The sequence below is a fragment of the Larkinella fluvii genome (genome assembly GCF_051857545.1).
Taxonomy (GTDB): Bacteria; Bacteroidota; Bacteroidia; order Cytophagales; family Spirosomataceae; genus Larkinella.
Genome location: NZ_JBPZHB010000013.1, coordinates 1 through 57,671, shown reverse-complemented (window position 1 = coordinate 57,671; position 57,671 = coordinate 1). Strand labels below are relative to the sequence as shown.

Genomic DNA, 57,671 nt, shown 5'->3' with positions numbered 1-57,671 from the left:
GTTACCAGGTTCGCATCTTCCGGTCGCAGGAACAGATTGCCCGCACCGATTTCAAGACGGCCAAAGCCAGCTTTTTTCCCAATGTAACGGGTAACCTAACCAATAACAGCAACTTACAAAATTTACGCCAGGAATTTCTCGACGGCTTACGTCCCCCTCAGAATCTCTACGGGATCACCAACCGGAATACGCAGGTTGGGGTTGGGGTAAACTGGACGATCTTTAACGGTTTTGGCAATTTCATTACCTACGACCGCCTGGGCGAAGTCGTGAAGATCAGTGAAGTCAACACCCGCGCCAACATTGAAGCCACGGTGGCCGATGTGGCCACGGGCTATTACGATGTAATCCGGCAATTGCAGCAACTGGTTTCACTCCGGCAGGCGCTGGATATTTCCCGTGACCGCCTGGAACTGGCCCGCGCCAATTACGAAGTTGGCACGCGCTCGCGGGTCGATTTTCTGAGTGCTCAGGTCGATTACAACGCCGATAGCTCCGCATTGGTAACGCAGCAGCAGAATGTGCGGAATGCCAAGGTATTGTTGAATACGCTCATCGTTCGGGACCCCGCCACGGAATTTGCCGTTCGGGATACGATCATTGTGCGGACGGATATTTCGCTCGACCAGCTTCGGGAGTCGTTGACCAACAACAACCCGCTGTTGATTGCCGCGTCCCTGAACCGGCGGGTTGCCGACCTGAACGTACGGCTGGCACGGTCGCAGCGGTTGCCGGTCGTCAATCTGGTGGGAGGATATAATTTTACGGCCATCGATAACCAAGGCGGTTTCGGGGTTCGGAGCGCCCGCAATGATGCCCTTCAGTATGGTATTCAGGCCAGTATTCCGATTTTTACCGGATTTAACCAGCGTCGGTTGCTGGCCAACGCCCAGACGAATGCGCTCATCACCGAGTACCAGGAGTCCGACCAGCGTTTGCAACTGCAGCAGGCTCTCGAACAGACGTACTCCCAATACCGCAACAGCCTGATTCTGGTCAATCTGGAACTGGAAAGCTTCAAAATCGCCAATGAAAACGTCGAGATTGCCTTTGAACGCTACCGGGTAGGCAACTCGACAGCGGTCGAATTCCGGGATGTGCAGCGCAACGCCGTTGCCGCCGAAACCCGCCTGATCAACGCCGAATACAACACCAAACTTGCCGAAATCGAACTCCTGCGGCTCAGCAGCCAGATTCTGCAACAAACCAAATGAGTTAAGAGTTATGAGTTAAGAATGAAGAGTTTTTTAGCTTGCGTCAGCCAACTCTTCATTCTTAACTCATAACTCTTAACTAACCATGCCCTGGACAAAGCAGGAATATCCGGTGTCGTTGAAGAATTTTATGGCGCCAGTGCGGAACAAGGCGATTTCAATTGCCAATGCGTTGTTGAAAGAAGGAATGAAGGAGGAACGGGCGATTCCGATTGCCACCTCCAAAGCCGAAGAGTGGGCGGCAAACCGGCACCTGAAAATTCGCAAAGACACAGCCCCTGAACGATCGAAAGCACAGTAGATGAACAACGAAGAGCCGATTCAGGCTTTTGACTGGCAACGGATGTTGCTGCACGATTTCCCTTTAAGTTACCTCGGTGAGGTGGCCTTGCGGACGTTCGTCATGTTTTTAATTTTGCTGACGGCCCTCAAAATATCGGGCAAGCGGGAGGTGAAACAACTCTCGGTTTTCGAACTGGTGCTGGTTATCGGCCTGGGATCGGCCGCAGGTGATCCCATGTTCTACCACGATGTGCCACTGCTGGCGGCTGCGGTGGTGTTCGTGGTGATGATGGGCAGTTACAAATTCTTCACCCGGCTGAGTGACAAGAGCAAACCCGTCCGCGAATTTCTGGAAGGAAAACCGGTTTACGTCATCGAAAACGGTTGCATTCTGGTGCAAAATTTCGACGATGAAGACCTGGGTCTGGATGAGCTATTTGCTGAATTGCGAATGGCGGGCATCGAGCATCTCGGACAGGTTCGGACGGCAATTCTGGAACACAACGGCGAAGTCAGCATTTTTCAGTTTAAAGACGACGATGTAAAGCCGGGTTTACCGATTCTTCCCCATAAATTAAAAGAATCCCTCGATACGATTTCCGAAGCCGGGATTTATGCCTGTTGCCAATGCGGCCAGGTGGTTGAATACGGCAAAGGGCCGGTTTCAATCTGCCAGCGCTGCGACCATCACCGGTGGGTGCGGGCGGAGGGGTGAAGCGGTAAAATGATACCAAAATCATACCGGTCAGGTTTTCAAAACCTGACCGGTATGATTTTGGTATCATTTTACCGCTTCACTTTATCTTTCAAAAACGTCAGCAATAACTTCTCAATCGGATCAAGCCCATAGGGTGACGTTTGGCGATACTGGTTTTTGCGCTTCAGATACGGGTTTAAATCCCGGCATTCATAGGCTTCCAGAATCTGCGGATGCACGTAGTATTTCCGGCTAACGGTCCGGGTGTTGCCCAGCCGATGCGCCACCTGTTCCAGAATCGTATTGATGTTTTTCTTCGCTTCCTTTTCCGTCGAACACGGTTCCAGTTCGGCCAGCAGGCGCAATGCGTTGACGGTGCCGGCCCAGGTACGGAAATCCTTGGCTGAGAATTCTTCCCCCGTCACTTCCTGCAAATAACCGTTCACCATGCCGGAGTCGATGCTGCGGTGTTCGCCGGTTTCGTCGTAATACTGAAACAACTCCTTGCCGGGAATATCGCGGCAGGCTTTCACGAGTCGGGCCAGCCGCCGGTCGCGAACGGTAATGTCGTGGTAAATGCCTTTTTTGCCCTTGAAACGAAACTGGAGTTGGGAGGTGGCTACGTTGACGTGTTTGTCTTTCAAGGTCGTCAAACCGTAATGGCCGTATTCTTTCTCGTACGACGCGTTACCAATCCGGATCAGCGTCTGTTCCATCACACTGAGGGCAATCGCAATGACCTTTTCTTTGGTCAGCTCCCGGCTTTTCAAATCCTGCTCGATGCGGGCGCGAAGGTCGGGGAGTTGTTGCCCGAAGGCAATCATCCGAAAAAATTTGGTTTCGCTGCGGATGGCGTTCCAGTTGGTATGGTAGCGGTATTGCTTCCGGCCTTTGGTGTCGATGCCGGTGGCCTGCAGGTGTCCGTTGGGTTTAGCGCAGATCCAGACGTTTTCCCAGGCTGGTGGCAAGGCCATTTTCTTGATGCGGCACAGGGTGTCATCGTCGTCAATGAGGTGATCTTTCGGGTCTTTGTAGACAAACTGATCGCCCGACCGATGGCGGTAAATGCCGGGTGTCGAATCGTTGACGTATACTAATTTGACCGCTTTGGCGGCCTTGACGGGGTCGTGAACCAGTTCGGCTAAATTCATGGGTACGGTTAAATGTATTGCATAAACCCGAAGATCTGGCAAATGTTAAACCGTCCGACGGATATTTATTGACGGTTATATGAACAAAACCAAATTCATCGTTTATCAGACAAACAAAGCCTAATTTCGATGAAAAAGCTCTTCTTTTTTACTTTCATCCTCGTGATTCTTTCGCTGCAACTGCACGCTCAGGTGCAGGTTGGTGTGCGTGCGGGCTCTCATTGGTCGACGGTTCACACCCGGAATTCTTTCGCCGACCGTTCCTTGGCGAGGGGCTTTGCTGTTGCGATTCCTGTTGAGATGGTTCTGAAAAATCGCTGGTCAATTCGGGCAGAACCATCGGTCATTCAGAAGGGCTGGCGGTCAAGTGTAGATTATACCGATGAAATCGGTGTGCCTGCGGGAACCGGGAAACTCCTTTTACATTATGAAGTTGCCGAGCTTCCTGTCTTGATTTCCTATCGGCGGAAGGTGACGAATCGCTGGGCCTATTACGGATTTTTTGGCCCCAGTTTGGGATATGCATTGGGCGGCAGGCTAACGATTACGGGTGAGGGCTCCGAGATTTTTCGAGATCAGGTTCTTTTCAGGCGTCGGCTCGAAGCGGCTGTCTGGGGTGGTGGTGGAATTGAGATGGGGATCGGGCGACTCACCACCTTTTTAGACGCCCGGTTTCAATACGGGTTGAGCCAGTATCCCTCGACGCTGGCATCGTCCAAACCAAAAGAAAACACCTACGGCTTTACCGTCTCGCTCGGCTGCTGGTTGCCAACCAAAAAATGACCCTGACTGCAAGGGCGATCAGGGTCATCGGTCTTCTATCACACAAAGATAGGACTACGCTAATTATTGGGGTGAAAGCCCGGAAAACCGGTGCTAGTTCATTTCTTCGATTTCCCGCAGGTGCCGGTTGCGCATGGCAATCACCGATTCCGGGACGGGTTTATAATCAGCCGGTTCGCGCAGGAAAATCAGCCGGATGTTGCGCTTGTGGGCGGTTTCTTTAAAATTCTGAATCGTGTTCATTACATCGCTGTCGATGTACGACGAATTGCTGCTGTCGATCTCTACAATGGCGTTTTCGGGCACGTTCATCAGCACTTTCACCATGCTGGCCTTGCTCAGGAACGAAACATAATCGCCGAGACTAATGCGGATGTGTTCCTGCCCGTTGTCCTGAAAGGTTTCCATTTTATGGGCGTTGAGGTAATTTTCCCGCAGAATGAAAAACAGGGCGACCAGCATACCGATGCCAATGCCGGTCAGTAAGTCCGTCATCAAAATCGAAACGACGGTGACTACGAAAGGCAAAAACTTGGCAATACCTTCCTCAAAAAGCTGCTTGAAAATCCGGACGCGGGTCAGTTTATAACCAGTAATCAGCAAAATCGACGCGAGTGCCGCCCATGGAATCTGGTTAAGGACCGTCGGCAGGGCAATCACACACACCAGCAGCAGCGTTCCGTGTACCAGGGCTGCGAGCTTCGTCCGGGCACCGGCATTGATGCTAACTGAACTCCGGACAATGACAGACGTCAGCGGAATGCCTCCAATCAATCCACTCACCATGTTGCCGATTCCCTGCGCCTTCAGCTCGGCGTTGGTAGACGTTTTGCGTTTCAGTGGGTCCAGTTCATCCGTTGCTTCAATCGACAGCAGGGCTTCCAGGCTGGCTACCAGGGCAATGGAAATGGCCGCTGTGTAGACCTGCGGATTGGTCCATTGTTCAAAATCGGGCATCGTAAACAGATCGACGAAAGCCGCCGGGCTATCGGGCACCGGTAATTGCACCAAGTGGTTGCCTTGCAAGGCCCAGTCGCTCTGAAAAATTCCGATCAGTCCGTTGATGGCAATGCCCGATACCACCACCACCAGGGCCGCCGGGACATTTTTCAGAATCTTGTTTTCTTTGAAAAAAGGGCGTTCCCACAGCAGCAGAATCGCCAGCGACACGACGGCAATCAAAAAAGCGACACCGTTGAGCTGGCCAATGGCGGCCTGAAATTGGCTAACGATGTTAAATCCATCGGGCTGAAAAAGTGAAATCTCTTCGGCCGAATCCGTATCGTAGCCAACGAGATGCGGTATTTGCTTGATAATCAGGATGACGCCAATACCGGCTAACATGCCCTTAATAACCGATGAAGGGAAAAAGTTGCTGACAATCCCGGCCCGCATGTACCCCAGCCCAATCTGGAGAACACCGGCCAGGAAGGTTGCCAGCAGAAAAGCCGGAAACGAACCCAGCGACTCGATAGCGGCCAGTACAACGACAATCAGACCTGCCTCAGGCCCCGAAATACTCAGCGCTGAACGACTGAACAGACCGACCACCAGGCCGCCGACAATCCCGGCAATGATTCCTGAAAAGAGAGGGGCTCCGGAAGCCAGGGCAATTCCCAGACAAAGCGGGACGGCTACCAGAAATGAAACAACACCTCCTTTGATATCCCCTTCTACGTTGCTCAAATCAACGATTTGAAAGTTTTTTTGTGTTGTTTTCATGATGATGAATGGTTGGATGAAGTCACAATAGGATAATCGCAACGCGGTTAAACCGATCCGGTCAGTTGGCAGAACTGACCTCGATTGCGGTGGTTTCGCGCTGGTTAAGCTCCAGTAACCGCTTTTCCAACTCAACTTTTACGGCCCGCAGCGAGTCCGCTTCCGATGCCTTGACTTCGTATTTCGTGCGATAAATTTCCTTATCCTGGCTATTTTCGCGGTAGTTGATGTATAAATCGAGGGCGATGGTGGCAAAAATCAGTCCCCAAACCGTTCCCCAGTTAACGAGTTTACTCGATTTCTTTTCGGTATTGTTCGTGTCGACTATCATAGTTCCAGGTAGTTTGTGTGATTCAGTCGGACGGTTTCTATCGATACAAGCTCAATCCCAGGTCTTTAAATGCGCCAACCCATTGACGGGCAATGGGTCGAACCGAACTGGACTTATAATTCTTTTTATCGTAGTAAATACCCTTCCTTGTGATGATACAAATCTACAACCGTATGGAAAGCAGGTAATTAAGAGGTAATTAGAAGTCGATGAGAAGTCGATTAGAAGTCAATTAGGAAACGATTAGAACGTTTTGGGTAGCTTCAACGTAAAGGTTGTGCCTTCGTTGATTTTGGACGCAACCGAGATCTGGCCACGGTGAAGCTGAATGATGCGATAGGTCAGCGGCAGGCCGATGCCATAGCCGAGGATTCGTTTGGCGTTTTCGGCCCGGAAGAAGGGTTCGTAAATGTGCTTGATGTCGGCCGGATCAATGCCGATCCCCTCGTCTTTGAACTGGATGGTGGCCCACTGCTCATCCGCCCCCAGGATTACTTCAACCCGGTTATTGGCCGAAAATTTACACCCGTTCTCCATCAGGTTTACGAAAGCTGAAATCAGCAACGCCAGGCTCCCCTGAACCGTAAGCGAAGACTGAATGGTTTCGCTTTCGAAGGAGAAAATAACCTGATAATCCGGTCGGCGGGTGGTTAACATCTTGGTAGCCTGATAGATGGCTTCGTCCAGGGCCACCTCGTGGAATTTGATGGGCGCATCGTCGAGGCTCACCTGCGTCAGTTCCAACAAATTATTCGACAGCACGTTCAACCGTTTGATCACGTCGAGAACGGCGACCCATTTGGCCTCGTGTTCTTCAACGGTGCGTTTCTTGATGAGTGTCACCTCGATCTGGCCGGTAATGATCGTGAGGGGCGTCCGGAGTTCGTGAGAGGCATTGGCCACAAAATTCCGCTGGACCTCAAACGCTTCCTGCACCCGGTCGAGCATCGAGTTGAAGGTTTTGGCCAGTTGCGCAATCTCGTCGCTGTTATCGCTGGCATCCACCCGCATATTCAGGTTTGACGCCCTGATGCGGTCCACCTGCCGGATCACATTGGAAATCGGTTGCAGAAAACGACCCGCAAACATCCAGCCCGAAATACCCACCAGCGAAAGGCTGAAAACCAGTCCGAAACCGAGGATATTCCGCAAGTGAGCGATTTCCGTCAGTCCGGATTCGTCGTAGGCGGTGGCAATGATCACGTATTCCTGCTGCTGGTAGGTGTAGGCCAACCCGACGATCTCCCGGGTTTTGCGACGCATGTAAAGTTGCTTCTGTTTCCGTACGCGATCAAGCAGGTCGCGTTGGCTCGCAATACCGTGTGCGGTGTCGGCACTGGCGTAAATCTGTTTATTCTGCTGGTCGTAAATAACGATGTGTTCTTCGGGCAAAGACGTCAGGTTGTTGCGTTCAATTAAACGAAGAATAGCCGGATCGACTTCGTCTTCTTCGATCAGTAAACGAGCGGTAATGCGGGCTTTATCGGTCAGCCGGTAATAGAAATCGCGTTGCCGGAAATATTCGGAAATAAAATAGATCGCCAGCGAAAAAAGCACCAGATTGGTGGCGACAATAATCAGGAAAGTAACCGAGATACGCGCTCTTATTTTCATCTGTCATTCTTCAGATTCCTGCATGATGTAGCCAATACCGGTGATGGTATGGATCAATTTGGGGGAGAAATCCTTATCGATTTTTTTTCGTAAGTAATTCACATACACATCGACCACATTGGTGCCGGTATCGAAGTTGACATCCCACACTTTTTCGGTAATCTCATTGCGGGAAAGGGCTTTGTTCTGGTTTTTCATAAAGAACTCCAGCAGTGCCAGTTCGCGGGCGGTCAGAATGATTTTCTGGGTGCCGCGTTTGACGGTTTTACTCTGCTGGTTCAGTTCCAGATCCGCAATTTTCAGCACCGTGGCCTCGGAAGGATGGGTCGAGCGCCGACGATTTAAAGCCCGCAAGCGGGCCACCAGCTCCCGAAATTCGAACGGTTTGATCAGGTAATCGTCGGCCCCGGCGTCGAAACCGCTCAGTTTGCTTTCTGTACTTCCCAGGGCGGTCAGCATCAGAATCGAGACGTCTTCGTAGCGGCTGCGGATGAGTTTACACAACTCGAAACCGTTGATCACCGGAAGGTTTACATCCAGAATAATCGTGGGATAGTCGGTATTGGCCAGCATCACCTGAGCTTGTAAAGCATCGCCGGCTACGTCGGCTTCGAAACCGTAGTCTTCCAACCCGCTTTTAATAAATGAAGCTACTTCCTGTTCATCTTCAACAAGTAAAATCCGCATACCAATTAATGTTACAGGAGTTGAACCGTTTAGGTTTGAAAATAATATCCACGGAAAAATATAGCACTCAACTCCTTTTTTTGCTATAGATCACGCAATAATTCAGCCATGGCCCGGTATAGTTTGGGAGCGGTTTCGGGTCCGGTAGAGTTGACTTCACCATATGGTTTATTCTCCTGGTTATAGATATGCGGAGCTTCTGTATCCCATTCACTTCTTGGAATAATGTAGCCCAGTTCATCATTCGCCAGTCCGATCACAAACTTGTATTTCCCAGGCATTAAACTTCTTAGCGGAGGAGTTTCGATCGGTTTGATACCAAAGTCTGCCCCCACCGGGTTTTCAACTCCACCGTTGACGATTTCGGGATAGATTTCCCCCGGAACACACAAAAAAGACGCTTCGCCTAAACGGAAAGCCGCAATTTCGCTCCGGAAGTTCCCCCAACTGCTAAAACCGGCATCCAGAACGCCCAATCCAACCGCCAGCCGGAACAGTTTGTTGTCGAGCGGGATTTCGATCGTGTGCGCTTTCAACCGGATGTCGGCCGGTCGGGTTGTCGTTGTATCCTGCTGCAACGACTTGTAAATCAGCATCGCCAGGTGTTTTCCCTGCGCATCGGCTTTTTCAAATGTCGGCTCTTTAAACCGCTCGCCCGTCAGCGGGTCCTGAATGGTCACTTTGGGTGAAGTGGTCATCAGTCCGCCTACGCAGCCGGACGCATACACCACCGTGCCGCCCAATCCTTTTTGCACCACTGAATCGCCCTGCGAGATTCCTTTTTCCAGATACGCCCGAACATAATGCGGGAAATCGGAAGTCAGCAGGGTGTTTTTGCTCCACAAGGTTTCAGGGTGATTTCCCCAGACGACGAGCGTTCCCAGGGTGCTGTCTTTCACCGCATCCAGCACCTGCATACTATACAAACCGGCGTCTTTCACCAGCGGTTTTCGGGTATCCATCAGCAGCGAATCCGCACCGGTCAAATCCTGCGCAAAACGCAGCCGCGCCGGTCGCAGCTTTTCGACGGCCTGAACGATGGCCCGCGTCACCTGCTGCTCAACAAATAGTTCATAGGCTTTGTTTACGCCACTTTTCAAAATACTGCCGCCCCACATCCCCAGAAAATCCGGCGCTTCGTGGGTGTGGGTGCTGCACACGATGGAATAGGTAACGCCCGCGCTGGCGGGAATGGATTTCCGGACATTGATGACGTTTTTGTGCGTGAAGCCGAGCAGGTCGACGGCCACGATGGCCAGCCGGGTTTTCCCATCGTCGATCACCATCGCCCGCGCCCACAAATCGTCGTGAACGCCGTTGGCCGCGCGTTTCTGGCTGAATCCCGCCATCCAGTAGGCATCGAATTCGCCGTTGTTGTTGCCGTCGGTAAAGGTGTCGCCATCGTCCGGTTTATAAGCCGCGTCCTTGTTTTTATCCGTCCAGCGGTCGGGGAGGTAGGGGGTGATTTTGAGTGCCGAAAAACCGACTTTGAGTGGCTGGGGCTGGGCAGGAGCCGGAATGTTCAGGTCGAGTGTATAACCGGGATGCCGGTCGCGGCTGTTGTAGTAGCCGTAGCCCGCACCCAGCAGCACGACTGCAACCAGAAAAAGCAGGAAACCGATGAAAAATTTACGCACGGAGGAAGGAGTTAAGGAGTTTGCGTAAAAGTAAAGATTTACAATTTACGGTATTCGGTTTACGGTTTACGGTTTTCAGTTTACGACGGGACAGACGCAGTCATTTTCTTGTGCTAATCAAGAGTTATAATTGCGTATGCCGATTTGACCAAGTGACTTCAGTTTTAAAAAAATGTCTAATAGAAGTCATTAAACGCATTCTGGTTATGGCGGATACGTACACGCAGCTTTACGTACAGATTGTATTTGCCGTTAAAGGCCGTCACAGTCTTATTCCACGGGAGCACAAAGAAGAATTGCATCGCTATGCAACGGGGATTGTACACAATAGGGGCGCTAAGTTACTGGCAATCCATTGCATGCCTGACCATGTCCATTTATTGGTTGGATTTTCTCCCACCTTAACCATTGCCAGTTTGGTTAAGGATATAAAAACGGCGACTTCCGCTTTTATAAAAGAAAAACGCTGGACACGAATTCCATTTTACTGGCAGGAAGGGTATGGGGCTTTTACTTATTCTCATTCTCAGGTTGGTGCGGTTGTCCGCTATATTTTAAATCAGGAAGAACATCACCGGAAGCACACGTTTCGGGAGGAATACCTTACCCTGCTGGAAAAATTTGAAGTGCCGTTTGAGACGAAATACCTGTTTGAATGGATTGATGACGGGAATCGTTAATAAGCAGTACGCTCCTCCGGAGCTTAATGATATCGACTGAATTCCGTCGGCTATTAACAGAAAACCCCTTCGGGGTAATGCACATCCTATCCCCATCGGCACCCTTAATCCCGGTGGGAATCCCTGTTAATAGCAAACAAGCCGACTTTTGACAGCAAAGCCCTCCGGGGTAATGCCAATACGACACCAGGCGGTACCCTCAATCCCGGAGGGATTTCCTGTTAATAGCAAACAGACCGACTTTTGACAGAAAACTCCTCCGAGGTAATGCACATCCTATCCCAAGCGGCACCCTCAATCCCGGAGGGATTTCCTGTTAATAGCAAACAAGCCTTGCCATGACGACCCTAAGCTCCGGAGGAGCGCCCCAGCCCAGCGGGTTTGATCACAATCACAACCATTTTTGACTTAATTCAAGAGATTTTAAAATCACCATAGTGATTTTGGTAAAAAGCCGACTATTGACATAAGATCCCTCCGGGGTAATGCACATCCTATCCCCATCGGCACCCTCAATCTCGGAGGGATTTCCTGTCAATAGCAAACAATCCCTGCTACGACGGCCCTAAGCTCCGGAGGAGCGCCCTCTGACTGCGTAATTGATCACAATCACAACCATTTTTGACTTTATTTGAGAATTTTTTAAAACCAACTAAGGTGGTTTTGGTGAAAAGTTGTCTTTCTTACTAAAGCATTGTCTCTTTCAATGACCCGTTCGTTTTAATCAAAAGGTATGCAAACCCGTCAACGGTTCGATTCTGCCAACCCGCCAGTTCCGACGATTACCACGCCCGGGAATGACCCTGGTCAGGAAGCTGAGCCAGCGGATGAAAAACTGGCTCGGCAGGATGCGGAATGGTTCATTCGGAGGACGTTCAGTGAGAACCCGCAAAAAGGATGCGAGCTGCTTTTTCGGCGGTATCACCAGGCGCTGTGCAGCCATGCCGTCCGGTTTGTCTACTCCAAAGAGACGGCAGAAGACCTCGTCAGCGATGTTTTTTGTAAATTCTGGAAAACAAAAGCCTACGAATCCGTTACCGACTCCTACCGCTATTACCTGTTTCGCAGTGTCCGCAACGAAGCCTACAATTACCTGCGCCTGGAGTTCAAAAAGCTGGAAGACCTCGAAACCGCCGACGCCCAGGAAAGCGCTCCCAGCCAGCGCCCCGACCAGATTATGCAGTTTGAAGAAGTCTTTCACCGGGTCGAAGATCTGGTTGAATCGATGCCTCCGCAATGCCGGAAAGTATTTCTGCTGAGCCGGTTTGAAGGGAAAAAATACCAAACCATCGCAACCGAACTGGGTCTTTCGATCAAAACCGTCGAGGTGCACATGGTGAAGGCCCTGAGCATTATTCGGAAAGGATTGAAAGAGCACTGGCTGATTTTGCTGGCCCTGTGGATGTGTAGCCCCTAAATCCCCTGAAGGGGACTTGGACGCGGCTAATCCGGATTTGAAAAGTCCTTTTTAGGGGATTTAGGGGCAGATTCCTAGAACCACTAAGGTGCTTTTGCCGAAAAGTTGTCTTATGAATAAACAGCAGGTTGCAGGAAATGGAATCGGAAGTCAACAAAAGTTTGCTATTTAACCACTTCGCCCGGAAAACGTCTCCGCTGCAGCGGGAGTTGATTGCGCAGTGGCTTCAGGAAAAAGCAAACGAAGAGCGCTACTACGAATGGCTGGAAGAGTGGGAAAATTTGCATCCGCAGTATTTGACCCAAACCGACGGCGCGCTTCAGCGTTACACGGCTTTTTTGAAAGACAATCCGCAAACCGACGCCGTCGATACCGCCGAAACGGTGGTTGTGCCCGTGCAAAACCGCTGGTCGATCAGGCCCTGGCTGGTGGCGGCTTCCTTTCTGCTGCTGGTCAGCGTCGGTGCTTTTTTGTTCCGCAATTCAATCCGGTATCAAACTTACGAAACAGGATTTGGCGAAACCCGTTCGCTGCAACTGGCCGACGGAAGTGCCGTGCTCCTGAATGCGAATTCGACGTTGCGCGTACCCCGCTGGGGATTTGGGACGCGCATCCGGGAAGTGCTGCTCACCGGCGAAGCCAATTTTTCGGTGACCCACACCGCCGACGATCAGACGTTTGTCGTCAAAACCGTCAAGAATTTCGAAGTAGTGGTACTGGGGACCGAGTTTACGGTTTTTGCCCGAAAACGCGGAGCCAAAGTAACCTTGAACAAAGGGAAAGTTCAGGTGCAGGTGCAAACCGGGCAAACCGTGAAGCAGGTGCTGATGAAACCCGGCGAACTGGTGACGCTCGACCCACAAAACCACATTGCCCTGAAAACAATGAAGCAAACCCAACTGCATCCGGCCTGGGGCGAAAAACGGTTCGTTTTTGAGGAAACGCCTTTGCAGGAAGTGGCCTATCTGCTGGAAGAAAACTACGGTTTACAGGTCGATATCAAAGACCAGAAACTGGCCGGGCGGGTGCTGATGGGGTCATTTCGGGCCGATAATGTCGATCAATTGTTGCAATCCATCTCGGAATTGCTGGATATTAATGTGGTCCGGCAGGGCAATCATGTCCAGTTAATGGACAACTAAACCAGACTTTCTAAACCCTTACTTTCTATGGTAAATCCTTTACGAAGGGCTCCACAAGCGGGGCTTCTGTTCATCCTATTGCTTTTTGGGCTCCGGCCGGGCTGGTCGCAGTCTCTGGCGCTGGCCAGTACGATGCGGCAAAAACCGGTTGAAATCCCACGGGGAACGGTTCGGCAACTCAAAGACGTACTGAACGATCTGAAAAACACCTACGGGGTCGATATTATGTTCGAACTGCGTGCCGTAGAAGGGTTTACGGTTACGTCGGAAGCCATCAATCCGAAAGCGACCCTCGAAAAAAATCTCGGCAATGTGTTGCGGCCGCTGGGTTTGCGGTACAAAAAAGTAAACAGCAGTTCGTACCTGGTCATCGGCGACAAAAAGGCGCGGAAAGTGGCCGATGCCGAAACCCGGCTTCCGGATCAGACGCTCTCCCTGCCAACGTCGGCGAATGGTGCTACGGAAAGGGGAACGGCATCCGCCGAACTTCCGCTGGCGACCCCGGCGAAAGCGCCCGTTGAGGACCGGGTGCTGACGGGAAGTGTGAAAAGCGAAACCGGGGAACATCTGCCGGGGGTTAGTGTGGTGGTGAAGAAAACCACGCGGGGAACCACGACCGACGGCAACGGCGAATTTCGGCTCAACGTGCCCGAAGATGCTGCCACGTCGGCGCTGGTGCTGGTCTTTTCGTTCGTCGGGTACCTGAATCAGGAAGTGACGATTGGCAATCGGAACACCATCGATGTGCAACTGGCACCCGACCAGAAAACCTTGAATGAGGTCGTAGTGGTGGGCTACGGGACGCAGAAAAAGAAGGATTTGACGGGTTCGATTGTCAACCTGAGCGGCAAAGACCTGCTGCCGGTTCCGGCCGCCAGCTTCGATCAGATGATGCAAGGCAAGGTGGCGGGGGCGCAGATTACCCAGACCACGGGGGCGCCGGGCGGCAACGTCAACGTCGTCATTCGGGGCATTAGTTCCATCACGGGCGGCAATCAGCCCTTGTATGTCATCGACGGATACGCCATCGGTTCGATGGGCGGAGGATCGGATTTGAGCAGCTTCACCGGAAATTCCTACTCGGCCAGCGGCATGGCCACGAATGCGTCAACGACGAAAATTAATCCGCTGAGTACTATCAATCCGTCTGATATTGAGTCGGTTGAGATATTGAAAGATGCCTCGGCAACGGCGATTTATGGCTCACGCGGTGCCAATGGCGTGGTAATTATCACGACCAAACGCGGCAAACAGGGCAAAACGAGCATCAACCTGGAGTCGTCGGTGGGCGTTCAGACCCTGGCGAAGAAACTGGATATGCTCAATCCGCAGCAGTTTGCGCAGATGGTGGCCGAAGGGCGCGACAACGCCTGGGTGTATCTGGGTGGGAAAGCCTCCGATCCCAACAGCGTGCGCGGTCAGCCCCAGTGGGTGCGACCGGACTACCGAAACCCGCAGTTGCTGCCCACCGAAGGAACCGACTGGCAGGATGTGATTTTCCGGCCAGCGACGGTCCAGAATTACCAGCTCTCGGCCAGCGGTGGCACCAACGACATCAATTACTACGTTTCGGGCGGTTATTTTGATCAGGAAGGCATCATCATCGGCTCCAATCTGAAGAAATTCACCCTCCGCACCAACATCGACGCACAATTGACCAAACGCCTGAAACTGGGCGCTTCCTTTGCCGGATCATACTCGTACGGCAATTTCGCCCGCGCCGAAGGAACCGTCGGGCAGCGCGGGTTGCTGGCGGCCACCTTGTCCAGCTCGCCACTGGCCCCGGTTTACGATCAGAACGGCAATCCGTATTCCGAACTGGTTGATCCGATGGGCGTTCCGGTCGAGAATCCGCTGGTGATTGTGCGTGAATTTACCGATAAACGAAATGCGGCTAACATCTTCACCAACAACTATCTGGAGTATGAATTGATGAGCGGGTTGCGGCTCAAATCGTCGGTGGGCGTCAACTACACGACCAACAACAACCGCATCTGGAAATCATCGCGGATTGGCGACGGTTTCAACCTGACCGGGCCACCCACGGCCGGCGCGTACGTCAGTAAAAGCCTGAACTGGCTGAATGAAAACACGCTCAGTTTTCAGCGGATGCTGGGCGAAAAACACAATTTCAACAGTGTAATCGGGTTTACGGTGCAGAAGAATTCGGACGACATTCTGCAGGCTGGTGCGTCCGATTTTCCAACCGACTACATTCCGTTTCTATCAGGCGGCAACGTCAATGCAGGGACGAATTTCATCTCTGAATGGTCGATGCTGTCGATGCTGGCGCGGGTTAACTACACCTTCAACGGGCGGTATTTGCTGACGGCCACAGTGCGTCGCGATGGCAGTTCGCGGTTTGGAGCGAATCACAAATGGGGAACCTTTCCGTCCTTTTCGCTGGGCTATCGCCTGTCCGATGAGCCGTTTATGGCGGGTCTGACGTTTGTCAATGACCTGAAAATCAGAGCCAGTTATGGAACATCCGGGAATAACCTGATCGGCAACTACGCCCACATCGGACTCCTCGGAACGTCGCGTTACGTCACCACGAGCGGTATTGTGCTGGGCATTACGCCCCAAAGCCTGGCCAACGACGACCTTACCTGGGAAAAATCGCTTCAGGCCGACATTGGGCTGGACATTTCCCTGTTCAAAAACCGCTTGTCGTTCACCGTCGATGCCTACCGAAACGTCAAGAAAGGGCTGTTGTTGAACACCTTGCTACCGGCGGCTTCCGGCTTCGACTCGTCCATTCAGAACATCGGCGAAGTGGAGAACAAAGGGCTGGAATTGACGGTGAGTTCGGAAAACGTCCGGGGGAAAAACTTTTCCTGGACCACCAATCTCAACCTGAGCACCAACCGGAACAAGGTGCTGGCACTCAGCACGTCCAGCTCCCGGATTGTCAATTCACCGTATCAGGTCAGTCAGGTCGGTTCGCCCATTTCGAGTTTCTTCATGCTCAATGCGCTGGGCGTTTTCAGGACGCCGGAGGAGATTAAAGCCAGTTCGCTGGTGCATCCGGCCACCCAACCGGGCGACCTGCGGTTTGAAGATGTCAACAAGGATGGACGCATCACGGATGCGGACAAGAAAATCGTCGGAAATCCGTGGCCAAAATATACCTGGGGTTTCAATAACAAATTCACGTTTCGGAATATCTCCCTGAATGTCAGTGTGATCGGTACGGAAGGGAACCTGGTTTATCTTCAGGCGGGTGAAACCCAGTTGAACGTTGCGGGCGTGCAGAACCAGCTTGCCCTAGCCGATCGTCGCTGGAAATCGGCCGAAGATCCTGGTGACGGTTTGCTTCCGCGAGCGATCCGGAACGATTATGCCCGGGGAAACAGCATGTCGTCGCGGTATTTGTTCGACGGGTCGTACGTGCGCATCCGGAACATCAATCTTTCGTATTCATTCCCAACCGCGCTCGCCGGTCGGCTTGGCCTTCAAAACTTTACCCTTTTTGCGGATGTGACCAATGCTTACACCTTCACAAAGTACCCCAGTTTTGACCCGGAAGCCAGCATCGGGGGGGATAACATTGCCAAATCCGGCATCGATTTTTATTCCTATCCGGTTCCGCGCATTGCCACATTGGGGTTACGGGTCGCTTTTAAATAATGATACCGGTTTTTTAAAATAACATTATCGAATACGATTATGAAACCGAAAATGCTATACAAACTAAGCACGATACTGGCCGTTTTTCTGGTCATGATTTCAAATACGTCGTGTAAAGAATTTCTGGAATTGCAACCCCAGAATCAGATTAACGATGAGAGTTTCTATCGCACAGCGGCCGATTTTGAAAGTTCTCTTTTGGGGGTTTACAGCTCATTCAAAGGATTTCATACCGGTAATCTGCATTATATCAACGAACTGGCAACGGACAATGCCGAACTCCAGTGGCTGGCGCCAACAGCCGCCGAAGTGGAGTTCGACGACAACAGCGTTACGGCCGCCAACGCCACGGTGCTGGCGACCTGGAACGTGGGTTTGTACACCATTGCCCGCTGTAATACCATTTTAAACCGCATCAAAGGCGCTTCGTTCGATCCGGTGACAAGGGATCGGATTATCGGAGAAACCCGGTTTTTCCGGGCCTGGAGTTACTTTTATTTGGTGCAGTTGTTCGGCCGGGTGCCGGTTACCGACGTGGAGTTCCGAAGTCCCGGCAATATTGCGGCCACCGATTTATCGCTAAAACCGCAGGAAGAGGTCTACAAAACCATCATTGACGACCTGATCAGTGCCGAGTCGCTGATGCCCGCGAGCTTGAATGCCGATAAGGGCCGGGTTTCCAGAGGAACCGTCAAAACGCTGCTGGGAAAAGTGTATCTGACCAAAAAAGACTATGCGTTGGCGGCTGCGAAACTGAAAGAAGTTATCGACGAAAAGCAGTATGCCTTGGTGCCCGATTATAAATCGCTGGTGGTCAAGGGAAACAATAATTTAGCCGAGTCTATTTTCGAAATTAAGTTTGTCTCCGGGTCCAATCTGGGCAATTTATATTCGGTGCAGTTTACGCCCGCTCTGTCCAATATGCTGCTGTTTCCCAATAACCAAAGTGGCGGTGGGCGAATGGTGCCGACGTTGAATTCCTTTAATGCATTTGAAAAAGCGGATCGGCGAAAAGCGGCCTCTGTTCATGATACGATCACCTTGCTGGGTGGCACGAAAGTGTATAGCCGGTATGGGTTAAAGTTTGTGGATTTCAGCGCCATCAACGTGTCCGATGGCAATGTTACCTACCCGGTTTCGCGGTTTTCCGACGTGCTGCTGATGTACGCCGAAGCCCTCAACGAGCAGGACAAAACCGCTGATGCGCTGCCTTACATCAACCAGGTGCGCAAACGCGCCGGTTTGGCAGATCTGACCGGACTGGATAAACCGGCGGTTCGGCTGGCGCTGGAGAAAGAACGGAAAGTGGAGTTTCTGTTTGAAGGGCAACGGTGGTTCGATCTGGTGCGTACGGGCCGCGCCATTGAGGTCATGAATGCGCATTTCGCCAGCAAACGCATCAATTTCAAAATGACAGAAAACGAGTTGCTCATGCCAATTCCGCTGCGCGAAATCGATCTGAATCCTGCATTAACCCAAAATCCGGGCTATTGATCTTCTAACTTGTTTGTTCTTTAATTCGATGAAAATACGTTCGTCCCATATCCGACGGTTTCTGGTCCTGTTGCTCCTTTTGGGCTCCGCTTTTCAACTGAAAGCCCAGAAAAGCGAGGTGAAACTCAACGGCCTGGTGTTTGCCTATCCGCCGGTTTTGATCAATGATTTTAAGAAAAATGGCGATGGCTGGTCGCGGGAGCCGGTTTTGCGACGGATGCCCGACGGCTCGCTTCTCTGTCTGCACTACACGGGTGGCCCCTGGGAACCCGACAACGGCAATTTTGTGGTTGCCACCCGCAGCACCGACGAAGGCAAAACCTGGTCGTCGCCGGAACCGTTTCTGAACCATCCGACCCGGGCGGTTTGGTCGCCGGAACTGTTTGTGTCTGATAAAACCGTGTTTGTGCCGGTCAATACTTTTGACGCGCCGACCTGGTATAACAACCTGAAAACCTTCACGACCGTCAGTACCGACGCCGGAAAAACTTGGGCGGAGCCGGTGAGTCTGCCGGGGTTCGCCAGCAGTTTTACGCTGCGACGCGGCTTCGTGATGTCTAACGGTGAATGGTTTTTCTCCGCCTTCTGTCAGGAACAGGCCGACGGATTTACCCAGAAATTTAGCCGTCAGAAGCTGATCGAGGGCAAAAACTGGCCGTTCTGCGTCTCGGCACTGATCTGTAAGCCGGGTTGGAAAAACATCGAAATGCACGGCTATCACAAGCGCGAAGATTTGGGGATGCTCTGGGAACCCAACACGGTTGAAGTGGCACCCGGACATCTGGTGATGCTGATGCGGGCTTCCGGAACCGGCGTCCTGTACCGAACCGAAAGCCGGGATTTTGGTCGCACCTGGACGAAAGTTGCACCGAGCGATATTCCCAATGGAAATTCAAAAATTACGTTGTTGAAGGTCGGCCAGGACGTTTTGCTGATCGGAAACCAATGCAAAGATCGCAGCGAAGTGTCGCTTTGGGTTTCCAAAGACGGTTGTAAAACCTGGTCGAAAAAAATCCGGCTGGCGACCATTGAGAATACCGCTACGATGGAGAAAATTGAACACAATCCCGCCATGATCTGCTACCCCGACGGTTTTGCCGACGACGCCCAAAAAGTGCTCTATCTCGCGATGGAAGACGGTATTCGGCACTATTTCATGAAAATACCGTATGCGGATTTTAGATGACAATGGTATGAATCAGCGGTGTAGAGTACAGTTTTTTTGTCTGACAATCAGTTTGTCGATTGTGGCTTTTTCGCTTCAGGTGCAGACGAAAAAACCGGTCGATCCGGCCTTGGTGCCACCAGTTGTCAATACCGCTCCGTCGGCAGAATATGATCCGGACCGGCTTGATTTCAACATGACCATCGGTCTTGAGCGAACGCCGAAAGGCCGGCTCTGGGCCTGTTGGGTGGGCGGTGGTGACAACGAAGAAGCGTTTTTTGCTTTGACTACCAGCGATGACAACGGCAAAACCTGGTCGAAACCGCGTGCCGTGATCGATCCGCACGATGCGTCGCTGGGCGAAAGCCGCCGGGCCATTGTCGGAACCTTGTGGACTGATCCGCGCGGTCGTCTCTGGCTTTTCTTCGACCAGTCGATGACGTTTTTCGACGGCCGCGCCGGTAACTGGTACACCATTTGCGACAACCCGGACAGCGACAAGCCCATCTGGTCGAAACCGCAACGAATCTGGCACGGCTGCTCCCTGAATAAACCCACTGTATTGGCCAACGGCGACTGGCTGCTGGTGATTTCACTCTGGAACCGGGAGAAAATCATAGCGATGGACCCGGCTTCTCCGTATCGGGAAGCATACCACGAGCTGGATTCGCTCCGAATGGCTAACGTCTTCGTTTCCAGCGATCAAGGTCGCACCTGGAAACGCCGGGGCGGGGTACGGTTTCCGCAGCCCGACTACGACGAATCGCACATCATCGAACGGCGCGACGGCACACTCTGGCTGACCACCCGCACGGCCAAAGGACTTTGGGAAAGCTACTCCAACGACAAGGGAAAAACCTGGTCGGAACCGCAGAAGTCGGCGATTGAAAACACGAATGCCCGGCATTTTATCCGCCGTTTGCAGTCGGGCCGTTTGTTGCTGGTCAAGCACGCCAAAGTGGATGGCAAAATCACCCGGTCGCACCTGACGGCGTACCTTTCTGACGACGACGGGCAGACCTGGCAGGGCGGTTTGTTGCTGGATGAACGGAAAATGGTAACGTATCCCGATGGTGTTCAGGCACCCGACGGCACCCTGTATATTTCCTACGACCGGGGCCGGAAACGGAGTACGGGTGGCGAAATTCTGCTGGCCCGGTTTACGGAAGAAGATGTTCTGAAAGGCGGTTTTGTGACGCCGAGCGCCAAAGCCAAACAGGTGATTAGCCAATCGCTGGAAGCTAGGGCAGAAACTAAGAACTAGAAACAGAATGGCGAATCGGCAACAGATTTATTACTGGAAATGCGACCGGCCTTCTGCTTTTTATAGTCTGATAATTCCCGTTGCTTCCACGTCGGATCAGAACATAACCGACGCGCTGCGAACGGTTTTGCAGGCCCATTTTGGGGATTCTTCCTTTACACTGCAACCAGCGGGCGGTCAGGGCAATCATTTGACGTATCTGGCGACGCACCGCGGAGAAACGTATTTTCTGCGGCTGGAAAATGGGCCGGAAAAAGATGAGTATATGGACGTGGAAGCTGCCGTTCTGGATCAGGTTCGCCAAACCGGGGTGCCGACGCCAGCGGTTTTTGCCGTCGATGCGTCCCGGTCGAAGGTGCCTTTTGCGTACCAGATTCTGGCGTTTATCGATGCGCCGGATTTGAACGCGTTACACAAAAAAGGGGCGTTGAACGAACACGCTATTGCGCACGAAATTGGGGTTAATCTGGCCCGCTGGCAGCAAATTTCACCCGAAAAATTCGGCCCTTTTGATCCGGAGCTGCTTCGAAAAACCGGTCGGCTAATCGGTTTACACGAAACGTACTGCGCTTATTTCCGGCTGAACTGGGAACGGCATCTGGATTTTCTGACGAACGCCCAGTTTCTGACCAACGAAGAAAGCCTTGACTTACAGGGTCTTGTCGATAAAAACGACGCTTTGCTGGCGTTGAAAACCGGTTGTCTGGTTCATAAAGATCTGGCGTTGTGGAACATGCTGGGAACGCCGGACGAACTAAAAGCCGTCATCGACTGGGACGACACCATTTCGGGTGACCCCACGGATGACCTGGCTCTGCTGGCCTGTTTTCATTCCGGCGACTTCATCAAGGCAGTTTTGACGGGTTATCAGACCATCCGGGAATTGCCGGAACAATTTCTGCCGCGTTTCTGGCTGCATCTGCTTCGGAATATGATCGTCAAAGCCGTTATCCGGGTGGGAGCGGGGTACTTCGACCGGCAGGACGATTTTTTCCTGATCGGAGCCGGATCGTCGGGACAATCCCTGAAAAGCTTCACCAAAGCGCGCATTCGAACGGCGATGCTGGGTTTGCAAGGCCATAAAACGATCGCTGATTTATGAATTCCTTCGAAAAGAAAAATGCCCGTCGACTGGCTTTAGGAACCTGGTTGTCAACGGGTTCACCGGTTATTGCCGAGCTGGCCGGGGCGTGTTCGCTGGACTGGCTGTTGTTCGATCTGGAGCATGGCTGTCTGACGGAAAGCGGGTTGCTGACGAATTTGCAGGCCGTCCGAAATCCGGAGGTTACGCTCATGGTTCGGGTGGGCAGCCTCGATCCGGCGCTGATTGCCCGGGCGCTGGACTGGGGTGCATCGGGCATTATGCTGCCGCATGTCTCAACTCCGGCGCAGGCTTCCGCCTGCGTGGCCGCCATGCGCTATCCGCCCCATGGAACCCGCGGATATTCCGGTTCGGTGCGGGCGTATGCCTACGGACTGCGTGCGTCCAAAGCCATTCAGGAACTGCCCGCTCCGGTTTTTATGGCCCAACTGGAAGACTATGAAGGCGTTATGAATGCCGAAGCGATTGCTGGAGTTTCGGGGGTCGATGTGCTTTTTGTGGGGCCAGCGGATCTGAAACTGGATTTAGCCGTACGCTGCCCATCAAAACCGTCGATGACGTTTACCGACGCCCTGGCGCGGGTGAGTCAGGCGGCCCAAAAGAACGGGAAGCAGGCCGGGATTCTGGTGCGAAACCCGGCCGATGTACCGGAGCTGCGAAAAGCCGGTTTTTCCTGTCTGGCCATCGGCTCGGATCTGGGAATTTTGCGCGACGGTTTTCAGACTATTCTTACCTTGTAATTTCATCCCGGCACATTCTGACAATCAATTGCGGGAACGAATGTATCGAAGACTGTTGTCTGGAACCCAACACGGTTTTCAGTATCTCAAAGCGATCAAATCGTTTTTTTAACCCTGACCAGCTTACAGTTTCCCCACAATCGTCATCACCAGATTGGCCGAATTGCGGGCGGCAATCTTAAAAAACGTGAGCATATCCTGCCGGGCGTTGGAGTTGGCTTTGTCGCTCAAACTCCGGATCACCAGACAGGGAACCTGTTGCTGGTAGCAAACCTGCGCCACAGCCGCGCCTTCCATTTCGGTAGCGTCAGCCTTGAATTCCGACCAGAGACTGGCCACTTTTTCGTCGGACGAAACGAAGACATCGCCCGTCACCACCGTGCCTACCACAACAGATGGCGGGCGCGAGGTAGAGGGAATGCTCTCAAACGGAACGGTTTTCGCGGCTTCCTGTGCTGCCAGCATCATGATTGAATCGGCGGGAAAATACGTTGGGTTCAGATCTTTCGTGATGGCGTTGCGGGTTTGATTCGTTTTCTGCTGTTGAAACGTAATGTAACCGTAATCGTGGTGGGCGGTTTGCCGGGCAATCACGATGTCGCCGGGTTGAAGGTCGGGATTGGTGCCACCCGCGATTCCCGTAAAAAGCACCCGTTCCGGTTTGAAATAGGCCAGTACAAATGCCGTCGTCATAGCAGCATTAACCTTTCCAATTCCGGTTTCGGCGATCACGACTTTGTGGCCATTGATCCGGCCGGTCATAAAGTGAATTCCGTTTAGAGTCCGGCTTTTCGGTTTCCTGAGGGATTTCTGTACCAGCTTCACCTCTTCGTCGAAAGCGCCGAGCAAGGCCGTAATCGGACGGGGTTTATACCGTTGGGCCTGAATAGGCGTAGTGCCGGCGACAAGCCCGATTACGAACAATCCCAAAATCAGAAATTTGTTTAAACGAATCATTTTGTATAGTTTATGCCGCATACATTTCAGTGTTAAACAACTAAAATACGATGAAAAAACTTGCCATTTCTATTCTTGTCATGCTTTCGACCGTTGTTTTTAATGGAGTGAATGCACAATCCAGCCAGAATGCAATTGAAAAACAGAAATTTCATTTTGGGAAGGCAGGTGAAGATGGAGCGGGCTATGCGCAGGCCGTCCGGGTCGGCAAAACCATTTACATTTCGGGAACCGTTGGCGGTGGCGAAGCGGCTTCTGCACTGACGAACGTGTACAAGGGTCTTCAAAAAACACTGGCTTTTTACGGGGCTACTTTTCAGAACGTGGTCAAAGAGAATTTATACACGACCAACATCGAGGAAATGAAAAAGCACAACGACGTTCGGAAGAAGTTTTATAACAACGATTTTCCGGCGGCAACCTGGGTACAGATTCAGCGGCTGTACGAAGAAACGGCCTTGGTAGAAGTGGAACTGGTGGCCGTGCTTCCGTGACCATCAATGTCCGGAAAAGAGTGCCAGAATGCAGAATAAATCGACAAGCAATAAACCGACCGGCACCTCTTTCGATTGGCCAATGGCCAGTTTGACCACCGTCCACGTCAGAAACCCCCAGATAATTCCCTGCGTAATCGAGTAGCTGAACGGAATCAGGACCAGCGCCAGAAAGGCCGGTAAGGCATCGTCCAGCCGACCCCAGTTGATTTTAGTAATCGGTTTCATCATGAAAGCACCGACCAGCACCAATGCCGGGGCAGTGGCAATGGCCGGAATCACCGATAACAAAGGCGATAGAAACAGGAACGGCAGAAAAAGACAACCCGCCACAATGGCCGTCAGGCCCGTACGTCCGCCCTGCGCAATGCCGACCGCCGATTCGATGTAGGCCGTTCCGGGGCTGGTCCCGAGCAAACCCGCCATCGTCGTGGCCACGGCATCGACCGTCAGTGAGCGGTTGAGGTTTAGCGGATTACCGTCTTCGTCATACAGGTCGGCGGCTTCGGCCACGCCCACGAAGGTGGACAAACTGTCGAACAGATCCGTGAAAACGAAGGCAAAAATCACCGGCCAGAGCGACCATTGCAGGGAGTTGACCAGATCCAGTTTGCCGATCAGACTGAAATCCGGGGTGGCAAAAAGCCCCTGAAAATTGACCAGCGTTTTTTGTCCGAAATTCACCGCCGACGCATCGCCCCACCACCGGCCAATGGGTAGTGCGGCCAGGGTAGTGAGCAAAATACCGATGATAATGGCTCCCGGAACTTGCCGGATGACCAGAACGCTGGTGATGAAAAGTCCGAAAATAAACGTCAAAATGATTGGGTCTTTCAGGCTGGCGATGCTGACCAGCGTGGCCGGATTGGCCACAATAAACTTCGCATTTTCAAAGCCAATCAGCGTGATAAACAGGCCAATACCGGCCGAAACGGAATACCGCAGGGGTTTGGGAATGATCCTGACAATGGCCGAACGGACGTTGAAAAGCGACAGGATCAAAAACAGAACACCCGCCCAGAAAACCGCCCCCAGCGCCACTTCGGGGCGGATGCCCATGCCTTTGACGGCGGTGAAGGTGAAAAAGGCGTTGAGTCCCATACCGGGGGCCACCACCATCGGGTTGCGGGCATACAGGCCCATCATTACACTGCACCCGAACGACAGCAGAACCGTGGCCGTCAGAACCCCGCTGAACGGCAAACCGGCCTGACTGAGAATCGCCGGATTGACCACGATGATGTACATGGTTGCCAGAAACGTGGAAACGCCCGCCAGGATTTCGGTGCGGGTTGCGGGAACGGAAAGGCCGGTTTGCATGAAGAACGGATGGATCGAGGTCCGAAAATACGGATTACGAACACCAATTCAACTTCCCGTCTGGCAATCGGGTAATTATTTCGCACAAAAAAGCCCCCGGCCCGGAGCAAACTGCCCATGCCGGGGGACTCGAACCAATTTAACCAAATTATAGTAAAGACGTGAGAGGTGAGACAAGAGACGAAGGCTTGCTGGCTGAGGGGAGCGTCTTTCATCTCTTGTCCTACCTCTTGCTTCTCTTGTCTCACCTCTCTTGTCATTTTCGAAACTCCGTCGCCAGCCATTGCTGATCGGCTGGCATGGCCGCGCCACCCGGTTGTTGCGAAACGGTCCATTGTTGCAAAGCCTGTTCCAGCACGGCATTCAGACTCTCCCGGGTTTTGGCCTGTTTGAGATTGAGTCGTTTTTTTGCCAAATTTTCTTTGTAAATGAGCTGGTTGTCATCATTGTAGAAAAAAACGACGCAGTTCTGCTTCGGTTGGGATTCCACGACCCAGAAGCCCTGGCGGGGCGAGATGGACTGACGATTTTGTCGTCCCTGACCAAAAGTAAAAGCTGATAAAGACAGAAAGAAAGTCGTGGCGAATAACGCCAGTCGGTAGTGTGGATTGATTTTCATGGTGGTAGCGCCGAAGCGGTTCGTTCGTAGTTGTTGTTTTAGTCGGATTTGACGCTTCAAAGGTAAACACGGGAAAAACCGCCTGCCGGGATTATCGCCCAATGCGCCGGTTCCCGACAGATACAGCAAGGGTCTGGCGACGAGTGTAGTTAGGTCTGTGAAAAGAGTCATTTGGCGACGATTGGCTACCGTTCGTCTACAATTCGCCCGATTCGTGGCAGGATTGGTGTCGTTTATCTATATTCGGTCGGCAATCGGGTACTCGTATGCAACTGTCTAACACCAACTTCATCTTTTCCAACCAGCCGCGTTACCGTCTGGCTCGGCATGGGCTTTTCTGGGGAGTTGTTCAACTCTACTTTACGGTTTTGTATGGTGTTTTTCCGATCTCCTATTTCCTGCATCGCGGTTACGGAAAACCCGAAGCGTTCTTTCTGGGTTTTTTTTCCTCCGGGGTCAGTTCACTGATATTTATGCCGGCCCATATGGTTCTGTCGTACGGTATTATTTACGTTTTATTCCCCCGCTATCTGGACAAAGGGCCCTATTGGAAAATGGTAGTTGGTGTCATTCTTTTTTCATTTCTGAGCGCGTCGGCATCGGCCCTTCTGTCGACCTCGGTTGTTGCGCCCTTGCATTCGTGGCTGGGTACGTCGCGGGCTCGCGGGGGTGGCCTAACCTATTTATTGATGGCGGGATTACGGGGCGGCATCACGGTGGGCGGTTTTGCGGCTGCCATCAAACTCGTCAAAATCTGGTACCTCAAAGAGCAGGCGTATCGGCAGATTGAAAAAGAAAAATTTAACGCGGAGTTACAGTTGCTGAAATCCCAGATTCATCCGCACTTTCTGTTCAATACCCTCAACAATCTGTATGCCTTGACGTTACGAAAATCTGATCAGTCGCCGGCGGTTGTGCTGAAACTGTCGCAATTGCTGAGTTATATGCTCTACGACTGCAACGCGTCGGAGGTGTTGCTGGAAAAAGAGATCGCTTTCATGAAAAACTACATCGGACTGGAGCAGTTGCGCTACGGTTCGCGGCTGGATGTTTCGATGAATTTCCACGGCAATTTGCAGGGAATACAGATGGCGCCCCTGTTGCTGATTCCGTTTCTGGAAAATGCTTTCAAACACGGAACCAGTGAACAACTGGAACAGGCCTGGATTTTTCTGGACCTTTCCGTCGATGATCAGGTGCTGACATTCAAGTTGGTCAACAGCCGCGATGCCGATCCGTTTGCCCCAATGGAGGCAGGGGCAACCTCCGTTGGGGCAACCTCCGTTGGGGCAACTTCCGTTGGCGGAATCGGCTTGCAGAACGTCCGGAAGCGGCTGGAATTGCTGTATCCGGGTCGTTATGAACTGAAAATTCAGCCGGAAGAAGAAACGTTTCTGGTCGATTTGACCTTGCGGTTACCCCGGGAGTCGGCGGTTTTGAAACCGAATACCGTGCCGGTAGCTGAAATACCGGTTTAAAATAAAAAGTAGCCCCTAAATCCCCTAAAGGGGACTTGGACACCGCATAACCCGGATTTTAAAGTCCCCTTTAGGGGATTTAGGGGCTTAAAAAATAATAACAACAACAAATACACATCCCTATGAACGTACGTTGTCTGCTGATTGATGACGAGCCACACGCTGTGGAAATTATCGAATCGTACATCGAACTGGTCGATGGGCTAGAGATTGTCGGCAAATGCCACAATGCCATTCAGGCATTCAGTATGCTCCAGTCGATGCCGGTTGATCTGCTGTTTTTAGACATTAAAATGCCCAAACTCTCCGGCACCGATTTCCTGCGGAGTTTGCGGAATCCCCCCAAAGTGATTTTCACGACGGCGTATCGCGAATACGCACTGGACGGTTTTGATCTGGACGTGGTCGATTACCTGCTCAAACCCATTCCGTTCGAGCGGTTTTTGCGGGCGGTTTCCAAAGTCATGCGGCTTGAACCCCAGCCTATGGCGAACGGTATTTCGGAGCCGGATCAGCCGCCCGTTGAAAAGGAGCTGGTGCCGTCGGAGCGCGACGCGTTTCTCTATTTTCGGGCCGACCGCAAAATGGTGAAGGTCTATACCAAAGACATTCTCTACGTCGAAAGCCTGAAAGATTACATCAAAATCATCACCACCAACGCCAAACCGCTGGTGGTGAAACAGGCCATTAGTTCGGTGGAAGCCATGCTGCCGGGCCGGGATTTTCTGCGGATTCACCGGTCGTTCATTGTGGCCATCGACAAGATTTCAGCCTGGTCGCCCAGCCACATCGAGGTCGCCGGGCAGGAACTCCCGATTGGGCGGCTACACCAGAAGGACGTCGGCCGGGCGTTGAAAATGGAAGTGTAGCGTATTCTTAAAGCACATTTGCCGGAAAAACCGTATTTTGCATCAAACGAAAAAGGTATGCAGACGCTTGAGAAGAAAGAAGTTTCCGGAAAGTCCCGTAAACCGCAAGGTGTCAAATCGCCTGTAAAGACGTCTAAACAAAAAGTAGCCCTGGAATCGCTGGTGTATGAGGTGCTGGATGGGCGACCGCTATATTACAGCGGTTATGAAGACGTTTTAGCGGGGAAAAAAACACTGGAAGAAATTATGGGTTCCAGTTCGTTGCAGTGGGTTTTAGTATCGTATTTCATGCGAATAATGATTCGTTCTCTGGACGAGAAAAAATATTGGTTTGCTTCCAACGAAGCTGGTGTTCATCTGGATCACCGGAATAATTTGTCGCACGATGCCGCGATTTATGAAAAAAGTGTCTTGACACCGGATAAAATTAATGTTCATTATGTGGACGTCCCCGCCAAAGTGGCCGTTGAAATTGATGTAAAAGCCGATCTGTCTAAAACAGAAGACTTTAATTACGTCAATAAAAAAACCCGAAAGCTCCTCGATTTTGGTACGGCTAAGGTAATCTGGATTTTCACGGACACGCAGCAAGTGGTGATTGCCGAACAAACCGCCGATGCCTGGCTGACCATGGATTGGCACCGGGATCTGGAATTGCTCGACGGTCAGACGTTCAACATTGGCCGGTATTTGGAAGAGGAAGGGATTAAAGTAGAAAACTGATTTTTTTAAAAAAGCAGCCAACCGTAGGGGTACACTTGCGTTGAGGGGTCATGGTTTCGATTTGAACATAACCTCAGCTAAAACGTATGAAAACAGTACGCTTCGTTCTCTCGGGTTTATTGATTTGGGGCCTTACGGCTTGTGATCAGGAAAAAAATGTGACACCCGAAGCCTTGCCACAAAATGCACAAAACTTCATCCGTACGCATTTTCCACAGGAAACCATCCTGCAAGTGGTGAAAGAGCGTGACGGTTTGACCACCGGTTTCGATGTCATCCTGAGCAACGGTTTTGATCTGGATTTCACCAAATCCGGCGAGTGCACGCAGGTAGACGGGAAAGACCAGGCGATTCCGGATGCGGTGATCAATCCGGAAAAAATACGCACCTACGTGCAAACAAATTTCTCCCAACAAACCATTGTCAGTTGGGAGAAAAACGAAAACGACCGCGACCGTTACAGTATTGAGTTGTCGAATGGGCTGGATCTGAATTTTGATAAAAACGGCGATTTTCTGCGTGTTGACGACTGATTAGTCGACAGCCCCGTTTTTCAAATACTTCTCCAGATATTCCGTATACTGCTGATAAAGCAGCAGTGAACTGGTGCTGTTGTAGGCCACGCCGTGCGCACCCGGTGGATAAATGCGCAGGTCGGCGTCTTTCCCGGCGTCTTCCAGCGCATTCATCAACTGCATGGTGTTCCGGACGTGAACGTTTTCATCCATCGTCGAATGCGCGATGAACATTTTACCCTGGAGGTTTTTAGCGTTCGGCGAAACCGCGCTTTTCTGGTATTGGGCGTCGTTTTCGGGCAGCAACCCCATGTAGCGTTCGGTGTAAATGCTGTCGTATAGCCGCCAGTCGGTGACGGGAGCCCCCACGAGCGCAACTTTGAAAATACCGGGGTGGGTCAGCATCGTGTAGCTACTCATGTACCCGCCATAGCTGTGTCCCCGGATGGCCATCCGGCCACCATCGATCCAGGGCAGCGTACCCAGGTATTTGGCGGTTTCAACAAAGTCCCGGCTTTCGTACTGACCGAGTTTTTCGTAAACCACTTTTTCGAAATCAGAACCGTAGCCGCCACTGCCCCGGTTGTTCACACTCACAATGACGTAACCCTGTTGCGCCAGAAACTGGTGCCAGCCGGACGTATTGAACTCATTGTAAACCGATTGCGCACCCGGTCCACCGTAAATATCCATCACCACCGGATACTTTTTGGTGGCGTCGAAATCGAGCGGTTTCAGGATCGAGATGTCGATTTTCTGGCCATCGGAAGTCGTGAAGTGGGTCAGTTCTTTCGTCGCATAGGTGTAGTTGCTGATGAATTTCGTCACGTTGGCGTTGGTTTCCAGCGGTTTGACAAGTTTGCCTTTGGTGTCCCAGAGCTCCACGCGGGTAGGCGTGGTGGTGTTCGAATACCGGTCGATGTAATACTGGCTGTTGGGCGCAAAATCGATCTTGTGCCGACCCGCTGACTGAGTCAGCTTTCGCTTGTTTTTACCGTCAAAATCAACCGCATACAGTTGCCGGTCCAGCGGGGATTGCTCGGTTGAGGTGTAGTAAATCTTTTTGTTTTTGGCGTCGATGTTGTGAACAAAAACCACTTCCCAATTGCCCTTCGTAACCTGATTGAGCAGTTTTCCGGTATAATCATACCGGTACAGATGCGCCCAGCCATCCCGCTCCGAAACCCAGAAAAACTCCTGCGAATTGGCCGGAAAATAGAAATAGTGCATGATACCGGCGAAGAAATCGAACACGTCGACCCAAGTTTTCGACGTTTCCTCCATAATCTGCTTCGCGTCGCCGGTGCGGGCGTTGGTCAAAAACAGTTTCAGGTGGTTTTGCTTGCGGTTCAGGTGCACCACCGCCAGTTGCCCTTCCTGCGACGTCCAGTAAATGCGGGGAATATAGCCATCGCCCAAATCGACTTTCATCCACTGCTGTTTCGTATTGGAGAGTTCAACGACGCCGATTCGGGCGGTCGGATTCTTGTCACCCACGCGCGGGTAGGGGAGCTTTGTGAAATTTTCGTCAAAGCCCTTGTAATCGGTCATGGCGTAAATCGGCACTTCGCGCTCGTCAATCTGCCAGTAGGCGATGAACTTGCTGTCGGGCGACCATTCCCAGGCCTGCGCCAGACCAAATTCTTCCTCATAGGCCCAGCCAAACCGGCCGTTGTAGAGCGAGGGAGCGGCATCGTTGGTGAGCTGCGTTTCTTTCTGCGTGGCAAAGTCAAACACAAACAGATTGCCGTCCCGTTCGTAACCAATCTTCAAACCGTCGGGTGAGAGTTCAGCGGTTTGGGCGTCTTTTGCAACCTGCTTCAGGCTTTTATCGGCGACACTGTACACGTAATAATCCGAAATGCCCGAGCGACGCCAGACGGGCCGGAAGTTGGTTTGAAACAACAGATTTTTGGAGTCTTTCGACCATTGAAACGATTCATAGGTAAACGGCTGGCCGGTTTCGGGAAACTTGAGCGCACTGCCGTCAAAGACCACCTCTTCGCGCTGGTCTTTTGGCGAAAACGATTTAATCACACCCTGGTCGATAAACGAAAAACGGGTCCCGCCATCGATCCAATTAACGCTCGAAGGGCCTTGTGAACCAGCGAGTTGGCCAGAAGCGGCTAGGGCCTGTTGCAGATTTTGAAACCGTTGCTTTTGTTGGGAAAAAGCGGGAAACTGAATAAAAAGAACGAAAAGAAATTGAAACGAAAATAAGGTACGGAACATAAGGCCAGTCAGTGTGAAGTGTGTTCAAAAGTAGTGAAAAAATGAATTCGATGGCGTATCTGCACTCCAACCGATTTCTTCCGTACGATAGACACATTTTAAGAAGTAATTGTACCTTTGGGTTGTACTTTAGTAATCTTTCAGGCAATAAGAGAAAGCGAACCGGCTGATTTCTGGATCAAAACTGTCGGATTAGGGCAACTTTTACTTCAACACGTTGATGTCTTTTTCGGAAACTACGGACGATAAGACCTTGTGGCAGGCCTTCAAACGGGGTGACGAAACCGCCTTTGGGCTGCTCTACCAGCGGTATGTCCGGGTGTTGTTCAGTTACGGTAAAAAGCTGTCCCGCGACGAACAGGCGGTTGAAGATGCGGTTCAGGATCTGTTTGTGGATTTGTGGCAAAGCCGTAGCCGCCTGAGTGACGTCGAATCAGCCCGGTTTTATTTGTTTCGCTCCCTGCGCCGGAAAATTCACAAGGCCCTCCGGCCCGATCAGCTTGCCTTCGAAAGCTGGGAAATGACCGACGAATGGCGGCTGCCCACCAGCCCGGCGCAGGAAACGGAAGTGATCAATGCCGAAAGGCTGCAAACGCAAACCGCTGATTTGCAGGCCAAACTGAAGAAGCTGCCGCTTCGCCAATACGAAGTCCTGCTGCTCTACTATTACCAGGATTTCAGCTACGCCCAGATTGCGGACATTCTGGCCATCAACGAACAATCCGTCCGGAATTTGCTGCAACGCGGGCTTCATAAACTCCGTCAGTTCGCTTTTCTGTTTAGCACCATACTGCTTTTTTTATTTTTTTTTCTTCGCAAGTGAGTTAAACCGCGGCTTCCTTTTCTCTTTCTTTTTAAAGGCATAATCTAATTACGTAGCCAAAAAGTGATAGGATGGAGTACGCGGATTTTGATTTGGAAGACTTTCTAAAGGATGCGTCTTTCAGACAATGGGTGTATGCACCGACCCCGGAAACCGATGCTTTCTGGCGGCAGTTTCTGGACCGACATCCCGAAAAACAGGCGGTTGTCGACCATGCCCGGACGGTTTTGCAATCGATCGATGAGGCTGTTATTCAGGATTATCCGGACGAGGAACAAGTCGGGCGCATGTTTGCGAACGTCCGCGAACGTACTCAGCCTGCCCCCGTGCGCCGACTTCCGACCCCGTGGCGCTGGCTCGCGGCTGCCTCCATTCTACTTGGTCTGGGACTTTGGGTTTACCAGAAAAACCGCCTTCCGACGCAGTATGAGCAGTTGATCGATCAGGCGTCTACGGCTTTACTGGAAAAAGTCAACCAGTCCGAGCAACCAATGACGGTTCGTCTGCCCGACCAGAGTACGGTTTTGTTACAGCCGAATAGCCGGATCAGTTTCGCCCGGGATTTCGGCGGTCAGGCAAAACGGGAAGTGTATCTAACTGGCGAAGCCTTCTTTCAGGTGACCAAAAATCCGGCAAAACCGTTTTTTGTTTACGCCGACGAACTGGTCACCAAGGTGCTGGGCACCAGTTTCTGGATCAAAGCCGTCGAAGCGGGCAAGCAGGTGGTGGTGCAGGTGAAAACCGGCAAAGTCTCGGTTTTTGCCCGAACCGATAGCCGCGCCAATGCGATGCAGGCCAATCGCGAACTGGAAGGCGTGGTGTTGACCCCTAACCAACAACTGGCTTTCTCCCGCGACGAGGTTCGGATGAAGAAATCGCTGGTCGCTGAGCCGGAACCGGTTTACCCACAGCGTTTTGAGTTTAAGGATGCGCCCGTTTCCCGGATCTTTTCGGAACTGGAGCAGGCCTATGGGATTGATATCGTGTATGATGAAGAACTGCTGGGCAATTGTCTGTTAACGGCCTCCTTAGCCGAAGAACCCCTTTTTGAGAAGCTGACACTCCTTTGCAAAGGCATTGAAGGGCATTACGAAGTCGTTGATGCACAGATTGTTATTTCGGCAAAAGGATGCCAATAGATGAAGCGGTTTTTGCGCTTGAAACCGGGGTTACTTATGTATTGTATATCTAGTCTAGTGATTTAATTTACTAAATTCGTTCTGATTACTGAAAAATGAAATACTTTCGCCCTTCGAAAGCGGCAGAGGAATCAAATGACCCTTACCCTAATACACCTAATAAACTGAATACATGAAAAAAAATCTCCCTACCCTGATCTCCTGGCGAATGGCCCTGAAGCTGAGTTTTCTGCAACTGCTCCTTTCGGGACTGGTAACCAGCATTGCTCTGGCGACCGGTATCCGGGCGCAGGCTATCCTAAACACCAAAGTGACGATTCAGATGCAGAATCAGGACGTGAAAACGGTTCTGGCGCTGATCGAAGAGCAGACGAAAGTCAAGTTTCTCTATAGCACAAGCCTGATTCAGGCCGACCGGAAAATATCGCTGAATGTACAGCGTGAAAAGTTGGGAACGGTGTTGGAAGACATGCTCAAGCCGCTGAATCTGGGCTATGAAGTGTCCGGTAAACAGATCATACTGAACCGCTTGCCCGGTGTGACCCCGGCGGTTAAACCCAATTCGTCGCCGGAAGCCTCCCTGCTGAATCAGCCGGTTGAGGAAGTGATTTCGGGAACGGTTTCGGATGAAAAAGGCGGAGGGTTGCCCGGCGTTTCCATTGTGATGAAAGGCACCCAGCGCGGCACGACAACCGACGGAAATGGCCAGTTTCGCATCAGTGTGCCGGATAAATCGGTGACGCTGGTGTTCAGCTTTGTCGGTTATCTGACGCAGGAAATCCCCGTTGGTTCCAAAACCACACTGAACATCGTTCTGAAAACGGATGAAAAAACCTTGAGCGAGATTGTGGTGGTGGGCTACGGGACGCAGAAAAAACGGGATTTGACGGGCGCGATTTCCTCCATTTCCAGCAAAGACATTTCCGAAACCCCGGCGGCCAATTTCCTGTCGAACGCCCAGGGCCGACTCGCCGGGGTCGACATCGTCCGGGCCAACGGCGCTCCTGGTTCCAATCCCACCATCCGGATTCGCGGAAACCGGTCGATCAACGCCAGCAACAACCCGCTGTATGTCATCGACGGCATTCCGACGGATGTGAATATTAACGACTTCAATCCGAACGACATCGAGTCCATGGAGGTGCTGAAAGATGCCAGCGCCGTAGCCATTTACGGGTCGCGGGGAGCCAACGGCGTCATTCTGATCACAACCAAACGCGGAAAGGAGGGGAAAGCCGTGTTGAGCTACGATGGCTATTACGGCATCAAAAAGGCGAAAAAAGACCTGAATTTGATGAACGGGAATGAATTTGCCCGGTATGCACGGATTTCGCGGGGACTCGCTCCCGACAACGCCAGCCAGGACGCGGCTTTGATGAGCAGCCTGGAAATCGACAACCTGAGCAAAGGGATTTCCACCGATTGGCTGGACCTCATTCTGCGCGACGGTGTTCAGCAAAGCCACCAGCTTTCGGCCAGTGGCGGGTCTGAGAATACGACGTATTACCTGTCCGGTTCGTTTTTCGACGAAAAAGGCGTGCTGCAAAAAAGCGATTACCGTCGGTATTCGTTCCGGGCCAACATCGACACCAAATTGACCGAGCGGCTGAAGATCGGCGTGAGCGCGACGGTATCGACCGACCTGCAAAACGTGATGTCGAACGCACCCTACAACAACGCCCTGCTTTTCTCACCCCTGATCGAGCCTTACAATGCGGAAGGTGCTTTTGTGGCCTATCCGAACCCGCGCGAAGGCAATACGACCAGTCCGTTGCTCGAATTTCAGCCGAACCAGTACGTTGATGAAACGAAGAAATACCGGGTTTTTGCCACGCTTTTCGGAGAATACCAACTCGCCGAAGGACTCACCTACCGCCTGAATTACGGCCCGGATTTCAGCACCTACCGCCGGGGGAATTACTCCGGAACGCTGGCGGGCGGCACCAGCCGGGCGACGGTCGAGAACCAGCAAAACTTTGCCTACACGCTGGAAAACCTCCTGAGTTACAACAAGAAATTCGGGCAGCATTCGCTGAATGTGGTGGGGCTGTTCAGTACGCAGAAAAACCGCTTTGAATCCTCAAGTGCCAGCGGTCAGAATATTCCGATCGAAACCTCCTCGTTCTACGATTTAGGGAGTTCGGGAACCGTTACCGGCATTACCAGTTCACTGACCCAGTGGGGGTTATTATCGTATATGGGCCGGATTAACTACGGTTTCAAAGATCGGTATCTGCTCACCCTGACCGGACGCGCCGACGGCTCGTCACGCTTGTCGAAGGGCAACAACTGGGCCTTTTTTCCGTCGGTATCGGCGGGCTGGGTGATTTCGGATGAAGCCTTTCTGGCGGGCAATACGGTATTGTCTTTCCTGAAATTGCGCGTGGGCTATGGCGAAGTGGGCAACACTTCCATTGCGCCTTATCAGACCCTCGGTGGACTGAGTCGCTCCATCTATGCCTTTGGCTCGGAACCGGGTTATGGCTACGGCCTGAGCATCATTCCGAATCCCGATCTGAAATGGGAGATATCCAGAACGCTCAATGTGGGGGTTGATTTCAGTTTCCTGAGCGACCGGATTTCGGGTTCGCTGGAACGCTATGATACCAAAACCAGCGATTTATTGCTCAGTCGGCTCATTCCGATTTCGTCCGGTTACGCGTCGGTTTTGCAAAACATCGGTGCCACCCGCAACCGGGGCTGGGAGTTGACCTTGAATGGAAACGTCGTCAATAGCCCTTCCGGTTTTAAGTGGGACGCCAGCCTAAATTTGTTCTCGAACAAAGAGCAGATTGTCGACCTGTTCAACGGCCGGGATGATGTGGGGAATCAGTGGTTTATCGGACAGCCTATTTCGGTTTTCTACAATTTCAAGCAGCTCGGCATCTGGCAAACCAGTGAAGCCGCCCAGGCAGCCGCCGAAGCCAAACAACGCCCCGGTGACATCAAAATTGCGGACGTCAATGGCCGGGATGCCAATGGAAATTTGACCAACCAGCCCGATGGCGTCATCAATGCCGACGACCGGACGATTTTGGGTTCAGTCGTGCCGAAATGGAGTGGCGGGATCACCAACCGGTTTAGCTTCAAAGGGATCGACTTTTCGTTCCTCGTCTATGCCCGCCAGGGGCAGATGCTCCGGAGTGACTTTCACAATCTGGGCGGAAACCAGTGGCAGGGGCGGTACAATAGCCTGAATTTCGATTACTGGACGCCTGACAATCCGACCAACAAAATCCCGATGCCGTATGCAGCATCGGCTCCCTTGTATGCCGATGCGGTTCGCTTTTTCGATGGCTCGTTTGTCAAAATCCGCAACATCACGCTGGGGTATTCGCTGCCGAAAAGCCTGCTGGCCAAAGCGCACATTTCGAGCCTGCGGCTGTATGCCACCGCCGACAACGCTTTCATCTTTTCGCCCTACAAACTGGTTGATCCCGAGACGGCGACCGGCATTGTGGGCGGCAGCACACCGATGACCTCGGCCACTTTTGTATTCGGCATGAATCTTAAATTCTAAGCGACCCGTTCGAGACATGAAAAACGTCAACTTTATCCTCAGCCTGACCCTTCTGTTGGTCAGTCTTTTCTCCTGCCAGAGCGTTCTGGAAGAAACGCCCGTTGGGCTCGCCACCGCCGATAGCTATTATGCCACACCCGGCGGGCTGGAAGACGGTTTAAAAGCGGTTTATACGCCATTGCGCCGGTTTTACGGCCGTGAAGAAGCCTTCTTCCTGACCGTTACCGGCACCGATATGTTCACCAACGGGTTTGGTGGCGTCACCAATTATCCCGATATCAACAACTACTCCGCCAACTTCCTGGGGTCCAACGCGTTTGTCAGGGCGGTTTGGGACAATTTTTACGTCGGGATCAACCAGGCCAACGCCGTCATCAACCGCGCTCCGGGTGTGGCGGGGGTGACGGAAGCCAACCGGGCGCGCATCATCGGGGAGGCCCGTTTTCTGCGCGCCTTATACTATTTTCATCTGGTTCAGCAGTTCGGCGATGTCCATTTTTCGCTGGAAGAAACCATTGGTGTGCAGACTACGGCTAAAAAAACGCCCGCAAAGACGATTTATGAGCAGGGTATTGTACCGGATCTGCAATATGCCATTGAACACCTGCCCGCCAAAGCCGCCATGTATGGACGGATTACCAAACCGGCTTCGGAAGCACTTCTGGCCCGTGTTCAACTGACGCTGGGGAATTGGGCCGAGGCTGAGCGTCTGGCCAGTCAGGTAACCAAAGCGTATGACTTTCAGATGATTAAACCGTATGGAAGCCTTTGGGATATTAATAATGATGCCAATGCGGAGGTCGTCTGGTCGGTGCAATACACCGCCGATCCCTTGACGAACGGGGCGGGAAACGAAAGCCATTTGTTCTTTTTGTTCGATTATACCCAGAATCCGACCATCATCCGGGATTTGCCCAATGGCCGGGCCTATCAGCGGTTTATGCCGACCAACTACCTGATCAAGCTGTTTGATCCGTCGAAAGACAGCCGTTGGGAAGGCTCGTTCAAAACCGTCTGGTTTGCCAACAACCGGGGCACAATTAACGGAAAAACCGTGATGCCGGGCGATACGGCCATTAAAATTGTCCCGTATTCGGTGCCGGATGCCGCTCAGACTACGGCACCTTACTGGTACATCGACTTCAAGGATACATGGGTGGGCGCGTCGACCATCACCAACAACGAGATTGGCGGAGGGCAGCGCCGACGGTTTCCGGTGATCAAAAAATACATCGATCCGTTGCGGACGAGCATCAATGCCACCGACGGTCGCCGGGATTTTATCGTGATTCGCCTGGCCGAAATGTACCTGATTGCCGGAGAAGCGGCCTGGCGTCAGAACAAACTGCCCGAAGCGGCTGCTTATTTCAACGTGGTGAGAACCCGGGCTGCTCTGGCTGGCAAAGAAAAGGACATGCAGATCACCGCTAGTGACCTCAGCCTGGATTTTGTGCTGGACGAACGGGCGCGCGAGCTGGCGGGTGAAATGCACCGCTGGTATGATTTGAAACGCACGGGCCAGTTGCTGGCGCGGGTCAAAAAATACAACCTCGATGCGGCTCCCAACATCAAGGAGATGCACCTGGTTCGGCCCATTCCGCAAACCCAGATCGACCGGGTGACCAATCCGGGTGAGTTTACGCAGAATCCCGGTTATTGAAGAAAAACAACCGGGGTTTAAGGTTATTAGCCCACGGTTAAAACCGTGGGCTGTTAAAAATGGGTGTAATTCATGTATAGGATAAAATGGATTTTGGTTTGCTCGTTTGCCTTCGGCTTGCCGGGTATACTCGCATTGATTCGACCCGCACAGGAACAGCCGCAGCATCCGAATGTGCTTTTCATCAGCATCGACGACCTGCGTCCTGATCTCAAATGCTACGGCAATCCGGTGATTCATTCGCCCCATCTGGATCGGCTGGCGCAGCAATCGGTGCTTTTTACGCGGCAGTACGTCACCCAGCCGACCTGCGGGGCGTCACGCTACAGTTTGCTCACCGGGCGGCTACCACGCAATCCGGTGGATATTACGAACGAAGCCCTTGAAAAGCAGGTGTCTGGCAAACCCCGGACGGAGGAGCCGGAGACGTTCATCGATCAGTTGCGCCGAAATGGCTACTACACCGTCGGGATGGGCAAGATCAGCCACTCGCCCGATGGCTATGTCTATGGCTACAACGACCCAAAAAGTAATCAGTTGGAACTGCCGCATAGCTGGGACGAAATGCTGTTCGATGCGGGGAAATGGAAAACGGGCTGGAATGCGTTTTTCGGCTACGCCGACGGTTCAAACCGGCAGGGTCGGAAATCGAAAGTCAAACCGTATGAAGCCGCAAACGTAGCCGACGAGGACTATCCCGACGGATTGACGGCCAATTTAGCAGTAGCGAAACTGAAGGAATTGGCGGGCAAAAAGCAACCGTTTTTTCTGGGCATCGGTTTTTTCAAACCGCATCTGCCGTTCAACGCGCCCCAGAAATACTGGGACCTGTATGACGAAGCGAAAATTCCGCTGACACCATCTCCCACGATACCCGAGCACGTCAGTCCGGCCAGTTTGCACGAGAGCGCCGAGTTCAATCAGTATGCGCTGGGCGACGAACAGGCTTCGCTGGAAAAACCGGCTTCGGATGCCTACGCCCGCAAATTGCGTCATGCCTACTACGCCAGTGTGAGTTATACGGATGCGCAGGTGGGCAAGGTGCTGGAAGCCCTGAAGCAGTTGGGAATGGATGAAAATACGATTGTGGTGGTCTGGAGCGATCACGGCTGGCATCTGGGCGATTACCGGGTTTGGGGAAAACACACGATTTTCGAGCAAGCCGTTCGCAGTGTGCTGATCGTCAAAACGCCCGGCATGAAAACCGGCACGGTTCGGAACGAAATCCTGAGTTCGATAGATATTTATCCCACCCTGATGGCGTTATGCGGGGTAAAAACACCGGCCACGCTCGACGGGAAAAGCTTCAGTAGTCTCCTGAAAAAAGGCAAACCGGCTGCCTGGGATGAGCATGTCGCCTACAGTTATTTCAAGCGGGGCATCACGGTCCGCACGGATCGCTATCGGTTCACTCGATATTTCCGGGCGCAGGAACCCACCGTCGAATTATACGATCACCGCACCGATCCCAACGAAAACCGGAACGTGGCCGACACCCATCCGGACGTCGTGAAGCAGCTTATGCCGGTTTGGGAAAAAGGCAATACGGGGGTGTTTAAATGAAGCCGACCGGGGCGTGAAACCGGTACGAAATCCTTTAAAACAAACGCTAACGACCTGAAACAATGGTACTCAAACTCTTAGTGGCTTTTCTGGCTTTGACGTTCGTTTTTTGTCCCGCCCTGCAACCGCCGGAGAAAAAACCGAACATTATCCTGATTCTGGCCGACGACATGGGCTATTCCGATATTGGCTGCTACGGCTCCGAAATCCAGACGCCCAACCTGAACGAGATGGCGAAAAACGGCCTTCGGATGCCGCAGTTCTACAACGCGTCGCGCTGCTGCCCAACCCGGGCGTCGTTGCTGACGGGCCTGTTTCAGCACCAGGCGGGCGTGGGTGACATGGTCAATACCCGACAGCAACCCGCCTACCAGGGCTACCTCAACCAGCAGTGCGTTACGATTGCGGAAGCGTTAAAACCGGCAGGCTATAAAACCTACATGGCCGGAAAATGGCACGTCGGCACCAAACCGGAAGGCTGGCCTGTGAAACGCGGTTTCGACCGGTATTTCGGCTTGATCGACGGAGCGAGCAGTTATTTTGGCAAGGACCCGTACCGGCCTAACCAGAAGCTCACCATCGCGCTGGACGATCAGGAATACACGCCGGAGAAAGGCTATTACGCGACCAATGCCTTCGCCGATCATGCCATTGAATTCATCGGCCAGACGCCCAAAGACCAGCCGTTCTTTCTGTACATGGCCTTTACGGCTCCCCACTGGCCCTTACACGCCCTGCCCCAGGACATTGCCAAATACCGGGGTGCTTACCAGAAAGGGTGGGACAAACTACGGGAAGAGCGGTTTCAGCGGATGAAGGCAATGGGAATTCTGTCGAAAAACAGTTCGCTTTCACCCCGTGATGCATCCATTCCGGCCTGGGATTCATTGAGTGAGGCTGAAAAGAAAGACTGGGAAGACAAGATGGCGGTTTATGCAGCCATGATCGACCGCATGGACCAGAACATTGGCCGAATCCGGCAGAAACTGAAAGAAATGGGGCAGGATCAGAACACGGTGATTCTGTTTTTGTCGGACAATGGAGCCAGTCACGAAAACATCGGAACCGGCAATTTTCTGCCGACCATCTACGAAAGCAGCAAGAAACCGTCGAGCGACCCAACTTCCTTTACGGCCTACGGAAAGCGGGGGGCGAACCTGAGCAATACGCCTTTTCGGTTCTACAAACACTGGGAGTATGAAGGCGGAACCGCCACACCCTTTGTCGCCTACGGCCCCTCGATTGTGAAACCGGGCAAGATCGACCAGCGCCCCGCTCACATCATCGACGTTATGACAACCTGCCTGGATCTGGCGGGAGCTACGTATCCGAAAACCCATAAAGGCTACGCCATCACCCCGGCGGAGGGTGTGAGTCTGGTGCCGGTTTTTCGGGGAACCGCCTGGAAAGGCCACGATGCGCTCTATTTCGAACACGAAGGCAACCGGGCCGTTCGGCAGGGCGACTGGAAACTGGTGTCGGAATTTCCGTCCAACCAATGGGAACTCTATAACCTGAAAACCGACCGGACCGAGCTACAGGATTTGAGCGCGAAAGAACCGCATCGGGTCAAAGCGATGGCGGCACTTTATGACGTCTGGGCCAAACGCGCCGGGGTGATTCCGTTCGCGGAACTTACCAAGGCCAAAGGTGAGTAAATACTTTAGGGGCAACATGCAAAGGTACACCCGGTTCTTTGAACTTCGTGCCGCCAACGCGGATGTTCAAAGAACCGGGTGTTTTTTGTGAAAAACCGTCGCATCCTGATAGGCTTTGGCCACCGCCAGCAAGCGCCCTTCGTCAAACAATTGCCCCATAAACGTGATGCTCGTAGGTAATCCCTTCGCATTGAACCCGTTGGGAAGAGCCACGCAGGGATGGCCGGTCAGGTTGGTCAGCGTTAGGTTGGCGTTGCCGTAGGTCGGCGTGATGTAGACGTCGAAACCCTTCATGGTTTGCGCCATTTCGTTGATGAGTTTGGTCCGAATTCGGTTGGCCTGAATGTATTCGACCGCCGGAATAAACCGGGCGGAACGAAAGGAATTCGGCCAGGCGTTTTTGACCTGACGCACCAGTTGATCGTCTTTGCCCGAACGCGTCAGTTCGTCAAATGAAGCAGCGGCTTCGGCACTCAGAATGTGCGACATTTTGCCCACCGGAATGTCCGGTAATTCAAACGCGATCAGTTCCGCTCCGAGTTTTCGCAGTGTTTCCAGCGTGGCCTGATCGTTGGCTTTGGTGGGATAATCAGCGTCGAATGCTTTTTTCAGGTAGCCAATCTTGAGGCCCTTCAACGAAGCCAGCGGGGCATACCGGAACGGAGCTGCGATCACTGTCGGATCGTGTCCATCCGGGCCGTAGATGGCATTGAAAACCAGCGCACAATCTTCGACGGAGCGGCACATCGGCCCGATTTTATCCATTGACCAGCTCAAGGCCATGGCCCCGTAGCGACTGACGCGCCCGTAGGTGGGACGAAGGCCGGTTACGCCGTTGACGTTCGACGGTGACACAATGGACCCCAGCGTCTCGGTGCCAATCGCAAAGGGCAACAATCCCGCCGAAACGCTGGAGCCCGAACCGGCGGAGGAACCGCTGGAGCCGGTGGTCGGGTCCCACGGATTGCGGGTTTTTCCACCAAACCAGACGTCGCCCATCGCCAGTTCGCCCATCGTCAGTTTGGCACACAAAACCGCTCCGGCTTTTTCCAGTCGCTGGATGATGGTGGCGTCATAATCCAGCGTCTGATTCTGGTACGGAACGGAACCCCAGGTGGTTTTGTAGCCTTTTTTGGCGAATAAATCTTTGGCTCCGTAGGGAATACCATGCAGCGGTCCCCGGTATTTTCCCGCCTTGATTTCGGCATCGGCCTGCCGGGCCTGTTTCAGCGCCAGTTCGTCGGTAAACGTGACGACGCAGAAGAGTTTGGCATTGTGGGTTTTCAGCCGGTCGAGGAAGAATTTGGTCAGTTCTTCGGACGTAATCTGGCGGGTTCTGAGCAATTCACCCAGTTGAGCGACGGAATAGTACGCGAGGTCGTCGCGGTTGGCGGGCAAAGCGGTTTTTCCAACCGGGCTGGCTTTGAACGACGCGGCTCCCTGCGGAAGTTTGAAACCGTCGGGTAAGGGATTGAAATACAGGGCCGGAGCGACGTCGTTGCTCACGTCAATTTTCCGGAGGGCTTCGTAATTGCTGCGGTAATTGGTGAGGTTACCGAGCATGGAATCCCGCTCGGTTTGGGTGAAGGTCAGGCCGAACACCCGGGAAGCGGCATCGACCAGCTCGGCCGTGAGCGGTTTGGCCGGATCGTCGTCGGTGACGAAAGCCCCCGCCAGAAAGCTGAACGCGCAGGCGGCCAGAAAGTAACGTTTTTTCATAGTTATATACCCACGGTCGGACGGCCGTTGCCGTTTCAGGTCGTGTTTTTGAGTGTAATCTCTTACCGCCAAATTACAAAATAGCTTCAAGGAAATACGGACTAATTGATGTAAACAAAATAACCGCTGGGCTGATGCGGCTATTAAATTTAACATGAACGATGAGATTATTGACCCCGGAGGGGTCGAATACCGATTTGCTAGTAACATTACGTGCCGCTGGCACTTAAACAACTAGTAAGCGAGGAAATAATCTTATAAAAAAGGCGGATTACAAACCGGTCTGGCAAAAGGCTTCGTGGAGCCGCAAAACCTGGGGAATCAGCAGTTGGGTATCGTTGTTGTAGACCACGTAATCGGCCATTTCAATCCGCTCTTCGTCGCTGATCTGCCGGCTGATGATGTTCTTGATTTCCTGCGCGGAGCGGTGCGGATCGCGCTGGTGAATGCGGTGAATGCGAAGCTCCAACGGCGACTGTACCACAATCAATTTGTCAAGGTTATTGCCATCTTCACCCGCAGCCCGCAGCAAAGCCGCTTCCTTGATCAGATACGGTTTGTCGGCATAACCATGCGCCCAAAGCTCGGTATCGGCATACACCCTCGGATGAATCAGGGCGTTGAGTTGCAGCAGCAAATCGGGTTTGGCAAACACCTGAGCGGCCACCCAACTCCGGTTGTAATGCCCGGCTTCGTCATACGCTTCCGATCCCAGCAGGCGCGTCACGTCCGATTTAAGAATGGCATCGTGATCGACCAGCCATTTGGCGCGTTCATCGGCATAATAAACGGGAATCCCGAGGGCTTCGAAGATGCGGCAAACCGTGGTTTTTCCGGAACCAATTCCGCCCGTAACCCCAATTAACAAGGGTCTTTTCACTGATTGACTCATTTTTTACGGACCGATTTGGCTTTGGCAGATTTCCCGGTTTTTTCCGATTTGGTCGACTTGGCCGGTTTTACGGGTTGGGGAGGAGGGGGTGGAGGAAGCGGCTGCAGGAGTTCGGCCACTTCAAAACTAACCGAAACCTGGTCGGCACTAGCCCGAATGAGCGGATGACGCGGAATGGGCAGTCTCAACTCCTCATCGTAGCTTTGGGTCAGCCGACGGGCCGGAATCTTCACTTTGATGGTATCCGGCATGGCCCGAAGCAGCCGGGCCGGGCCTTCAAACCGAATCACGCGGGGATTGACGTTGATCAAACTGGAAACCACCATGCTTTCGGCCAGATCGATGCCCGTGCTGTCAACTACAATCGGAACTTCCTGGGCTGCCAGCCGGTCGAAATTCAACGCCAGCGTATCACCGGCCACAAAATTGACCCGAACGTCGTTGGCGTGATCGGTCAAAGAAGCCGCCAGCGAAGCGGTATTGATGTATTTGGTTTCGAGCGGACGGGGAACGGAATACCGGATGGGTTGAGACCGAAACGGCAGCCACGACTTCCGGAACAGCTTCCAGCCATTGCCGGTGATGCTGACAGTAATGGTTTTGGGAAGGGGCGTCGTGGGAACGTACAATTTCTGGTCGTAAACAAACTCAATCGGATACTGCACGCTGACCGTATAGTTGTTCTTGTTGAGCGCATTCAGCAACCAGATGACGGCAGCCGCCAGCAGACACAAAACGAGTGTCGGCAATTGAACCGGGCGGGGTTGGGTGTTGGTTAGCGGCACAAAGGGAATTTTTAATGTTAAATGTAAAATGATGAATGATGAATGTAAAAGTGTTTAACGCTTGCTAAGAGACTTTTATATTCATCATTCATCATTTTACATTCATCATTCGTTTGCATTACGCCGGTAATTTGACCGTTGCTTCGCGGGAGATGGCGGTTTTTTCAAACGTCAGTTTCACGCCTTTGTCCACTTCCACCACCACCGTCGTGCCTTCTACGGCGTATACTTTGCCGTGTAAACCGCCAATGGTGACCACGCCGTCGCCTTTTTTCAGGTTCTCAATGAAATTCTTCTGATCCTTCTGCTTTTTCTGCTGCGGACGAATCATGAAAAAGTAGAACACCACAAAAATACCGACCCACAGGACGATGTTCCAAACCATGGAATTGGACGAGCCGCCCGGTACTTGTGCTAGAATAGAAGGGAAATTCATGGTAACGAATAGTGGTTTAAAATGAATGGGTTTGATGGAGGATGCGTGGATCAGTTACTGGTACTGAACAGGGCTTACTGGGCGGTTTTGACGCTGCTGGAATCCCGGGGATTTACCATCACGCGGAAAGCGAGTTCGCTGTAGGCCGGGTCCGTATTGGCATAAACGGTGACGGTTTTGTTCTGAACGCCCCGTTTCCCCTGGCTGTTGAACAGCACTTTGATGGACGATTCCTGGCCGGGCTCGATCGGTTTTTTAGGCCATTCGGGCGTTGTACAGCCGCAGGATGCCTGAATGTTGTTGATAATCAACGGAAATTCGCCTTCATTTTTGAACTTGAAATTCCGCGATACCGTATCGCCTTCGGTAATGTCGCCAAAGTCGTAAACACCCGTGTCGGTGAACACCATTTTAGGCATTTTGCCCGACAGCTCTTTCGTTGAGTCTTTCTGGGTCTGGTTGCAGGCCGTAACACCGGCGAGAAGAACCAGACTTAGGAGGAAGTTTTTCATTACTTTTTTTAACGAAATGGAGGGTCAGGAAGGGATTCGATTCAGTCGAAACCGACTCACTTCCTGGCCATTAGATAGGCTTGTTATGCGCCCTGCTGCTTGATCTGCGCCATCAGACGATCGACATCTTCCAGCAGTTTTTCCGCTTTTTCGCGGGCATCGCTCACGACCCGTTCGCCCTCGGTTTTGGCCAGGCTTTCGGGGAGTTTATCGGTTCTTAACACATCATCCAGCAGGTAGCGAAGTTGTTCGCGGTATTTTGACAAACGATAGGTTAACCGGTCACGGGTAACGGCGCCTTTCTCGGGCGCATAGAGTAGACCCAGTGCGGCACCAGTTACGCATCCCGTTACAAAGGCAATCAGGGTTTGACTTGTTCTGCTCATAATCGTACTTAGTTATCAGTTGTTCGTCTTTATAAACGAGAAACAACCGGAAACGGGTAAACTTATTTATTGTCCATCAAACCACGGCCACTTTTGCGAAGCTGGCCGGAGGTTTTTAGTTTTTCGGATAAGCTATCCAGAATACCGTTGACAAATTTGCCACTTTTGGGCGTACTGTACAGCTTTGCCAGTTCGATGTACTCGTTGATGGTCACTTTTACCGGAATATTCGGAAAATTCAGCAACTCGGCGAGTGCCAGTTTCAGAATAATTTTGTCCAGTTGTGCCACCCGCTCCACATCCCAGTTGGTCAGTTGCTCGGCCAGCAGGCTCTCGTATTCGGCGTCGTTTTCCAGGGCTTTTTTGTACAGTGTTTCCAGAAAATCCCGGTCTTCTACCCAATCTTCGGTCAGCGCCACGAGTTTCAATCCTTCCGGCCCCTGCACGGATTTCAGCGTTTTGATGGCCATACTCCGCACAATTTCGCTGTTTTCGGACCAGCTCAGGTCCATTTCCTCGAAAAAGCTCCGGGCCGGTTCCTGCTTCAGCAACACATTTCGCAACACGTGCTGCGCCAGTTGCTGGTCTTCGTCGGCCGTATGCTGTTCGGATTCGCAGTAGGTGCGGTAAACGTCGTCTTCTTTCAGCACATCGTTGTAGATGGTCCGAACCATCTGACGGTCGTCACCCCACTCGATTTTCCGGCGAATCTGCTCGACCTCCAGCGGTTTGTGTTCGCGCAGGGCCTTGATAATCCGGTTGCTATCCAGTCCCGATTCTTTGGCGATCTGGCGGGTATCCAGGTTTTTGTAGGTCCGTTCCCGGTCGATCTGCGCCACGTGGGCCAGCTCCAGGAGCAGGCTCAGCAGCCGGATGAGGGAGTTATCGAGCGTCCGAACGTCATCGACCAGCGCCTGCAGCACCCGCTGACGTTCCCGGGTCAGGCTGTTCCGGTAATCCACCAGCGCCTGGTTGGCGGCTACCAGCACTTTACGCGGTATTTCCTCCTCTTCGGGCGGTTTTCCTTCTTTTAATCCTTCTTCAAACAAAACCGTAGCCAGTCGGCGGTAGCCTTCCAATTGCTGGAGGTTCTGCACCTCCATCGAATTCAGGTCACGCTGAAAAGTTTCGGTAATGGTATCGACAGCCGCCTGCCGATTGGATAATTCGGATTGTCGCAGGGCATAAAAAGCCTGCATGACCTTAATCCGCAATAAACGTCTGTTTAGCATTCTGGTCCGGCAAGAAACAAAGAACTCGGTTCGATATTTCGAAGATTGGTAATTGGGTACAAAAGTACGGAAAATGTCTTGAACTATACTTGTCTTCACCGGCGAAATACCGGTTCAGGACGAATACCGGTCAACCTATCGTGTCGATAAACTATTCCGGCCCGATTTCTGTTACCAGCCAATATCCCTGATTTGTTTCATTGAAAGACGCCTGCTGATTTGTGAAAGCACTTTCCCACCTCAATAAATACCTGCTGAAATACAAGTGGTACCTCATTTGGGGAACCGCTTTCACCATCATTTCCAACCTGTTCGGGATTATTCCGGCCCAGTTGGTGCGGTATTCGCTCGATCTGGTGAAAGAAACCCTCGACATTTATTTCCTCTACAACGGGAGCCGTTTGCAAAGCAATCTCTACGATGTGTTTGCCTTCAGCATTCTGTTCTACGGGTTGCTGATTCTGGCGATGGCGCTCCTGAAAGGCTTCTTTCTGTTTCTGGTGCGGCAAACGCTGATCGTCATGTCGCGACACATCGAATATGACCTGAAAAACGAAATTTACGCGCATTACCAGACGCTGCCCCTCAGTTTTTTCCGTCAGCACAACACCGGTGATTTAATGGCCCGGATTTCCGAAGATGTCAGCAAAGTGCGGATGTACGTTGGACCCTCGATCATGTACGGGCTGAATCTGATCACGCTGTTTATCCTGGTAATCAGCTATATGGTTTCGATTAACGTCCGGCTGAGCCTCTACGTGCTGTTGCCATTGCCGGTTCTTTCCATTGCGATTTACGTGGTTAATACCATCATTATCAAACGTTCGGAAGAAATTCAGCGGAGTCTTTCGCGGCTTTCCACCTTTGTTCAGGAAGCGTTTTCCGGCATTCGGGTGCTCAAGGCGTTCGTCCGCGAAGACAACTCGGCGGCCAATTTCACGACCGAAAGTGATGTCTACAAACAGAAATCCCTGCAACTGACCCGCGTCGATTCGCTGTTTTTTCCGCTCATCATGCTGCTCGTCGGGTTCAGTAACGTGCTGGTGGTGTATGTCGGAGGTCAGGAAATTCTGACCGGGCGACTGACGCCGGGCAACATTATGGAATTTATTCTGTACGTTAACATGCTGACCTGGCCGGTGATGGCCCTCGGCTGGACCACGAGCCAGACCCAGCGGGCGGCCGCGTCCCAGCAACGAATCAACGAGTTTCTGGCCGTGAAAACCGATCTGGTTTCCGAAAAATCGCTGGAACGGGAAATTGTGGGCGAGGTAGAATTCCGGAATGTGCGGTTTGTGTACCCGGATTCGGGAATCGTTGCGCTGAAGGATTTTAACCTGAACGTCAAAGCGGGTGAAACCGTCGCCATTCTGGGAACCACCGGTTCGGGCAAAAGCTCGCTGGCCAATCTGCTCACGCGGATGTATGACCCCACCGAGGGCGAAATCCTGATCGACGGGATTCCGCTGAAGGATTATAGCCTGATGAGCATTCGGAGGCAAATGGGCTACGTGCCGCAGGAAGTGTTTCTGTTTTCCGAAACCATCAGCAACAACGTCAAATTCGGGATGCCCGACCTGCCGCAGGAGAAAGTGGAGCAGGCCATCAAAGACGCGGATTTATACCAGAACATCATCGCTTTTCCGGAGCAGTTCGACACCCGGATTGGCGAGCGGGGCGTTACGTTGTCGGGTGGTCAGAAACAGCGGCTTTCGATTGCCCGCGCCATCGCCCGCGACCCTAAAATCCTGATTCTGGACGACTGTTTATCGGCGGTGGATACCAACACCGAAAATATCATTCTGAACAACCTCCACCGGATCATGGAAAACCGCACCTCCGTGGTGATTTCCCACCGGGTTTCGTCGGCCAAACTGGCGGATAAAATTCTGGTGCTCGATGAAGGCGAAGTGGTTGAACACGGCACCCACGAGGAGCTGTTGGCGGCCAACGGCGTTTACCGCGAACTGTATGAGAAACAGTTGCAGGCGGAGGAAGTGTAAAAATTTCTGGTAATTTAACGTGAAATACGGTTACTCAGGCTCCAGCGGAGCCCAATGTGGCATGGATCGAAACCGGGGACGCGCAGGAAAATACGGTTACTCAGGCTCCAGCGGAGCCTTCTGTCAATAGTATTTAAGCGATCAGGTCAAATATAAGCTCCGGAGGAGCGTCCTTGCGATTTCAGGACGCTCCTCCGGAGCTTATGTTTATTTATACCTATTTTCTATAAACAGAGAGCCCCTCCGGGGCAAACCCATCCATAATTCACGTTAATTTAGTGTGTTGATATGACACCGAATTTATTAAAACATTTGAGACCTTCTCTGCCAAGGACCGACGTATCATCGCACGGAAATAGCAGGTGCGGTTGCTTGACGACCTCTTTGAAAAACTTGATGCTGAAATGCCTGACGTTGAGATGACAACCGAAGAGATTCAAACGGAAATAAATGCCTGCCAGAGTGAAAGGTGATTTCACCGCCAATCCCAAACCAGCACATTCCAGCTTTCGGCAGAAACCGGGTTGTAATGCGAGTGAATGATTCGAAAACCGACCCGTTCGTGCGCCCTTTGCGACCGACGGTTGATTGCCGCTACTTCGGTGATCGCCAGTGAATAAGAGGGACTCAGTTTCTCCCGAAACAACCCATACATCCGATCAAAAATCCCCTGACCACGAAAACCGTCAGCCACGCAGATTTGTCCCATGACCACATAATTCGACTGGCTGAGTAACTGGTCCTGGTAGGGAAGGTGGTCGAGCAGTTCGAACATGGAAACCAGAACCGGGATTTCGTTGCGGAATGCGGGGATCATCGTTAGGCAGTAACCAACCACCTCATCATCGTTTTTGGCAATTACACTAGGGGCGGCTTCATTCATCCGTCGAAGCAGCGGCAGGTTGTGCTCAACGGTTAAAAATCCCTGACTTTCGATCCGTTCGGCAGACAGCGCTTTCTTGAGATTTCTCTGCTGCAAATCCAGAATGCCCCGCAAATCCTGATCCGATTGAGCGGTCGTAATGGTAATCATAGGGTTCAACTAGCGAATCTCAACTCTCTCCAAACCGGTCAGAAAGGTTTCGTCGATGGTGGCACCGATTCCCGGCCCGGTTGGCAATTCAATTTCGTAACCCCTGTACGTAACGCCCCCCAAAACCGGGTCGTCGGCGTGTTCAAATGGCGCATCCAGATCGTAGAACGAAACGTTACGGCGGGCGGAGGCAAAATGGGCTTTGGCGGTGATGGCCAGCCGTGATTCGGACATGCAACCGATCATACACGGGATGCCGGCCGCTTCGGCAATGGCGTTGATTTTCTGGGCGTTAAAAATACCCCCGCTTTTCGATAACTTGATGTTGAAGTAATCGACGGCTTCTTCCTGCGCCAGCCGCAGTGCATCCCGATGGTTAAACAGCGATTCGTCGGCCATGATGGGAACGGTCGTCTTGGTCCGAAGGCGCTTCAGATCGGCGATCGCCCACTTCTTGACGGGTTGTTCGCAGTATTCGATGTTCCAGTCCTGAATGGTTCTGAGCACGTTGACCGCCGTGACGTAATTCCAGCCCTGGTTGGCATCCGTCCGAATCGGAATCCCATCGCCCACCGCTTCCCGAATCACTTCCACACGCCGGATGTCGTCGCGCTGGTTAGTACCGAGCTTCACTTTGATTGCTAAACCGCCTTTTTCTTTGATCCGAACAGCATCGGCGGCCATGCGTTCCGGCGAATTGAGGTAAATCGTTTCGTCGGTGACCAGCGTAAACCGCTCACCACCCAAAAAGGCGTACAATGGAATTCGGGCAGCCTGGGCGGCCAGATCGTACAGCGCCATATCGAACGCACTTTTCACGGTTGGATTGTTGGGTAAATAGGCATCCAGCCGGTTCAAATTACCTTCAATATCCAGGGCGTTCTGACCAATCAGCAGTTTGCCAAAATCGCGGGCGGCTGCAAAACCGGTTTCCTGCGTTTCGCCGACAATCATCCAGAACGGCGAGCCTTCACCCCATCCTACCAGGCCGTCGGCGTGAATCCGGACGAGTAGATTTCTGGCATTTTCAATCGTTCCCAACGAAATGGCGATGGGAGCCTTCAGGGGAATATTAAGCTTGAAAACGTCGATGTGGGTGATTTTCAACATGATAATCAGTTCGGAAACTGCGATTTATCCAGGCCCGGAATGATCCGCAGGGCATTTTTGTAATACACTTTTTTCAGCACTTCGTCGGGTAACGCCATGCCGTACATGCGCCAGAACGCGTGGTATTTTTTGTGGTACGGAAAATATTCGTCGTCGGTTTCCAGCACGCGGAAATACGTTGCGTACTCCGACGGCACCCAACTGTCTTTTCCGAACAGAATCCGGTCCTGGTATTTTTCAAAGAACTTCCGCGACGCCCGGGGTTGGCGTCCAAGTTCGGCAATAACCGCTCCGATTTCGACGAGCATGTTCGGAAACACCTTCATCAGACTGTCGAGCTTCACCAGATCGTTCGGATACCAGCCCATGTGGGCGTTGATAAACGTTGTTTTCGGATGTTTGCGGAACACATTGTGTTGTTCGGCAATGAGTTGTTCCCAGGAAACCGGGTTGCTTTCCGACCGTTTCCGGCCGGGGTGGGTTTTCAGTTCCAGCCAGCGTTCGTTGAAGCGGTCCATCGGGTCCCAGAACGGTTTCGGGTCGGCGGTGTGAATCAAAACCGGAACGCCCAGCTGACCGCATTTGGCCCAGATCGCGTCCAGACGCGGATCGTCTACCCGAACGCGTTTCCCTTCCGTATCCTTCACATTAAAACCCAGGCTTTTATAGATTTTCAGGCCTTTTGCGCCGTTTTTGATGTCGTCTTCCAGCAGTTTGACGGCCTTTTCCGTCCAGCCGGGTTCACCCAGATTGGCGAAGTTGATGTTCGTAAAAATCGCCAGCCGCTTTGGATACGACTTCTGCACATTGGCCAGTGCATTGCCGAGAAACGTGCTGCTTTCGGCTACGTTCGATGTAAAACCGCGTCCGCTCAGATTGACCATAATGCCCATGTTCAGGCTGTCCATCTGGGTCACCAGTTTCCGTAAATCCGTCCGGTCCATGTCATACTGGTGGTTATGCACGTCGATGAACGGGTATTTGGCGCGGGTGATTTTGTGTTCCGGGGTCTTCAAAGTCGAAACCGGTTCATACTCTTCAAAATCAATTGGGCCGTTGGCGGTTGCCACTTTCGGCTGGGCGCGGGCCGACAGGATGAGGAGAGAAAACGCAGAAAGCGCGGTGAGGTGGCGCAGATTTCGCAGAGATAAAAGCATCGTTTATCAGGTCAATGAGTGTAAATGAAACGTTTTCAGTACCAACTCAGGAATAAATCAGCGCGACGCAAAAAGCCGCAATGCCTTCTTTTCGGCCCACAAAGCCCATGTGTTCGGAGGTGGTAGCCTTGATGGAAATATCGTCTTCCGGGACTTCCATGACGCCCGACAGGCAGGTTTTCATGGCCGGAATGTACGGATTTAACTTCGGTTCCTGCAACACCACTGTCACATCGACGTTCGAAACTTCGTACCCTTTTTCGCGAATCATCCGCATCACCTCGGCCAGCAGCAGCTTGCTATCAACACCCTTCCAGCGCGGATCTTTGTCCGAAAAATGGTAGCCGATGTTCCGCAGATTGGCGGCACCCAGCAAGGCATCACAGAGCACGTGACAAATCACATCGGCATCAGAATGCCCCTGCGCACCGTGTGTGTGCGGAATTAAAATACCGCCAAGCCAGAATTCACGGCCTTCGGCTAACTGATGCACATCGTATCCTTGCCCAACGCGGATTTTCATAGCGAGTGGCCTAGGCGGCCCGGTAATACAGGGTCGAGCGGTTTTCTTTCCGGAGCAGTTTTTGGGCAATCGACTGGATGTCGTCTGGCGTAATGGCCTGAATCCGTTCCGTTTCCTGATTCACCCAGTCCGCATTACCGGCATTGGCGGCATACGCCAGATTCATAGCGCGGTTCAGCAGTTCTACCTCTGAAAATACCAGCGTCGCTTCCGCCTGATTCTTCACTTTGGCCAGTTCGTCTTCCGGTACGGTTTGGCTAACGATTTCATTCACAACGCTTTCAATAGCGGCATCGGCTTCTTCCAACGATACGCCCTGATTCAGCGAACCGCTGATGACGAGCAAACCAGGGTCCAGCGATCCGGTCGAGTGCGCCGAAATACCCGTAAACAGCGCCTGTTCTTTCAACAATTTCTGGTAAAGCCGCGACGATTTTCCCCGGCCCAGCACGTCGCTCAGCAGGTCGGCGCAGTAGTAATTGTCCGCGAAACGACCCGGCATGTGGTATACTTTGTAGAGCGCATTGAGGGGAACTTCGGCCACGGTTTCCAGAAACCGGGCTTCGGTCTGCACCGGTTCCTGCGGCAGATTGCGCGCGTGAACCTTGCCCGCCGGAATGGGCTCAAACCATTTTTTCGACAGTTGCTTGACCTGCTCAAGCGTGACGTTTCCGCCCACCACCATCGTGGCGTTGTTCGGCAGGTAATGCGTATAAAAAAAGTGCTTTACATCGTCCAGGGTCGCCGTTTCGATGTGGCTGATGTCTTTGCCGATCGTGGCCCACTGGTAGGGATGCACCTGATAGGCCAGCGGGCGGAGTTTCAGCCAGACATCGCCGTAGGGCTGGTTGAGGTAGCGTTGCTTGAATTCTTCGATCACCACTTTCTGCTGCACGTCCAAAACCGTCGGGTCGAACGACAGGCCCAGCATCCGGTCGGATTCGAGCCAGAAGGCGGTTTCGAGGTTGGCCGACGGGAGCGTGATGTAATAGTTGGTGATGTCGGGTGAGGTGAAGGCGTTGTTTTCGCCCCCCACTTTTTGCAGCGGTTCGTCGTAGCTCGGAATGTTGCGGGAGCCGCCAAACATCAGGTGTTCGAACAAATGCGCAAAACCGGTTTTCCCCGCATCTTCATCGCGCGACCCGACATTGTACAAAATATTGACCGTCGCCATCGGGCTGGTCGGGTCCTCGTGAACGTAGACTTTTAAACCGTTATCTAACACAAAATGCTCGAATCGAATCATGGCAAACTTTTTCGGTGGGGGTGTCGTTAGGCGTTTTGAGAACTAACAAAAGTAACGGTCTATTCGTATTCTTCAAAAAAGAACATTCCCGTAACTCGTGAACACACCTTCCCATGAAAAAATTCTGGCTCCTGCTTTTCTTATCGGGCCCTTTGCCGGCTCTCGCCCAGATACTCGATGACGCTGGTATTCAGCAGATTATTTTGAAGGCTACCGATAAAATTTACAACTACGAATTCGATGAAGCGGATGACTACATCCGGCAGGTGAAAGCCAAATATCCCCAGCATCCGGTGGTGCCGGTGATGAAAGCCATTCAGCTCTATTGGCAGTATTTGCCGCTGAAAGAAAACAAAAATGCCACCACACAGTACGTCAATTACCTGAATCAAGGCATTGCGCTTTCGAAAAAATTGCTCGATCGCAATGAAAACGATCCGGAAGGCGTCTTTTTCTCGCTGGCTTCACACGGCTATCTGGCGATGAAAAACCACTATGACAACGAGACGATGAAAGCCGTTGGTGAAGCGCAAAAGGCGTATAGCTATTTGCGGAAGGGATTTAAATTGATGGACAAAAATCCGGAATTTTATTTTTCAACCGGGCTTTATAATTACTACATTGAACGGTATCCGCTGGATCATCCGGTGTCGAAACCGCTGCTGCTTTTTTTTCAGAATGGCGATATGGCGTTGGGAATGAGGCAAATGGAGACGGCTGTGCGCCGGGGTGTTTTCACCCGGACCGAAACCGCGCTTTATTTGGGACATATTTACCTGAAACACGAAAGCCAACCGGCTCGCGCGGCTCTGTTTCTGAAACCGTTGGCGGATAAATACCCGCAAAACCCGGTCTTTACGCTGGGATGCGCCGAAGCGCTGGTGCAGTCGGGTCGGTACCGCGATGCCCAGGCCTACATCGAACGATTGCGGAATCTTCCCCAGAAATTTCTGGCCATGCCGGTAAAAGTATTGGAAGGCATTACCGAAGAAAAAATGAACGGCAACCACAAACTGGCAGCCGAAAATTACCAGAACGCTTTAAAAATGCCGGTGGACGAGGTCTTTGCCAAGGAGTTTACGGCCCACGCCTACAGCGGTTTGGCCCGGATCTCGGCCCAGTCCGGCGACCGGAACCGGGCGAAGTCCATGTACAAAAAGGTGTTGAGCATGGCCGAATACAAGTCGACCATTCAGGAAGCCCGGAAGTTTTTAAAATCTTAACGACCCATTCGATTCTGATGAAACGTCGGACCTTTCTGAAAACCTCACTGGCCGCCGGGATTTGGCCGGTTCTTCAAAAAAAACCGATGATCAACACCGTAACCGGAGCGGTTCAGGCGTCGGAACTGGGGTTGACGCTCATTCACGAACACATGCTGGTCGATTTTATCGGTGCTGACCAAATCAGTCCGGAGCGCTGGAAACGGCCCGATGTGGTGGTGAAAATGCTGCCGTATTTGCAGACGTTGCGGAAGCTGGGCGTTCAGACGTTGATTGACTGTACGCCCGCCTACCTGGGGCGCGATCCCCTGTTGCTGAAAGAGTTATCGGAAAAATCAGGAATTAGAATCCTGACAAACACCGGGTATTACGGGGCATCGAATGACAAATACCTGCCCAGCCACGCCCGGATCGAAACCGCCGACCAACTGGCCGACCGCTGGGTGGCGGAGTTCGAAAGCGGCATCGATGGAACCGGTGTCCGGCCCGCTTTCCTGAAAATCGGCGTCAACCCCGGCCCCTTGTCGGAACTGCACCGCAAACTCATTACGGCAGCCGCCCGGACACACAAACGCACCGGTCTGACCATTTGCTCGCATACCGGGCCGCATGTGCCAGCCTTTGAGCAGCTTGACGTGTTGAAACAGGAAAGAGTCGATCCATCGGCGTTCGTGTGGGTACATGCGCAGGGGCAAAACATGGTGCATTACGCCCGTGCCGTTCGGGAAGGCGCCTGGGTGAGTCTGGACGGTTTGGATGGGAAAAATGTGAGTCAGTACGCCGATACGCTGCTCCTGATGAAAGAAAACCGGTTTTTGCACCGGACACTGCTCTCCCACGACGCCGGTTGGTATGATCCCGCGCAACCCGACGGCGGCTCCATCGGCCGGGATTATACGGTTTTGTTCAACCAGTTGATGCCGGTCTTAAACCGCAAGGGATTTACGAAGAAAGACTGGAAGCAAATTCTGGTGGAAAATCCGAAGGAAGCTTTTTCAGTGAAGAGTTAAGAGTGAAGAGTTATGAATGAAGACGGGGCCGCCCATGCGGTTGGCTGACGCAAGCTGTAACAAATGCGTCAGCCAACCGCAT

General features: G+C 52.4%; 49 protein-coding genes (1 of these 49 running past the window's edge). 27 read left to right on the top strand and 22 right to left on the bottom strand.

Translation table 11 applies throughout. The annotated features are described in order from the left end of the window. From ACS5NO_RS28885 to ACS5NO_RS28875, 3 genes are all read left to right on the top strand, one after another. A protein-coding gene (locus ACS5NO_RS28885) for a TolC family protein (RefSeq protein WP_138989813.1) crosses the window boundary here: on the top strand, positions 1-1,214 show its 3' portion. It extends 160 nt beyond the left edge of the window; only the last 1,214 of its 1,374 coding nucleotides appear in the window; its start codon lies beyond the left edge, outside the window; it ends in the stop codon at positions 1,212-1,214. Between the two features lie 85 nt (positions 1,215-1,299). Further along, complete coding sequence (locus ACS5NO_RS28880; protein ID WP_439418357.1) at positions 1,300-1,515, top strand: DUF2188 domain-containing protein; 216 nt, start codon at positions 1,300-1,302, stop codon at positions 1,513-1,515. Further along, a complete protein-coding gene (locus ACS5NO_RS28875) occupies positions 1,516-2,211 on the top strand; it encodes a DUF421 domain-containing protein (protein WP_439418356.1) in 696 nt (231 codons plus the stop codon). Positions 2,212-2,282: 71 nt separating this feature from the next. Here the strand turns inward: ACS5NO_RS28875 and ACS5NO_RS28870 are convergent, their stop codons facing one another. Next, positions 2,283-3,344: a DNA topoisomerase IB gene (locus ACS5NO_RS28870; protein WP_439418355.1), complete on the bottom strand. Its 1,062-nt coding sequence runs from the start codon at positions 3,342-3,344 to the stop codon at positions 2,283-2,285. Between the two features lie 129 nt (positions 3,345-3,473). Between ACS5NO_RS28870 and ACS5NO_RS28865 the strand changes: the two genes are divergently transcribed. Beyond that, the gene (locus tag ACS5NO_RS28865; RefSeq protein WP_439418354.1) at positions 3,474-4,127 is read left to right on the top strand and encodes an outer membrane beta-barrel protein; all 654 of its coding nucleotides are present in this window, start codon (positions 3,474-3,476) and stop codon (positions 4,125-4,127) included. Positions 4,128-4,220: 93 nt separating this feature from the next. Here the strand turns inward: ACS5NO_RS28865 and ACS5NO_RS28860 are convergent, their stop codons facing one another. The 5 genes from ACS5NO_RS28860 to ACS5NO_RS28840 form a co-directional block, all read right to left on the bottom strand. Further along, positions 4,221-5,849 carry a SulP family inorganic anion transporter gene (locus tag ACS5NO_RS28860; protein ID WP_439418353.1) on the bottom strand — a complete coding sequence of 543 codons (1,629 nt, stop codon included), beginning with the start codon at positions 5,847-5,849 and terminating at the stop codon, positions 4,221-4,223. Positions 5,850-5,910: 61 nt separating this feature from the next. Next, the gene (locus ACS5NO_RS28855; RefSeq protein WP_114404158.1) at positions 5,911-6,180 is read right to left on the bottom strand and encodes a hypothetical protein; all 270 of its coding nucleotides are present in this window, start codon (positions 6,178-6,180) and stop codon (positions 5,911-5,913) included. A 243-nt stretch (positions 6,181-6,423) separates the two neighbouring features. Continuing rightward, complete coding sequence (locus ACS5NO_RS28850) at positions 6,424-7,794, bottom strand: sensor histidine kinase (protein ID WP_138989806.1); 1,371 nt, start codon at positions 7,792-7,794, stop codon at positions 6,424-6,426. A 3-nt stretch (positions 7,795-7,797) separates the two neighbouring features. After that, positions 7,798-8,481, bottom strand: a complete 684-nt coding sequence (locus tag ACS5NO_RS28845; protein WP_439418352.1) for a response regulator — start codon at positions 8,479-8,481, stop codon at positions 7,798-7,800. 83 nt (positions 8,482-8,564) lie between these two features. Beyond that, positions 8,565-10,118 carry a neutral/alkaline non-lysosomal ceramidase N-terminal domain-containing protein gene (locus tag ACS5NO_RS28840; protein ID WP_439418351.1) on the bottom strand — a complete coding sequence of 518 codons (1,554 nt, stop codon included), beginning with the start codon at positions 10,116-10,118 and terminating at the stop codon, positions 8,565-8,567. A 206-nt stretch (positions 10,119-10,324) separates the two neighbouring features. Between ACS5NO_RS28840 and tnpA the strand changes: the two genes are divergently transcribed. From tnpA to ACS5NO_RS28795, 9 genes are all read left to right on the top strand, one after another. Next, positions 10,325-10,798: an IS200/IS605 family transposase gene (gene tnpA / locus ACS5NO_RS28835; protein WP_439418350.1), complete on the top strand. Its 474-nt coding sequence runs from the start codon at positions 10,325-10,327 to the stop codon at positions 10,796-10,798. Positions 10,799-11,531: 733 nt separating this feature from the next. After that, a complete protein-coding gene (locus tag ACS5NO_RS28830; protein WP_439418349.1) occupies positions 11,532-12,215 on the top strand; it encodes an RNA polymerase sigma-70 factor in 684 nt (227 codons plus the stop codon). A gap of 137 nt (positions 12,216-12,352) precedes the next feature. Continuing rightward, complete coding sequence (locus ACS5NO_RS28825; protein ID WP_439418348.1) at positions 12,353-13,357, top strand: FecR family protein; 1,005 nt, start codon at positions 12,353-12,355, stop codon at positions 13,355-13,357. 27 nt (positions 13,358-13,384) lie between these two features. Beyond that, positions 13,385-16,987, top strand: a complete 3,603-nt coding sequence (locus ACS5NO_RS28820) for a SusC/RagA family TonB-linked outer membrane protein (RefSeq protein WP_439418347.1) — start codon at positions 13,385-13,387, stop codon at positions 16,985-16,987. A 51-nt stretch (positions 16,988-17,038) separates the two neighbouring features. After that, positions 17,039-18,481, top strand: coding sequence for a RagB/SusD family nutrient uptake outer membrane protein (locus ACS5NO_RS28815; RefSeq protein ID WP_439418346.1), 1,443 nt, complete (start codon positions 17,039-17,041; stop codon positions 18,479-18,481). A 28-nt stretch (positions 18,482-18,509) separates the two neighbouring features. Beyond that, positions 18,510-19,667 (top strand): exo-alpha-sialidase, encoded by a 1,158-nt coding sequence (locus tag ACS5NO_RS28810; protein ID WP_439418345.1) that lies wholly within the window; start codon positions 18,510-18,512, stop codon positions 19,665-19,667. 61 nt (positions 19,668-19,728) lie between these two features. Beyond that, positions 19,729-20,910, top strand: coding sequence for a sialidase family protein (locus ACS5NO_RS28805; protein WP_439418344.1), 1,182 nt, complete (start codon positions 19,729-19,731; stop codon positions 20,908-20,910). Positions 20,911-20,917: 7 nt separating this feature from the next. Further along, complete coding sequence (locus tag ACS5NO_RS28800; protein WP_439418343.1) at positions 20,918-22,012, top strand: phosphotransferase family protein; 1,095 nt, start codon at positions 20,918-20,920, stop codon at positions 22,010-22,012. Then, positions 22,009-22,752, top strand: coding sequence for an HpcH/HpaI aldolase family protein (locus tag ACS5NO_RS28795; RefSeq protein ID WP_439418342.1), 744 nt, complete (start codon positions 22,009-22,011; stop codon positions 22,750-22,752). Before ACS5NO_RS28800 ends, ACS5NO_RS28795 begins: the two co-directional genes overlap by 4 nt. A 123-nt stretch (positions 22,753-22,875) precedes the next feature. Here the strand turns inward: ACS5NO_RS28795 and ACS5NO_RS28790 are convergent, their stop codons facing one another. Then, positions 22,876-23,709 carry a 5'-methylthioadenosine/adenosylhomocysteine nucleosidase gene (locus tag ACS5NO_RS28790; protein WP_439418341.1) on the bottom strand — a complete coding sequence of 278 codons (834 nt, stop codon included), beginning with the start codon at positions 23,707-23,709 and terminating at the stop codon, positions 22,876-22,878. A gap of 50 nt (positions 23,710-23,759) precedes the next feature. On the opposite strand from ACS5NO_RS28790, the gene ACS5NO_RS28785 reads away from it, so the two are divergent. Next, positions 23,760-24,203: a RidA family protein gene (locus ACS5NO_RS28785; protein WP_439418340.1), complete on the top strand. Its 444-nt coding sequence runs from the start codon at positions 23,760-23,762 to the stop codon at positions 24,201-24,203. 3 nt (positions 24,204-24,206) lie between these two features. Here the strand turns inward: ACS5NO_RS28785 and ACS5NO_RS28780 are convergent, their stop codons facing one another. Both ACS5NO_RS28780 and ACS5NO_RS28775 read right to left on the bottom strand, forming a co-directional pair. Beyond that, complete coding sequence (locus tag ACS5NO_RS28780) at positions 24,207-25,523, bottom strand: NCS2 family permease (RefSeq protein WP_439418339.1); 1,317 nt, start codon at positions 25,521-25,523, stop codon at positions 24,207-24,209. A gap of 256 nt (positions 25,524-25,779) precedes the next feature. Beyond that, entirely contained in the window at positions 25,780-26,313 is a 534-nt protein-coding gene (locus tag ACS5NO_RS28775) for a hypothetical protein (protein WP_439418338.1), read from the bottom strand. A gap of 95 nt (positions 26,314-26,408) precedes the next feature. Between ACS5NO_RS28775 and ACS5NO_RS28770 the strand changes: the two genes are divergently transcribed. From ACS5NO_RS28770 to ACS5NO_RS28755, 4 genes are all read left to right on the top strand, one after another. Beyond that, complete coding sequence (locus ACS5NO_RS28770) at positions 26,409-27,620, top strand: sensor histidine kinase (protein ID WP_439418337.1); 1,212 nt, start codon at positions 26,409-26,411, stop codon at positions 27,618-27,620. Positions 27,621-27,742: 122 nt separating this feature from the next. Next, positions 27,743-28,489, top strand: a complete 747-nt coding sequence (locus ACS5NO_RS28765) for a LytR/AlgR family response regulator transcription factor (RefSeq protein ID WP_439418336.1) — start codon at positions 27,743-27,745, stop codon at positions 28,487-28,489. A 57-nt stretch (positions 28,490-28,546) separates the two neighbouring features. Further along, a complete protein-coding gene (locus ACS5NO_RS28760; protein WP_439418335.1) occupies positions 28,547-29,212 on the top strand; it encodes a Uma2 family endonuclease in 666 nt (221 codons plus the stop codon). 86 nt (positions 29,213-29,298) lie between these two features. Beyond that, positions 29,299-29,745, top strand: a complete 447-nt coding sequence (locus ACS5NO_RS28755) for a PepSY-like domain-containing protein (protein WP_150876215.1) — start codon at positions 29,299-29,301, stop codon at positions 29,743-29,745. On the opposite strand, the gene ACS5NO_RS28750 is transcribed toward ACS5NO_RS28755, so the two are convergent. Continuing rightward, positions 29,746-31,959 (bottom strand): S9 family peptidase, encoded by a 2,214-nt coding sequence (locus ACS5NO_RS28750; RefSeq protein WP_439418334.1) that lies wholly within the window; start codon positions 31,957-31,959, stop codon positions 29,746-29,748. It abuts the gene before it with no gap. 220 nt (positions 31,960-32,179) lie between these two features. Here ACS5NO_RS28750 and ACS5NO_RS28745 point away from each other — a divergent pair, with 220 nt between their 5' ends. The 6 genes from ACS5NO_RS28745 (at position 32,180) to ACS5NO_RS28720 (ending at position 42,322) form a co-directional block, all read left to right on the top strand. After that, positions 32,180-32,782, top strand: coding sequence for an RNA polymerase sigma factor (locus tag ACS5NO_RS28745; protein WP_439418333.1), 603 nt, complete (start codon positions 32,180-32,182; stop codon positions 32,780-32,782). Positions 32,783-32,853: 71 nt separating this feature from the next. Then, positions 32,854-33,921 (top strand): FecR family protein, encoded by a 1,068-nt coding sequence (locus ACS5NO_RS28740; RefSeq protein WP_439418332.1) that lies wholly within the window; start codon positions 32,854-32,856, stop codon positions 33,919-33,921. A 172-nt stretch (positions 33,922-34,093) separates the two neighbouring features. Further along, a complete protein-coding gene (locus tag ACS5NO_RS28735; RefSeq protein WP_439418331.1) occupies positions 34,094-37,441 on the top strand; it encodes a TonB-dependent receptor in 3,348 nt (1,115 codons plus the stop codon). Between the two features lie 16 nt (positions 37,442-37,457). Next, entirely contained in the window at positions 37,458-39,101 is a 1,644-nt protein-coding gene (locus ACS5NO_RS28730) for a RagB/SusD family nutrient uptake outer membrane protein (RefSeq protein ID WP_439418330.1), read from the top strand. Positions 39,102-39,173: 72 nt separating this feature from the next. Further along, the gene (locus tag ACS5NO_RS28725) at positions 39,174-40,664 is read left to right on the top strand and encodes a sulfatase (RefSeq protein ID WP_439418329.1); all 1,491 of its coding nucleotides are present in this window, start codon (positions 39,174-39,176) and stop codon (positions 40,662-40,664) included. A gap of 62 nt (positions 40,665-40,726) precedes the next feature. After that, complete coding sequence (locus ACS5NO_RS28720) at positions 40,727-42,322, top strand: arylsulfatase (protein ID WP_439418328.1); 1,596 nt, start codon at positions 40,727-40,729, stop codon at positions 42,320-42,322. 66 nt (positions 42,323-42,388) lie between these two features. Here the strand turns inward: ACS5NO_RS28720 and ACS5NO_RS28715 are convergent, their stop codons facing one another. The 7 genes from ACS5NO_RS28715 to nusB form a co-directional block, all read right to left on the bottom strand. Next, complete coding sequence (locus tag ACS5NO_RS28715) at positions 42,389-44,041, bottom strand: amidase (RefSeq protein WP_439418327.1); 1,653 nt, start codon at positions 44,039-44,041, stop codon at positions 42,389-42,391. Between the two features lie 271 nt (positions 44,042-44,312). After that, the gene (coaE, locus tag ACS5NO_RS28710) at positions 44,313-44,921 is read right to left on the bottom strand and encodes a dephospho-CoA kinase (RefSeq protein WP_439418326.1); all 609 of its coding nucleotides are present in this window, start codon (positions 44,919-44,921) and stop codon (positions 44,313-44,315) included. 8 nt (positions 44,922-44,929) lie between these two features. After that, positions 44,930-45,718, bottom strand: a complete 789-nt coding sequence (locus ACS5NO_RS28705) for a YbbR-like domain-containing protein (RefSeq protein WP_439418325.1) — start codon at positions 45,716-45,718, stop codon at positions 44,930-44,932. Between the two features lie 118 nt (positions 45,719-45,836). Continuing rightward, positions 45,837-46,154, bottom strand: a complete 318-nt coding sequence (gene yajC / locus ACS5NO_RS28700) for a preprotein translocase subunit YajC (RefSeq protein WP_114404134.1) — start codon at positions 46,152-46,154, stop codon at positions 45,837-45,839. Positions 46,155-46,228: 74 nt separating this feature from the next. Then, a complete protein-coding gene (locus ACS5NO_RS28695; protein WP_150876204.1) occupies positions 46,229-46,666 on the bottom strand; it encodes a DUF1573 domain-containing protein in 438 nt (145 codons plus the stop codon). An 83-nt stretch (positions 46,667-46,749) separates the two neighbouring features. Then, positions 46,750-47,052, bottom strand: a complete 303-nt coding sequence (locus ACS5NO_RS28690) for a YtxH domain-containing protein (RefSeq protein WP_114404132.1) — start codon at positions 47,050-47,052, stop codon at positions 46,750-46,752. Between the two features lie 62 nt (positions 47,053-47,114). Continuing rightward, on the bottom strand, positions 47,115-48,284 hold the full coding sequence (nusB, locus tag ACS5NO_RS28685) for a transcription antitermination factor NusB (RefSeq protein ID WP_439418324.1): 1,170 nt from the start codon (positions 48,282-48,284) through the stop codon (positions 47,115-47,117). Positions 48,285-48,505: 221 nt separating this feature from the next. Here nusB and ACS5NO_RS28680 point away from each other — a divergent pair, with 221 nt between their 5' ends. After that, positions 48,506-50,287, top strand: coding sequence for an ABC transporter ATP-binding protein (locus ACS5NO_RS28680; RefSeq protein WP_439418323.1), 1,782 nt, complete (start codon positions 48,506-48,508; stop codon positions 50,285-50,287). Between the two features lie 475 nt (positions 50,288-50,762). On the opposite strand, the gene ACS5NO_RS28675 is transcribed toward ACS5NO_RS28680, so the two are convergent. Genes ACS5NO_RS28675 through ACS5NO_RS28655 form a run of 5 tightly spaced genes read right to left on the bottom strand, consistent with a single transcriptional unit; the run spans position 50,763 to position 55,356 of the window. Next, positions 50,763-51,320: a GNAT family N-acetyltransferase gene (locus ACS5NO_RS28675; protein WP_439418322.1), complete on the bottom strand. Its 558-nt coding sequence runs from the start codon at positions 51,318-51,320 to the stop codon at positions 50,763-50,765. A gap of 9 nt (positions 51,321-51,329) precedes the next feature. Next, complete coding sequence (locus ACS5NO_RS28670; RefSeq protein ID WP_439418416.1) at positions 51,330-52,427, bottom strand: mandelate racemase/muconate lactonizing enzyme family protein; 1,098 nt, start codon at positions 52,425-52,427, stop codon at positions 51,330-51,332. Positions 52,428-52,435: 8 nt separating this feature from the next. Further along, positions 52,436-53,587: an amidohydrolase family protein gene (locus ACS5NO_RS28665; RefSeq protein WP_439418321.1), complete on the bottom strand. Its 1,152-nt coding sequence runs from the start codon at positions 53,585-53,587 to the stop codon at positions 52,436-52,438. A 46-nt stretch (positions 53,588-53,633) separates the two neighbouring features. Next, entirely contained in the window at positions 53,634-54,110 is a 477-nt protein-coding gene (ispF, locus tag ACS5NO_RS28660) for a 2-C-methyl-D-erythritol 2,4-cyclodiphosphate synthase (protein ID WP_114404127.1), read from the bottom strand. A 10-nt stretch (positions 54,111-54,120) separates the two neighbouring features. Continuing rightward, the gene (locus tag ACS5NO_RS28655) at positions 54,121-55,356 is read right to left on the bottom strand and encodes a M16 family metallopeptidase (RefSeq protein ID WP_439418320.1); all 1,236 of its coding nucleotides are present in this window, start codon (positions 55,354-55,356) and stop codon (positions 54,121-54,123) included. Positions 55,357-55,469: 113 nt separating this feature from the next. On the opposite strand from ACS5NO_RS28655, the gene ACS5NO_RS28650 reads away from it, so the two are divergent. Then, a complete protein-coding gene (locus ACS5NO_RS28650) occupies positions 55,470-56,579 on the top strand; it encodes a tetratricopeptide repeat protein (RefSeq protein WP_439418319.1) in 1,110 nt (369 codons plus the stop codon). 17 nt (positions 56,580-56,596) lie between these two features. Next, complete coding sequence (locus ACS5NO_RS28645; protein WP_439418318.1) at positions 56,597-57,589, top strand: phosphotriesterase family protein; 993 nt, start codon at positions 56,597-56,599, stop codon at positions 57,587-57,589. Positions 57,590-57,671: the final 82 nt, after the last annotated feature.

Excerpts from the sequence above, each read along its gene's own strand:
- ACS5NO_RS28880 (WP_439418357.1), top strand. The coding sequence starts at position 1,300 with ATGCCCTGGACAAAGCAGGAATATCCGGTGTCGTTGAAGAATTTTATG.
- ACS5NO_RS28875 (WP_439418356.1), top strand. The coding sequence starts at position 1,516 with ATGAACAACGAAGAGCCGATTCAGGCTTTTGACTGGCAACGGATGTTG.
- ACS5NO_RS28870 (WP_439418355.1), bottom strand. The coding sequence starts at position 3,344 with ATGAATTTAGCCGAACTGGTTCACGACCCCGTCAAGGCCGCCAAAGCG.
- ACS5NO_RS28865 (WP_439418354.1), top strand. The coding sequence starts at position 3,474 with ATGAAAAAGCTCTTCTTTTTTACTTTCATCCTCGTGATTCTTTCGCTG.
- ACS5NO_RS28860 (WP_439418353.1), bottom strand. The coding sequence starts at position 5,849 with ATGAAAACAACACAAAAAAACTTTCAAATCGTTGATTTGAGCAACGTA.
- ACS5NO_RS28855 (WP_114404158.1), bottom strand. The coding sequence starts at position 6,180 with ATGATAGTCGACACGAACAATACCGAAAAGAAATCGAGTAAACTCGTT.
- ACS5NO_RS28850 (WP_138989806.1), bottom strand. The coding sequence starts at position 7,794 with ATGAAAATAAGAGCGCGTATCTCGGTTACTTTCCTGATTATTGTCGCC.
- ACS5NO_RS28845 (WP_439418352.1), bottom strand. The coding sequence starts at position 8,481 with ATGCGGATTTTACTTGTTGAAGATGAACAGGAAGTAGCTTCATTTATT.
- tnpA (WP_439418350.1), top strand. The coding sequence starts at position 10,325 with ATGGCGGATACGTACACGCAGCTTTACGTACAGATTGTATTTGCCGTT.
- ACS5NO_RS28830 (WP_439418349.1), top strand. The coding sequence starts at position 11,532 with ATGCAAACCCGTCAACGGTTCGATTCTGCCAACCCGCCAGTTCCGACG.
- ACS5NO_RS28825 (WP_439418348.1), top strand. The coding sequence starts at position 12,353 with ATGGAATCGGAAGTCAACAAAAGTTTGCTATTTAACCACTTCGCCCGG.
- ACS5NO_RS28820 (WP_439418347.1), top strand. The coding sequence starts at position 13,385 with ATGGTAAATCCTTTACGAAGGGCTCCACAAGCGGGGCTTCTGTTCATC.
- ACS5NO_RS28815 (WP_439418346.1), top strand. The coding sequence starts at position 17,039 with ATGCTATACAAACTAAGCACGATACTGGCCGTTTTTCTGGTCATGATT.
- ACS5NO_RS28810 (WP_439418345.1), top strand. The coding sequence starts at position 18,510 with ATGAAAATACGTTCGTCCCATATCCGACGGTTTCTGGTCCTGTTGCTC.
- ACS5NO_RS28800 (WP_439418343.1), top strand. The coding sequence starts at position 20,918 with ATGGCGAATCGGCAACAGATTTATTACTGGAAATGCGACCGGCCTTCT.
- ACS5NO_RS28795 (WP_439418342.1), top strand. The coding sequence starts at position 22,009 with ATGAATTCCTTCGAAAAGAAAAATGCCCGTCGACTGGCTTTAGGAACC.
- ACS5NO_RS28790 (WP_439418341.1), bottom strand. The coding sequence starts at position 23,709 with ATGATTCGTTTAAACAAATTTCTGATTTTGGGATTGTTCGTAATCGGG.
- ACS5NO_RS28785 (WP_439418340.1), top strand. The coding sequence starts at position 23,760 with ATGAAAAAACTTGCCATTTCTATTCTTGTCATGCTTTCGACCGTTGTT.
- ACS5NO_RS28780 (WP_439418339.1), bottom strand. The coding sequence starts at position 25,523 with ATGCAAACCGGCCTTTCCGTTCCCGCAACCCGCACCGAAATCCTGGCG.
- ACS5NO_RS28775 (WP_439418338.1), bottom strand. The coding sequence starts at position 26,313 with ATGACTCTTTTCACAGACCTAACTACACTCGTCGCCAGACCCTTGCTG.
- ACS5NO_RS28770 (WP_439418337.1), top strand. The coding sequence starts at position 26,409 with ATGCAACTGTCTAACACCAACTTCATCTTTTCCAACCAGCCGCGTTAC.
- ACS5NO_RS28765 (WP_439418336.1), top strand. The coding sequence starts at position 27,743 with ATGAACGTACGTTGTCTGCTGATTGATGACGAGCCACACGCTGTGGAA.
- ACS5NO_RS28760 (WP_439418335.1), top strand. The coding sequence starts at position 28,547 with ATGCAGACGCTTGAGAAGAAAGAAGTTTCCGGAAAGTCCCGTAAACCG.
- ACS5NO_RS28755 (WP_150876215.1), top strand. The coding sequence starts at position 29,299 with ATGAAAACAGTACGCTTCGTTCTCTCGGGTTTATTGATTTGGGGCCTT.
- ACS5NO_RS28750 (WP_439418334.1), bottom strand. The coding sequence starts at position 31,959 with ATGTTCCGTACCTTATTTTCGTTTCAATTTCTTTTCGTTCTTTTTATT.
- ACS5NO_RS28745 (WP_439418333.1), top strand. The coding sequence starts at position 32,180 with ATGTCTTTTTCGGAAACTACGGACGATAAGACCTTGTGGCAGGCCTTC.
- ACS5NO_RS28740 (WP_439418332.1), top strand. The coding sequence starts at position 32,854 with ATGGAGTACGCGGATTTTGATTTGGAAGACTTTCTAAAGGATGCGTCT.
- ACS5NO_RS28735 (WP_439418331.1), top strand. The coding sequence starts at position 34,094 with ATGAAAAAAAATCTCCCTACCCTGATCTCCTGGCGAATGGCCCTGAAG.
- ACS5NO_RS28730 (WP_439418330.1), top strand. The coding sequence starts at position 37,458 with ATGAAAAACGTCAACTTTATCCTCAGCCTGACCCTTCTGTTGGTCAGT.
- ACS5NO_RS28725 (WP_439418329.1), top strand. The coding sequence starts at position 39,174 with ATGTATAGGATAAAATGGATTTTGGTTTGCTCGTTTGCCTTCGGCTTG.
- ACS5NO_RS28720 (WP_439418328.1), top strand. The coding sequence starts at position 40,727 with ATGGTACTCAAACTCTTAGTGGCTTTTCTGGCTTTGACGTTCGTTTTT.
- ACS5NO_RS28715 (WP_439418327.1), bottom strand. The coding sequence starts at position 44,041 with ATGAAAAAACGTTACTTTCTGGCCGCCTGCGCGTTCAGCTTTCTGGCG.
- yajC (WP_114404134.1), bottom strand. The coding sequence starts at position 46,154 with ATGAATTTCCCTTCTATTCTAGCACAAGTACCGGGCGGCTCGTCCAAT.
- ACS5NO_RS28695 (WP_150876204.1), bottom strand. The coding sequence starts at position 46,666 with ATGAAAAACTTCCTCCTAAGTCTGGTTCTTCTCGCCGGTGTTACGGCC.
- ACS5NO_RS28690 (WP_114404132.1), bottom strand. The coding sequence starts at position 47,052 with ATGAGCAGAACAAGTCAAACCCTGATTGCCTTTGTAACGGGATGCGTA.
- nusB (WP_439418324.1), bottom strand. The coding sequence starts at position 48,284 with ATGCTAAACAGACGTTTATTGCGGATTAAGGTCATGCAGGCTTTTTAT.
- ACS5NO_RS28675 (WP_439418322.1), bottom strand. The coding sequence starts at position 51,320 with ATGATTACCATTACGACCGCTCAATCGGATCAGGATTTGCGGGGCATT.
- ACS5NO_RS28665 (WP_439418321.1), bottom strand. The coding sequence starts at position 53,587 with ATGCTTTTATCTCTGCGAAATCTGCGCCACCTCACCGCGCTTTCTGCG.
- ispF (WP_114404127.1), bottom strand. The coding sequence starts at position 54,110 with ATGAAAATCCGCGTTGGGCAAGGATACGATGTGCATCAGTTAGCCGAA.
- ACS5NO_RS28655 (WP_439418320.1), bottom strand. The coding sequence starts at position 55,356 with ATGATTCGATTCGAGCATTTTGTGTTAGATAACGGTTTAAAAGTCTAC.
- ACS5NO_RS28650 (WP_439418319.1), top strand. The coding sequence starts at position 55,470 with ATGAAAAAATTCTGGCTCCTGCTTTTCTTATCGGGCCCTTTGCCGGCT.
- ACS5NO_RS28645 (WP_439418318.1), top strand. The coding sequence starts at position 56,597 with ATGAAACGTCGGACCTTTCTGAAAACCTCACTGGCCGCCGGGATTTGG.